At 69.1% G+C, this 57,671-nt stretch carries 49 protein-coding genes and 2 pseudogenes; 33 read left to right on the top strand and 18 right to left on the bottom strand.

Annotation, left to right across the window (positions count from 1 at the left end; genetic code table 11):
• Positions 1-85: 85 nt before the first annotated feature.
• A pseudogene (locus tag OG609_RS11755) lies at positions 86-472 on the top strand (LysR substrate-binding domain-containing protein); the annotation flags it as partial.
• Between the two features lie 321 nt (positions 473-793).
• Here OG609_RS11755 and OG609_RS11750 read toward each other — a convergent pair.
• Positions 794-1,027, bottom strand: a pseudogene (locus tag OG609_RS11750) (phosphoesterase); the annotation flags it as partial.
• A gap of 82 nt (positions 1,028-1,109) precedes the next feature.
• Between OG609_RS11750 and OG609_RS11745 the strand changes: the two are divergent.
• The 9 genes from OG609_RS11745 to cimA all read left to right on the top strand — a co-directional run bounded on the left by OG609_RS11745 (position 1,110) and on the right by cimA (position 12,191).
• On the top strand, positions 1,110-2,153 hold the full coding sequence (locus OG609_RS11745; RefSeq protein WP_327272758.1) for a 3-isopropylmalate dehydrogenase: 1,044 nt from the start codon (positions 1,110-1,112) through the stop codon (positions 2,151-2,153).
• A gap of 240 nt (positions 2,154-2,393) precedes the next feature.
• Positions 2,394-3,482 carry a branched-chain amino acid aminotransferase gene (locus OG609_RS11740; protein WP_327272757.1) on the top strand — a complete coding sequence of 363 codons (1,089 nt, stop codon included), beginning with the start codon at positions 2,394-2,396 and terminating at the stop codon, positions 3,480-3,482.
• An 822-nt stretch (positions 3,483-4,304) separates the two neighbouring features.
• Positions 4,305-4,751: a hypothetical protein gene (locus OG609_RS11735; RefSeq protein ID WP_327272756.1), complete on the top strand. Its 447-nt coding sequence runs from the start codon at positions 4,305-4,307 to the stop codon at positions 4,749-4,751.
• A gap of 106 nt (positions 4,752-4,857) precedes the next feature.
• Positions 4,858-5,538, top strand: coding sequence for an urease subunit gamma (gene ureA / locus OG609_RS11730; protein WP_266357642.1), 681 nt, complete (start codon positions 4,858-4,860; stop codon positions 5,536-5,538).
• On the top strand, positions 5,535-7,223 hold the full coding sequence (locus tag OG609_RS11725; RefSeq protein ID WP_189279106.1) for an urease subunit alpha: 1,689 nt from the start codon (positions 5,535-5,537) through the stop codon (positions 7,221-7,223). The genes ureA and OG609_RS11725 overlap by 4 nt, the downstream gene beginning before the upstream one ends.
• 19 nt (positions 7,224-7,242) lie before the next feature.
• Positions 7,243-8,256 (top strand): agmatine deiminase family protein, encoded by a 1,014-nt coding sequence (locus tag OG609_RS11720; protein WP_327272755.1) that lies wholly within the window; start codon positions 7,243-7,245, stop codon positions 8,254-8,256.
• 3 nt (positions 8,257-8,259) lie between these two features.
• Complete coding sequence (locus OG609_RS11715) at positions 8,260-8,898, top strand: TetR/AcrR family transcriptional regulator (protein WP_327272754.1); 639 nt, start codon at positions 8,260-8,262, stop codon at positions 8,896-8,898.
• A gap of 66 nt (positions 8,899-8,964) precedes the next feature.
• Positions 8,965-10,305, top strand: coding sequence for an MFS transporter (locus OG609_RS11710; protein WP_327272753.1), 1,341 nt, complete (start codon positions 8,965-8,967; stop codon positions 10,303-10,305).
• Positions 10,306-10,583: 278 nt separating this feature from the next.
• Positions 10,584-12,191, top strand: coding sequence for a citramalate synthase (gene cimA, locus OG609_RS11705; RefSeq protein ID WP_327272752.1), 1,608 nt, complete (start codon positions 10,584-10,586; stop codon positions 12,189-12,191).
• A 59-nt stretch (positions 12,192-12,250) separates the two neighbouring features.
• Here cimA and OG609_RS11700 read toward each other — a convergent pair whose 3' ends face one another.
• Positions 12,251-13,165, bottom strand: coding sequence for a GNAT family N-acetyltransferase (locus OG609_RS11700; RefSeq protein WP_327272751.1), 915 nt, complete (start codon positions 13,163-13,165; stop codon positions 12,251-12,253).
• A 200-nt stretch (positions 13,166-13,365) separates the two neighbouring features.
• Between OG609_RS11700 and OG609_RS11695 the strand changes: the two genes are divergently transcribed.
• The 4 genes from OG609_RS11695 (at position 13,366) to OG609_RS11680 (ending at position 19,532) form a co-directional block, all read left to right on the top strand.
• Entirely contained in the window at positions 13,366-14,730 is a 1,365-nt protein-coding gene (locus OG609_RS11695; RefSeq protein WP_327272750.1) for a hypothetical protein, read from the top strand.
• A 164-nt stretch (positions 14,731-14,894) separates the two neighbouring features.
• Positions 14,895-17,573, top strand: a complete 2,679-nt coding sequence (locus OG609_RS11690) for a SpoIIE family protein phosphatase (RefSeq protein ID WP_327272749.1) — start codon at positions 14,895-14,897, stop codon at positions 17,571-17,573.
• 86 nt (positions 17,574-17,659) lie between these two features.
• The gene (locus OG609_RS11685) at positions 17,660-18,106 is read left to right on the top strand and encodes a DUF7144 family membrane protein (RefSeq protein ID WP_382897467.1); all 447 of its coding nucleotides are present in this window, start codon (positions 17,660-17,662) and stop codon (positions 18,104-18,106) included.
• A 373-nt stretch (positions 18,107-18,479) separates the two neighbouring features.
• Entirely contained in the window at positions 18,480-19,532 is a 1,053-nt protein-coding gene (locus OG609_RS11680) for an NAD(P)/FAD-dependent oxidoreductase (RefSeq protein WP_442818070.1), read from the top strand.
• A gap of 155 nt (positions 19,533-19,687) precedes the next feature.
• Here OG609_RS11680 and OG609_RS11675 read toward each other — a convergent pair whose 3' ends face one another.
• Positions 19,688-20,317 carry a YceI family protein gene (locus OG609_RS11675; RefSeq protein WP_327272748.1) on the bottom strand — a complete coding sequence of 210 codons (630 nt, stop codon included), beginning with the start codon at positions 20,315-20,317 and terminating at the stop codon, positions 19,688-19,690.
• A gap of 229 nt (positions 20,318-20,546) precedes the next feature.
• Between OG609_RS11675 and OG609_RS11670 the strand changes: the two genes are divergently transcribed.
• The 4 genes from OG609_RS11670 (at position 20,547) to OG609_RS11655 (ending at position 23,072) form a co-directional block, all read left to right on the top strand.
• Positions 20,547-21,071, top strand: coding sequence for a hypothetical protein (locus OG609_RS11670; protein WP_327272747.1), 525 nt, complete (start codon positions 20,547-20,549; stop codon positions 21,069-21,071).
• 256 nt (positions 21,072-21,327) lie between these two features.
• Positions 21,328-21,804 carry a hypothetical protein gene (locus tag OG609_RS11665; RefSeq protein WP_327272746.1) on the top strand — a complete coding sequence of 159 codons (477 nt, stop codon included), beginning with the start codon at positions 21,328-21,330 and terminating at the stop codon, positions 21,802-21,804.
• A gap of 72 nt (positions 21,805-21,876) precedes the next feature.
• Entirely contained in the window at positions 21,877-22,830 is a 954-nt protein-coding gene (locus tag OG609_RS11660; protein ID WP_327272745.1) for a hypothetical protein, read from the top strand.
• Positions 22,827-23,072, top strand: coding sequence for a hypothetical protein (locus OG609_RS11655; protein WP_327272744.1), 246 nt, complete (start codon positions 22,827-22,829; stop codon positions 23,070-23,072). The genes OG609_RS11660 and OG609_RS11655 overlap by 4 nt, the downstream gene beginning before the upstream one ends.
• A 125-nt stretch (positions 23,073-23,197) precedes the next feature.
• Here the strand turns inward: OG609_RS11655 and OG609_RS11650 are convergent, their stop codons facing one another.
• The 4 genes from OG609_RS11650 to OG609_RS11635 all read right to left on the bottom strand — a co-directional run bounded on the left by OG609_RS11650 (position 23,198) and on the right by OG609_RS11635 (position 25,840).
• On the bottom strand, positions 23,198-23,485 hold the full coding sequence (locus OG609_RS11650; RefSeq protein ID WP_327272743.1) for a DUF1905 domain-containing protein: 288 nt from the start codon (positions 23,483-23,485) through the stop codon (positions 23,198-23,200).
• Positions 23,486-23,762: 277 nt separating this feature from the next.
• Positions 23,763-24,284, bottom strand: coding sequence for a hypothetical protein (locus tag OG609_RS11645; protein WP_327272742.1), 522 nt, complete (start codon positions 24,282-24,284; stop codon positions 23,763-23,765).
• A gap of 468 nt (positions 24,285-24,752) precedes the next feature.
• Positions 24,753-25,022 carry a DUF397 domain-containing protein gene (locus tag OG609_RS11640; RefSeq protein ID WP_327272741.1) on the bottom strand — a complete coding sequence of 90 codons (270 nt, stop codon included), beginning with the start codon at positions 25,020-25,022 and terminating at the stop codon, positions 24,753-24,755.
• A complete protein-coding gene (locus OG609_RS11635) occupies positions 25,019-25,840 on the bottom strand; it encodes a helix-turn-helix domain-containing protein (protein ID WP_327272740.1) in 822 nt (273 codons plus the stop codon). The genes OG609_RS11640 and OG609_RS11635 overlap by 4 nt, the downstream gene beginning before the upstream one ends.
• Positions 25,841-25,951: 111 nt before the next feature.
• On the opposite strand from OG609_RS11635, the gene OG609_RS11630 reads away from it, so the two are divergent.
• Together OG609_RS11630 and OG609_RS11625 are read left to right on the top strand one after the other, a co-directional pair.
• The gene (locus OG609_RS11630) at positions 25,952-26,395 is read left to right on the top strand and encodes an ATP-binding protein (RefSeq protein WP_327272739.1); all 444 of its coding nucleotides are present in this window, start codon (positions 25,952-25,954) and stop codon (positions 26,393-26,395) included.
• A 118-nt stretch (positions 26,396-26,513) separates the two neighbouring features.
• Positions 26,514-27,386 carry an MBL fold metallo-hydrolase gene (locus tag OG609_RS11625; RefSeq protein ID WP_327272738.1) on the top strand — a complete coding sequence of 291 codons (873 nt, stop codon included), beginning with the start codon at positions 26,514-26,516 and terminating at the stop codon, positions 27,384-27,386.
• Positions 27,387-27,614: 228 nt separating this feature from the next.
• Here OG609_RS11625 and OG609_RS11620 read toward each other — a convergent pair whose 3' ends face one another.
• Positions 27,615-28,589, bottom strand: coding sequence for a GlxA family transcriptional regulator (locus OG609_RS11620; RefSeq protein WP_327272737.1), 975 nt, complete (start codon positions 28,587-28,589; stop codon positions 27,615-27,617).
• 99 nt (positions 28,590-28,688) lie between these two features.
• A complete protein-coding gene (locus tag OG609_RS11615) occupies positions 28,689-29,525 on the bottom strand; it encodes a S1 family peptidase (RefSeq protein WP_390096077.1) in 837 nt (278 codons plus the stop codon).
• A gap of 157 nt (positions 29,526-29,682) precedes the next feature.
• Between OG609_RS11615 and OG609_RS11610 the strand changes: the two genes are divergently transcribed.
• The 5 genes from OG609_RS11610 to OG609_RS11590 all read left to right on the top strand — a co-directional run bounded on the left by OG609_RS11610 (position 29,683) and on the right by OG609_RS11590 (position 39,388).
• Complete coding sequence (locus OG609_RS11610) at positions 29,683-30,741, top strand: GlxA family transcriptional regulator (protein WP_327272736.1); 1,059 nt, start codon at positions 29,683-29,685, stop codon at positions 30,739-30,741.
• Positions 30,742-30,882: 141 nt separating this feature from the next.
• A complete protein-coding gene (locus OG609_RS11605) occupies positions 30,883-34,755 on the top strand; it encodes an endo-alpha-N-acetylgalactosaminidase family protein (RefSeq protein ID WP_327272735.1) in 3,873 nt (1,290 codons plus the stop codon).
• An 89-nt stretch (positions 34,756-34,844) separates the two neighbouring features.
• Positions 34,845-37,190, top strand: a complete 2,346-nt coding sequence (locus tag OG609_RS11600) for a polysaccharide lyase 8 family protein (RefSeq protein ID WP_327272734.1) — start codon at positions 34,845-34,847, stop codon at positions 37,188-37,190.
• A 345-nt stretch (positions 37,191-37,535) separates the two neighbouring features.
• Entirely contained in the window at positions 37,536-39,119 is a 1,584-nt protein-coding gene (locus tag OG609_RS11595; RefSeq protein WP_327272733.1) for an acyl-CoA carboxylase subunit beta, read from the top strand.
• A gap of 65 nt (positions 39,120-39,184) precedes the next feature.
• Complete coding sequence (locus OG609_RS11590; protein ID WP_093897832.1) at positions 39,185-39,388, top strand: acyl-CoA carboxylase subunit epsilon; 204 nt, start codon at positions 39,185-39,187, stop codon at positions 39,386-39,388.
• 144 nt (positions 39,389-39,532) lie between these two features.
• On the opposite strand, the gene OG609_RS11585 is transcribed toward OG609_RS11590, so the two are convergent.
• The 8 genes from OG609_RS11585 to OG609_RS11550 all read right to left on the bottom strand — a co-directional run bounded on the left by OG609_RS11585 (position 39,533) and on the right by OG609_RS11550 (position 49,993).
• Positions 39,533-40,114: a GTP-binding protein gene (locus tag OG609_RS11585; protein WP_014048542.1), complete on the bottom strand. Its 582-nt coding sequence runs from the start codon at positions 40,112-40,114 to the stop codon at positions 39,533-39,535.
• Positions 40,095-40,700, bottom strand: a complete 606-nt coding sequence (locus tag OG609_RS11580) for a DUF742 domain-containing protein (protein ID WP_327272732.1) — start codon at positions 40,698-40,700, stop codon at positions 40,095-40,097. The genes OG609_RS11585 and OG609_RS11580 overlap by 20 nt, the downstream gene beginning before the upstream one ends.
• An 89-nt stretch (positions 40,701-40,789) precedes the next feature.
• Positions 40,790-41,203: a roadblock/LC7 domain-containing protein gene (locus OG609_RS11575; protein ID WP_267007938.1), complete on the bottom strand. Its 414-nt coding sequence runs from the start codon at positions 41,201-41,203 to the stop codon at positions 40,790-40,792.
• Between the two features lie 10 nt (positions 41,204-41,213).
• The gene (locus OG609_RS11570; protein ID WP_327272731.1) at positions 41,214-44,417 is read right to left on the bottom strand and encodes a sensor histidine kinase; all 3,204 of its coding nucleotides are present in this window, start codon (positions 44,415-44,417) and stop codon (positions 41,214-41,216) included.
• A gap of 347 nt (positions 44,418-44,764) precedes the next feature.
• Positions 44,765-45,346, bottom strand: coding sequence for a GTP-binding protein (locus tag OG609_RS11565; RefSeq protein ID WP_072487286.1), 582 nt, complete (start codon positions 45,344-45,346; stop codon positions 44,765-44,767).
• On the bottom strand, positions 45,327-45,734 hold the full coding sequence (locus OG609_RS11560; RefSeq protein WP_003966010.1) for a DUF742 domain-containing protein: 408 nt from the start codon (positions 45,732-45,734) through the stop codon (positions 45,327-45,329). The genes OG609_RS11565 and OG609_RS11560 overlap by 20 nt, the downstream gene beginning before the upstream one ends.
• 134 nt (positions 45,735-45,868) lie before the next feature.
• Entirely contained in the window at positions 45,869-46,291 is a 423-nt protein-coding gene (locus tag OG609_RS11555) for a roadblock/LC7 domain-containing protein (RefSeq protein ID WP_003966009.1), read from the bottom strand.
• Positions 46,292-49,993, bottom strand: coding sequence for a sensor histidine kinase (locus OG609_RS11550; RefSeq protein ID WP_327272730.1), 3,702 nt, complete (start codon positions 49,991-49,993; stop codon positions 46,292-46,294).
• A 579-nt stretch (positions 49,994-50,572) separates the two neighbouring features.
• On the opposite strand from OG609_RS11550, the gene OG609_RS11545 reads away from it, so the two are divergent.
• The 6 genes from OG609_RS11545 to OG609_RS11520 all read left to right on the top strand — a co-directional run bounded on the left by OG609_RS11545 (position 50,573) and on the right by OG609_RS11520 (position 55,810).
• A complete protein-coding gene (locus OG609_RS11545) occupies positions 50,573-50,767 on the top strand; it encodes a hypothetical protein (protein WP_327272729.1) in 195 nt (64 codons plus the stop codon).
• Between the two features lie 81 nt (positions 50,768-50,848).
• On the top strand, positions 50,849-51,625 hold the full coding sequence (locus tag OG609_RS11540) for a fumarylacetoacetate hydrolase family protein (protein WP_114246867.1): 777 nt from the start codon (positions 50,849-50,851) through the stop codon (positions 51,623-51,625).
• A complete protein-coding gene (gene gltX / locus OG609_RS11535) occupies positions 51,618-53,129 on the top strand; it encodes a glutamate--tRNA ligase (RefSeq protein WP_327272728.1) in 1,512 nt (503 codons plus the stop codon). The genes OG609_RS11540 and gltX overlap by 8 nt, the downstream gene beginning before the upstream one ends.
• Positions 53,130-53,335: 206 nt before the next feature.
• The gene (locus tag OG609_RS11530; protein ID WP_327272727.1) at positions 53,336-53,635 is read left to right on the top strand and encodes a hypothetical protein; all 300 of its coding nucleotides are present in this window, start codon (positions 53,336-53,338) and stop codon (positions 53,633-53,635) included.
• Positions 53,636-53,642: 7 nt separating this feature from the next.
• Positions 53,643-55,268, top strand: a complete 1,626-nt coding sequence (locus OG609_RS11525) for an alpha/beta hydrolase (RefSeq protein ID WP_327272726.1) — start codon at positions 53,643-53,645, stop codon at positions 55,266-55,268.
• An 83-nt stretch (positions 55,269-55,351) separates the two neighbouring features.
• Positions 55,352-55,810, top strand: a complete 459-nt coding sequence (locus OG609_RS11520) for a hypothetical protein (RefSeq protein WP_327272725.1) — start codon at positions 55,352-55,354, stop codon at positions 55,808-55,810.
• A 169-nt stretch (positions 55,811-55,979) separates the two neighbouring features.
• On the opposite strand, the gene OG609_RS11515 is transcribed toward OG609_RS11520, so the two are convergent.
• Positions 55,980-56,306, bottom strand: a complete 327-nt coding sequence (locus OG609_RS11515; RefSeq protein WP_327272724.1) for a hypothetical protein — start codon at positions 56,304-56,306, stop codon at positions 55,980-55,982.
• 149 nt (positions 56,307-56,455) lie between these two features.
• Between OG609_RS11515 and OG609_RS11510 the strand changes: the two genes are divergently transcribed.
• Together OG609_RS11510 and OG609_RS11505 are read left to right on the top strand one after the other, a co-directional pair.
• Positions 56,456-57,310, top strand: coding sequence for a helix-turn-helix domain-containing protein (locus OG609_RS11510; protein WP_327272723.1), 855 nt, complete (start codon positions 56,456-56,458; stop codon positions 57,308-57,310).
• A gap of 16 nt (positions 57,311-57,326) precedes the next feature.
• The gene (locus OG609_RS11505; RefSeq protein ID WP_327272722.1) at positions 57,327-57,527 is read left to right on the top strand and encodes a DUF397 domain-containing protein; all 201 of its coding nucleotides are present in this window, start codon (positions 57,327-57,329) and stop codon (positions 57,525-57,527) included.
• Positions 57,528-57,671 lie beyond the last annotated feature (144 nt).

Raw genomic sequence — 57,671 nt, 5'->3', positions numbered from 1 at the left:
TGGCCGACGGCATGGATCAGCATCTTGCCCGTGTCCTTGCCGCGCGGCATCCCGAGGAAGCCGTCCATGGTCCGTTTGAACCCGTCCGGCGCCGCGGACGCTCCCGCTGGTGGACCGGTCGGAGAGCCGCACCTCGTACACCCGGGACTGGCGGGCCGCGCAGGAGCGGATCCCGCGTGCGACAGCCGAGGCCGAGGGCGACGGAGCGGTGCTCTCGATGGTGTCCCGTGGTCTCGGCATGGCGATCATGCCGGAGCTGTCACTCGAAGGAGCACCGGACACGGTCGAGATCACGGCTCTCGGGCCGGAGCGGCCGATGGGTTCGGCCGGCTATGTCACCACCACTGAGCAGGCACAATCGCTCACTGTCCGGGCCCTGAGCCAGGAACTGAGGGCGGGCGGCCGTAAACCTCCGTCTCAGATAGTAGGAAGTCCGAGTAATTGTGGAGACAGACCGGCCGAGCTGTCCTAGCTTTGTAGAAGCCGAACGTCTCGCTAGATCCAGCGACTGGCGGTCGTGAGTGCGCGCCCTGTGCAGGCAACCCCTGCGGCGCACGCTCCCCGCCCCTTCCGGCGCCTCGAAATCCCGATCTCGAAATCACGTTCACGATTTTTCGATCTCGAAATCCTCGCGATCTCAAGGAGTCGATCCACCATGGCCGAGACGACTGTCCGCCGAGTCCGTCACACCCACCGCCCGACCGAGTCGGAGCGCCAGAATGCCGCCGCCGCCCTGCAGCGGGCCCTCGACCGAAGGGACAACGGCGGCTCCACGGGCCACTGAGAACGGTCGGCCGCGGCTGCTCTCGAAGTGGTCGATGCGCTCGCCCGACTGGGCGAGTGCGGTGACCTTCATCCGGGCGTTCCGTCCGGGCCGCGCCTCCACCGCCAGGAACGAGAAGCCGGTGCAGCGCACCCGTGACCACTCCACGGTCCCGGTCGCCTTCCCGCCTCCCTTGACCACGTGGTACGTGTCCACGCTGTCCTGGTCCTGGACGTGTCCCTCGTAGGTGTCCGGTGCCGGAAAGAACGGTACACGTACAGCTTCCCATGTGTCCGCATGGTGGACGTGACGTGTCATGGTGTGGGACGCGCAGTAAGGTGCGGACATGTCTCGCAGCATCAATCTCGCAGTGATCCCTGGTGACGGTATCGGCCAGGAGGTAGTGGCTCAGGGCCTCAAGGTCCTCCATGCTGTTCTCCCGCAGGATGTGAAGCTGGAGACCAAGGAGTTCGACTTCGGCGCCAAGCGCTACCAGGCGACCGGTGAGACCCTCACCGACGCGGATGTCCAGGCGCTCAAGCAGCACGACGCGATCCTGCTCGGTGCGATCGGGGACCCCTCGGTTCCGTCCGGCGTCCTGGAGCGCGGCTTCCTGCTGAAGCTCCGTTTCCTCTTCGACCACCATGTGAACCTGCGGCCGTCGAAGCTCCTCCCGGGTGTCGCGACCCCGCTCAAGGGGCAGCCGGAGATCGACTTCGTCGTGGTCCGCGAGGGCACCGAGGGCCCGTACACCGGCAATGGCGGTTCGATCCGCACCGGCACCCCGCACGAGGTCGCCACCGAGGTCTCGGTCAACACCGCCTTCGGCGTCGAGCGTGTGGTCCGCGACGCCTTCGCCCGCGCCCAGGCCCGCCCGCGCAAGAAGCTGACGCTGGTCCACAAGAACAACGTGCTGACCTACGCCGGGCACCTGTGGACCAACATCTTCAACAAGGTCGCGGCCGAGTTCCCGGACGTCACCACCGACTACCTGCACGTGGACGCGGCGACGATCTTCCTCGTCACGCAGCCCGAGCGCTTCGACGTGATCGTCACCGACAACCTCTTCGGCGACATCATCACCGATCTCGCCGCGGCCGTCTCCGGTGGCATCGGCGTCGCGGCCTCGGGCAACATCAACCCGAGCGGCGAGTTCCCCTCGATGTTCGAGCCGGTCCACGGCTCCGCCCCGGACATCGCGGGCCAGGGCAAGGCCGACCCCACGGCCGCGATCCTCTCCGTCGCCCTTCTGCTGCGCCATCTCGGCTACGAGGCCGAGGCCGTGCGCATCGAGGACGCCGTCTCCGCCGACCTCGCGGAGCGCGACAGCGTGACGACTCGTACCACCGACGAGATCGGCGACGCGCTCGTGGTACGCGTAGCGAGCTGACTCGACGACTCCATTTTCGAAGCCGCCGGGTCGCAACCGCACCCGGCGGCTTCTCGTATGCGGTCCCGGGTGCCACCATCGACCACTGGACCGCATTCACGTCGTTTCGTGCACGGCCACCCGGGAGCGATAATCGAACGGGGCCGTGGCTCGCGGTGAAGCTCGGACGTCCTAGCACCTGTCTGACAGGAGCGGCGTGAGCGCGGTCCAACACACACAACCGGTGAAGGACACGCACACATGACGACGCCCACGATCGAGCTCAAGCCCTCCTCGAACCCGCTGTCCGACGCGGAGCGCGAGGCGATCCTGGTCAAGCCCGGATTCGGCCGCTACTTCACCGATCACATGGTGACGATCCGGTGGACCGAGGGCCGCGGCTGGCACGACGGCCAGCTCGTCCCCTACGGCCCGCTCTCCCTCGACCCCGCGACCACGGTCCTGCACTACGCGCAGGAGATCTTCGAGGGCCTCAAGGCCTACCGCCGGCCCGACGGCTCCGTCGCCACGTTCCGTCCCGAGGCGAACGCCAAGCGTTTCCAGGCATCGGCGCACCGGCTGGCCATGCCGGAACTGCCCGTCGAGACGTTCATCGAGGCGTGCGACGTGCTGGTCCAGCAGGACAAGGCATGGGTTCCGGCACACGGCGGCGAGGAGTCGCTCTACCTGCGCCCCTTCATGATCGCGACCGAGGTCGGCCTCGGTGTGAAGCCCGCCAACGAGTACCTCTTCGTCGTCATCGCCTCGCCCGCCGGCGCCTACTTCCCCGGTGGCGTCAAGCCGGTCTCCATCTGGCTCTCCGAGGACCGCGTCCGCGCCGTCCCCGGCGGCATGGGCGACGCCAAGACCGGCGGCAACTACGCGGCGTCCCTCCTCGCCCAGGCGGAGGCCGCGGCGAAGGGCTGCGACCAGGTCGCGTACCTCGACGCGGTCGAGCACAAGTGGGTCGAGGAGCTCGGCGGCATGAACCTGTACTTCGTGTACGGGAACAAGATCATCACCCCGGCCCTGACCGGCTCCCTGCTCGCCGGCGTCACCCGTGACTCGCTGCTCAAGGTCGCCCGCGACCTCGGCTACGAGTCCGAGGAGGGTCGCGTCTCCATCGACCAGTGGCGGAGCGACACCGCGAACGGCACCCTCACCGAGGTCTTCGCCTGCGGCACCGCGGCCGTCATCACCCCCGTCGGCACCGTCAAGTCCGCGGGCGGCGAGTGGACCCAGAGCGAGGGCGCGCCCGGCGAGGTCACGATGAAGCTGCGTGAGCGCCTGCTGGACATCCAGCGCGGCGTCGCCGAGGACACCCACGGCTGGATGCACCCGCTCGGCTGACCAGCCGGTTCCGTACAGACGAAGGCCGCGCCCGGCTGCTTGCCGGGCGCGGCCTTCGTCGTGCTGTGCCCGGCTGGGATCCCGACGCTCTCGAGCTCGGGCGTCAGGTTCGAGGTGCCCGGCGCCAAGTACGGAGGGGCAGCCCGCCCTCGTGCTCCAGCGCTCCGACCCGCACTGCTCCAAGCCGTTCAGCCGCGTCTTCCTCGCGCGCGGCAGGGACGCCACGCCCGCGCCGCCCCCCCGGCCTGACCGGACTTCCCGGCCCCGGCGAGGTGTATGTCTCGCCCGCGCTGAGCGATCAGCTCCGGCGGGAGCCCGGACTCAAGGGGCTGCTGCCCGGCACCGTGAAGGGCCTGATCGGCCCCGCGGGTCTGACCGACCCCAATGAGCTCTACGCCTACGTCGGTACCAGCAGGGACCGACTCGGCGGTGAGGCAAGGGCGTTGAAGAGCTTCGGCTCCGAGCACCCGCCCACCACGGCCGTCGAGTCCTCGACCCTCGACATCCTGCGCTTCACGCTCGCCGCGCTGGTCCTGCTGCCCCTTGCCGTCTTCCTCTCCGTCTGCGCCAAGCTCTCCGCAGCCGGCCGTAACCGGCGCCTTGCGGCCCTGCGTCTGCTCGGCCTCAGCGCCAAGGGCACCCAGCGCGTCAACGCCGCCGAGACCGTCGTCGCGGCGCTGCTCGGTGCGGCACTCGGGCTCGCCGAGTTCTGGCTGCTCAACCAGATCACGGCCAGGACGGGCCTGCGCGGACCGACCCCGACGCCGGATCAGGCTCGCAGGCCCCGCCCTGGTCGCCACCTGCGCCCAATTCGCGAAGCTGGTGCGGCACGCCGAGGGCTGTGTGGACGGCAACGTGCTGAGCCTGAGCGACCCGGAGGTGTCGGAACAATCGCTCTCCACTTCGACCTTCCGCATGGTGAAGGGCGGAGAGCAGGCACCCCTGAAGGTCCATGTGCCGCGCGCCACCGTCCTGTTCGACGGATTCGACGTCACCAACGTGCCGAGCCCCGGCCTGATCGTCCCTCCTTCGGCGCTCCCGGCGCACGCGGTTCCCGTCTCCGCCAGGCTCGTCCTGGCCGGTGCCTCCGACCCCGCCACCGTGCGCGCCGTCCTCGACCGCATCGGCGCCATCGCGCCCACCGCCGATGTCGACCCGGCCGGCATCAACATCGGCGTCCTCGCGCTGGCGATGGCGGGCACGTGGCCGCTGATCGGCCGCCGCATCGATCCGGAGCGACTGACCGGCCGCCGTATCGATTCGCCGTGACTGACCGGTCACACGATTGGAGCGCTGCTCGAAAGGGGTGACTAGGCACTTCCGCTTCCTGCCCACCCCTGGTTAGAGTGCTGCTCTAAACAGGAGGTGTGCGGGCGTGCGACTGACCCCGACGGAACGTGACCGGCTGCTGCTCTTCGGCGCCGCCGAACTGGCCCGGGCCCGCCGCGCCCGAGGGCTGAAGCTCAATGTCCCCGAGGCGACCGCTCTGATCGCGGACACGGTCTGCGAGGCCGCCCGCGACGGGCGCAGGCTCGCCGAGGCCATCGAGGCCGCACGGTCCGTGCTCGGTCCCGACGATGTCCTTCCGGGGGTCGCCGATGTGGTCACCGAAGTCCATGTGGAGGCCGTCTTCGACGACGGTTCGCGGCTCGCCGTGGTCTCCCGGCCGCTGGGCGGCGGGCTCGGCGACGACGCTCCCGGGGCCGTCGTCCCGGGTCCAGCCACGCCCGAGCCGGAACCGGCGGCGCGCCTCGCGGTCCGCAACACCGCGACCGTGCCGGTCTCCGTGACGTCGCACTTCCACTTCTTCGAGGCCAACCCGCGGCTCGACTTCGATCGGGCGGCGGCGTACGGGATGCGGCTCTGCGTCCCCGCCGGGTCCTCCGTCCGCTTCGGGCCGGGGGAGTCGGTCGAGGTCGGGCTGGTGCCCATCGGCGGAGACCGGATCGCCATCGGGTTCGCCGGACTGGTCGACGGACCGCTCGACGCGCCCGGCGCACGCGAAGAGGCCCTGCGGCGCGCGGTGGCATGCGGATACCTGGGAGCAGAGCGATGAGTATCGATCCGTACGAGTACGCCTCCGTACACGGCCCGCGTGCCGGGGACCGGGTCAGGCTCGGTGACTCCGGGCTGACCGTCCGCGTCGAGTCGGACGCACAGCAGTACGGCGAGGAGTTCCTCGCCGGATTCGGCAAGACCGCCCGCGACGGGCTGCATCTCAAGGCCGCCGCCGTCCGGGACACCTGCGATGTCGTCATCAGCAATGTGCTGGTCATCGATGCCGTGCAGGGCATCCGCAAGGTGTCGATCGGTATCCGCGAGGGCCGGATCTCGGCGATCGGGCGGGCCGGTAACCCGGACACCCTCGACGGCGTCGATGTCGTCGTCGGAACGGGGACGACGATCGTCTCCGGCGAGGGGATGATCGCGACGGCGGGCGCTGTCGACACCCATGTCCATCTGCTCTCGCCGCGGATCATGGAGGCATCGCTCGCCTCCGGTGTCACCACGATCATCGGCCAGGAGTTCGGCCCGGTCTGGGGCGTCGGCGTCAACTCGCCCTGGGCCCTGCGCCATGCCTTCAACGCGTTCGACGCCTGGCCGGTCAACATCGGCTTCCTGGGACGCGGTTCGTCCTCCCACGAGGCGCCGCTGGTCGAGGCGCTCGCGGAGGGCGGGGCCTGCGGCTTCAAGGTCCACGAGGACATGGGCGCCCACACCCGCGCCCTGGACACCGCACTGCGGGTCGCCGAGGAACACGATGTCCAGGTCGCCCTGCACAGCGACGGGCTGAACGAGTGCCTGTCGGTCGAGGACACCCTGCGTGTCCTCGAAGGCCGCACGATCCACGCCTTCCACATCGAGGGCTGCGGCGGCGGACACGTCCCCAACGTCCTCAAGATGGCGGGCGTCGAGAACGTCATCGGCTCGTCCACCAACCCGACGCTGCCCTTCGGCAGGGACGCCGTCGCCGAGCACTACGGGATGATCGTCTCCGTACACGACCTCAAGACGGACCTGCCGGGTGACGCCGCCATGGCCCGCGACCGCATCCGCGCCGGAACGATGGGAGCCGAGGACGTCCTGCACGACCTGGGCGCCATCGGCATCACGTCCTCCGACGCACAGGGCATGGGACGGGCCGGTGAGACGGTACGCCGCACCTTCGCGATGGCCGGGAAGATGAAGGCCGAACTCGGCCCGATGGACGGCGACGGCCCCGCGGACGACAACGCCCGGGTGCTGCGCTACATCGCCAAGCTCACCATCAACCCTGCCATCGCCCATGGCCTCGCGCACGAGATCGGCTCCATCGAGACCGGGAAGCTCGCCGACATCGTGCTGTGGCGGCCGGAGTTCTTCGGTGCGAAGCCGCAGCTCGTGCTGAAGTCCGGCTTCCCGGCGTACGGGGTCACGGGCGACCCGAACGCCGCCACCGACACCTGCGAACCCCTGGTCCTCGGACCGCAGTTCGGAGCGTACGGAGCCACCGCGGCCGATCTCTCCGTGGCCTTCGTCTCGCAGGCCGCGACCCAGCTCGGTGCGGACCTGATGCCCACACGCCGACGCCGTGTCGCAGTGCGTGGCACCCGCGGCATCGGCCCCGGCGACCTCGTCCACAACTCCCGTACCGGAGAGGTCGCGGTGGATGCCCACAGCGGTCTGGTCACCCTGGACGGCGACCCGCTGCGCTCCGAGCCCGCCGACTCCGTCTCCCTCAACCGCCTCTACTTCCTCTGACGCCTCTCCAGGACACTTCATGACCTTCCGCATGCCGCCCGAGTGGGCCCCGCACGAACGCACCTGGATGGCCTGGCCGGGCCCCAACCCCACCTTCGACACCGACGCCGAACTGGACGAGGCCCGCAGCGCCTGGGCCACCGTCGCCCGCGCCGTCCGCCGCTTCGAACCCGTCACGATGGTCGTCGGCCCGGGCCAGGAGAACAGCGCCCGCGCACTTCTCGGCCCTGACATCGAGCTGGCCGTCCGCCCGCTCGACGACGCCTGGATGCGCGACATCGGTCCCACCTTCGTCAGTGACGGGCGTCAACTGGCCGCCGTCGACTGGACGTTCAACGGCTGGGGCGCCCAGGGATGGGCCCGCTGGGAGCACGACCAGCACATCGCCCGCTCCGTCGCCGAGCTCGCGGCCGTCCCCGTACACAGCTCCACGCTCGTCAACGAGGGCGGTGCCATCCATGTCGACGGCGAGGGCACCGTCCTGCTCACCGAGACCGTCCAGCTCGGCAAGGAACGCAACCCCGACTGGACCCGCGAGCAGGTCGAGGCCGAGATCCACGCCAGGCTCGGCACCGAGAAGGCCATCTGGCTGCCGCGCGGACTGGCCGGTGACTACGGCACGTACGGCACCCTCGGTCATGTCGACATCGTCGCCGCCTTCGCCCGCCCCGGCACCGTCGTCGCCCATGTCCAGCCGGACCCGGCCCATCCCGACCACGAGATCACCCGTGAGACCGTCCGCACCCTGCGCGCCGCCACCGACGCCAGAGGTCGCTCCCTGAACGTGGTGGAGGTCCCCGCGCCCACCGTGTTGCAGGCCGACGGGGAGTGGGTCGACTACTCCTACATCAACCATTACCTCTGCAACGACGGCGTGGTTCTCTGCGCCTTCGACGACCCACGCGACAAGGAGGCGGCGGCGATCTTCGGTGAGCTGTTCCCCGACCGTACGGTGACACTCGTCGACGCCCGTACGATCTTTGCCGGCGGTGGAGGCATCCACTGCATCACGCAGCAGCAGCCGAAGGTCTGAACCGTGCCCCCCGCTCCACGCCGTCGCAACACCGCCCCGCCCCGCGAGGAACTGCTGGCCGCCGCCATGGCCACCATCGCCGAACGGGGCCTCGACGGCCTCACCATGGCCGGGCTCGGCCGCGAGGTCGGCATGAGCAGCGGACACCTCCTCTACTACTTCCGCACCAAGGACGAGCTGCTGCTCCAGACCCTGGAGTGGAGCGAGGGCCGGCTCGGCGCCCAGCGGCGCACCCTGCTGTCCGGTCGGGCGACGGTCCGCGAACGGCTCGACGCGTACATCGATCTGTACCTCCCCGACGGCCACCGCGATCCGCACTGGACGCTCTGGCTGGAGGTCTGGAACCGCTCGCAGAACGCCGACGACGACGCACGCGCCCGGCAGGCCGCGATCGAGGGCGCCTGGCACCGCGACCTGGTGGCGCTGCTGGCGGAGGGCGCCTCGCGCGGGGAGTTCCGTACCGTCGACGCCGAACGGTTCGCGACCCGGCTGCGCGCCCTGCTCGACGGGTTCAGTGTCCATGTCGCGGTCGGCATCCCCGGCACCAGTCGCTCCCAAGTCCTCGGCCAGGTCCGGGAGTTCATCGACGACTCGCTCACCGTCCCGGAGCGGCCCACTCCGTCGTGTACTAAACGCACTTAAGTACGCGTGATCGTTGCCCGTTGCGGCCTTGTTACGTTCCCGGCTGTTCGGGCACGGTGGCGGACCATGGGACGACAGCAGTGGAAGAAAATCTGGGTCGGCTCCGCCGGCAACATGGTCGAGTGGTTCGACTGGTTCGTGTACGCGACCTTCGCCGTCTACTTCGCGGATTCGTTCTTCCCCGAAGGCAATGAGACCGCCAACCTCATGAACACCATGGGCATCTTCGCCGTCGGCTTCTTCATGAGGCCGGTCGGTGGCTGGGTGCTCGGCCGGATCGGTGACCGCAGAGGACGCAAGGCTGCGCTCACCCTCACCGTCACCCTCATGTCGGCCTCCGCGGTCCTCATCGCCATCGCGCCGACGTACGACGTCGCGGGATACGGCGGTGTCGCCGTCCTGCTGGTGGCGCGGCTGCTGCAGGGCCTCAGCGTCGGGGGCGAGTACGCCGCCAGCGCCACCTATCTGACCGAGGCGTCCGCGCCCCACCGGCGCGGCTTCGCCTCCAGCTTCCAGTACGTGTCCATGACCGCGGGACAGCTCATCGGCCTCGGCCTCCAGATCATCCTGCAGCGCAACATGTCCGACGCGGCCCTGCACAGCTGGGGCTGGCGCATCCCGTTCATCGTCGGTGCGCTCGGTGCCGCGATCGTCTTCTATCTGCGCCGCTCGATGCTGGAGACCGAGGTGTACGCGGAGTCCGGCGCCGCCGAGCAGGAGGACCGCGGGACGCTGAAGGCGCTGTGGCAGCACAAGCGCGAGGCGTTCCTGGTGATGGCGCTGACCATGGGCGGGACCGTCGCGTACTACACGTACACGACCTATCTCACCAAGTTCCTCTCCAGGAGCGCCGGCATGGAGAAGTCCACCGCCTCGCTCGTCAGCTTCTGCGCCCTGTTCGTCTTCATGTGCATCCAGCCGCTGGCCGGACTGCTCTCCGACCGGATCGGCCGCCGCCCGCTGCTGATCACCTTCGCAGTCGGCTCGACGTTCCTGACGGTGCCGATCATGACGATGCTCAAGCACGCGGGCACCTTCTGGCCCGCGTTCGGCCTGGCGCTCCTCGCCCTGGTCGTCGTCACCGGGTACACCTCGATCAACGCCTGTGTGAAGGCCGAGCTCTTCCCGACCGGCATCCGCGCCCTGGGCGTCGCCCTCCCGTACGCCATCGCCAACGCGCTCTTCGGCGGTACCGCCGAGTACGTGGCGCTCTGGTTCAAGAAGTCGGGCGTCGAGTCCGGCTTCTACTGGTACGTGGCGGGCTGCGCCGCGGTCTCCCTGGTCGTCTATCTGACCATGCGCGAGACCCGCGACATCGACCTCGGCCGGGTCGGTGCCGACCGGAGGACCGGGCAGGCGGCCCCGGCGGAGTCGTCCGGAGCGACGAGCGTCACGCCCGCATCCTGAGACGGGCCACGGCACGGAGGCAGCCCTGTGCAAGACTGCCTCCGTGCCCTCGTTCGTCATGATTATTGGCAACAGGCGCGCCGGTCCGCAGTGACCGTCCCGTACCACCATGTGCGGCACGGCCACCGTGCCCCAGACCCGCGCGCAGACCTCTCGCACCCGCGAGGGGTTTTTTCGTTTTCCGGCCCTCACCTCGGCCGGGGCGAGGTGCGCGGGATGATGGGGGCAAGTGGAGCCAGATCGTCCGGATCCACTCATCCGACAGGAGTCAGACCAGCATGACCACCAAGGCCAAGGCCACCGACGACAGTTTCCATGTCTTCGACACCACACTGCGCGACGGGGCCCAGCGTGAAGGCATCAACCTGACGGTCGCGGACAAGCTGACCATCGCGCGGCACCTGGACAACTTCGGCGTGGGCTTCATCGAGGGTGGCTGGCCCGGCGCCAATCCCCGGGACACCGAATTCTTCGCCCGCGCCCAGCAGGAGATCGAGTTCAAGAACGCCGAGTTGGTCGCCTTCGGCGCGACCCGCAGGGCCGGTGGCAAGGCCGCCGAGGACCACCAGGTCAAGGCGCTGCTGGATTCCGGTGCCTCCGTGATCACGCTGGTCGCCAAGTCCCATGACCGCCATGTGGAACTCGCCCTGCGCACCACCCTCGAAGAGAACCTGGAGATGGTCCGCGACACCGTCTCCTTCCTCCGTGAGCAGGGCCGCCGGGTCTTCGTGGACTGCGAGCACTTCTTCGACGGCTACCGCGCCAACCCCGAGTACGCCAAGGCCGTCGTCCGCGCCGCCTGGGAGGCCGGCGCCGATGTCGTCATCCTCTGCGACACCAACGGCGGGATGCTCCCGGCCCAGGTCCAGGCCGTCGTCTCCACCGTTCTCGCCGACACCGGCGCCCGGCTCGGCATCCACGCCCAGGACGACACCGGCTGCGCGGTCGCCAACACCCTGGCCGCCGTCGACGCGGGCGCCACCCACGTCCAGTGCACCGCCAACGGCTACGGCGAGCGGGTCGGCAACGCCAACCTCTTCCCCGTCGTCGCCGCCCTGGAACTCAAGTACGGCAAGGCCGTCCTGCCCGAGGGCGCACTCGCCGACATGACCCGCGTCTCGCACGCGATCGCCGAGGTCGTCAACCTGACGCCCTCCACCCACCAGCCCTATGTGGGTGTTTCCGCCTTCGCCCACAAGGCCGGACTGCACGCCTCCGCGATCAAGGTCGACCCCGACCTGTACCAGCACATCGACCCCGCGCTGGTCGGCAACACCATGCGGATGCTCGTCTCCGACATGGCGGGCCGCGCCTCCATCGAGCTCAAGGGCAAGGAGCTCGGCATCGACCTCGGAGGCGACCGGGAACTCGTCGGCCGGGTCGTCGAGCGTGTCAAGGAGCGCGAGCTCAAGGGCTACACGTACGAGGCTGCCGACGCCTCCTTCGAACTGCTGCTGCGCGCCGAGGCCGAGGGCCGGGCACGCCGCTACTTCCGCACCGAGTCCTGGCGCGCCATCGTCGAGGACCGCCCCGACGGCACGCACGCCAACGAGGCGACCGTGAAGCTCTGGGCCAAGGGCGAGCGCATCGTCGCCACCGCCGAGGGCAACGGCCCGGTCAACGCACTCGACCGGGCGCTGCGCGTCGCGCTGGAGCGGATCTACCCGCAGCTCGCCAAGCTGGAACTGGTCGACTACAAGGTCCGCATCCTCGAAGGCCGCACCGGCACCGAGTCCACCACCCGCGTCCTCATCACCACGGGCGACGGCACCGGCGACTGGGCGACGGTCGGCGTCGCGGAGAACGTCATCGCGGCGTCCTGGCAGGCGCTGGAGGACGCCTACACGTACGGGCTGCTGCGCGCCGGGATCGAGCCGGCGGAGTAGTCGTCGCGGGGCGGGCCCACCGCACGTTCGCCGTGGGCCCGCCGGACCGGTCGTGCCGCTCAGGCCGCAGAGCGGGGAAGGCCAACGGAACGGCTTTCCTCGATGACTTGATAGCCGACGCTCGTGTACAGGTTCATGGCCACCTCGTTGCCGCCCCACACGGTGAACATCAGCGTCGAATCGCCGGCTGCGAGCGTTGCCTGTTCGCCGGCCGCCATCGCGGCCCGCCCGTACCCTTTGCCGCGGTGCTGCTCCTGGACGTACAGCGAGTAGCCGTAGGTGACCCCGGGGAGGTGCCCGTGCTTCAACCAGCCGGTGCCGATCTGCTCGCCCGCCGCATCGAGCACCAGGAACGTGTTGTCGGGCGTCGCCAGGCCCTCGGGAATCAGCTTCGCGAAGTCGCGGTCGGACTTGCGTGCGGCCTCCTCGGGGCTCAGGGCTCCCGCCCGGACGATGTCGCCGACATAGGCGGCCTTCTCGGAGGCGAGCCACTCGGGATATTCGGCCTGTTTCATCGGTCGTGCGGTGACGCCGTCGACTGGTTCCGGCGGGGAACCGACGCGCCGCGCCCTGAGCTGGCCGTGGACGCGGTAACCGTCGAACAGCTCGCCGGCGGGCTCGGTGAGCCGTATGTCCAGTCGGCCTGCGCCGCGTTCCGCGCACCATCCCTCGGCCCAGTCCCGGGCGGCCTGCTCGTGCCCCCGGCCGGCGTGGAGCGCGTCGACGCCGAGGTCGCCGATACGCCCCGCGAGCGCGCCGTTGTCGTCAGCCACGACCACGGCGACGTATCCCACTCGGATCCCGGAGTCCGTGATCTCGGCGACGGTCCAGTCGCCGGTGTCGGCGCGTACATCCTCGAGCATGCGCTCCGCGGCGGCCGCACCGAGCCCGGCCGCCGTGTACGAGACGCGTAGCCGCCGCTCGAAGTCCCTCTGCCATTCCGCGTTGTCGCCAAGGGTGCTGAATTCTGTCACCTGGTCACACTGGCCACGTTGTCATGGACCTGGGCGGGTGATTCCGGTGTCAATACGCTTCCCGGACTCGCGTACTTCCCACAGAGCTACCGGCAACCGGCTGACCTGTCCGATTCGATGCACGCCACGCTTCTGCATGAAGGCCCTCGGATTCGGTGGGCGGTGGCGCGCAAGTCGCCCACCTGGGTTAGCTTCGATGTATGCGGAACAGGCTGTTCCCGACCTTGTTGGCAGGCCTGCTGCTGATCCTGTCGGTGGCCGTGCTCGCCATGGCACCTGCTGCGCCCGCAGCGGTCGGCGCATCCACCATCAATGATGTCGCGCAGGCGCTGCGCAAGAGCCCGGTGTACGTCGACCCGGCCGCCGCCGACCAGCTCTCACCGGGTCAGGCGGCCGCCCTGACGAAGAAGATCAAGGACGCCGACAAGCCCGTGTTCGTGGCGGTGCTGCCGCGGACCTCGGCGTTCCCCGAGCAGAACCTGCTCACCACCCTGCGCACCGACACCGGCATCACCGGCGTCTACGCGGTCCGCCTCGGCAATGGGTTCAACGCGGGCGCCGACCCCCGGGTGATGTCCACCCGAGCGGTCCAGAACCTCGTCGCCGCCGTGAAGACACCCGGCACGGACACCGACGCCGCGACCCAGCTGAACGCCTTTGTCGACCGGGCCGTCGAACAGGCCCGGGGCAGCGCCCCCGCCTCCTGGGGCGGCTCCGCGGGCAACGGATCATCGTCCACCGTCGGACTGATCACGGTCGGCGCGATCCTGGTGCTGGGCGCCGGCACGGCCTACACGATCTTCCGGCGCAACCGGAAGCGCAAGGAGGCCGAGGAGCGGGCCGCACTCGACAAGCTCCGGGTCGTCGTGGACGAGGACATCACCGCGTACGGCGAAACCCTGGACCGGCTCGACTTCCACCCCGCCGAGCCGGGCGCCGACGACAGCATGCGCGCCGACTACGAGAGGGCGCTCGACTCCTACGAGAGCGCCAAGATCCGCATGTCGAAGGCCCAGCACCCGTCCGATGTGCGCGGTGTCACCCAGGCCCTGGAGGACGGCCGCTTCTCCCTCGCAGTCCTGGAGGCCCGCCGCAAAGGCGGTGAACCGCCCGCCCGCCGCCCGCCGTGCTTCTTCGATCCGCGCCACGGCCCCTCGGTCGCCGACGTCCGGTGGTCCCCGTCCGGCGGAACGGCCCGTGAGGTCCCGGTCTGTGCGGCGGACGAGATCCGGCTGCGCGAGGGCGAGGAGCCGCTCGGCCGTACCGTCGACACGGGCGACGGCCGCCGCCGCCCGTACTGGGAGGCGGGCCCGGCGTACGGCCCCTGGGCGGGCGGCTACTTCGGCGGCGGTCTGCTCCCCGGCCTGCTGGTCGGCACACTGCTCGGCTCGGCGCTGTCGAGCCCGGCGTACGCGGCGGAGTACGGCGGTGGTGACTTCGGCTCCGGCGGTGACTGGAGCGGCGGGGACTTCTCCGGCTCCGACTTCGACTCTTCGGGCTTCGACGGCGGCGGCTTCGGCGGCGGCGACCTCGGGGGCGGCGGCTTCGACGGAGGCGGGTTCTGAGCCGCTGACCGGCTATCTCTCGGGCAGGTGCGATTCATGCTAGACCTGAAGTTATGTCTGGTATCGGCCGATTCCGGGCGAGGTTGCGACGCTCCGTCCGGCGACCACATCGGCACGATGGGGGGCGCTCGGGGCAAGCCACCCCCGCGCCGCCCGGTCGGGACATGACCCACCGCTCCCCGGGCCGCGAACTGCTGGCCCTGTTCAGTCTGCGCACCGTGGCCGGCCAGGTCTTCTGCTTCGTGCTCGGGCTCGTACTCCTGCTCATCGCAGGCGGCGGGATCGCGCTGGTGCTGCAGGGCCGCAGCGACAGCCTGCAGGAGGCCCGGCTGCGCACATTCAGCGTGGCCGAGACATTCGCCCACTCGCCCGGGATCGTACCGGCGCTGGACAGCAAGAACCCCACCGCCATCCTGCAGCCACGCGCGGAGCAGGTCCGCCGGCAGACACATGTCGATACCGTCGTCGTCGCCAGCCCCCAGGGCATCCGTTACACCCACCCCGACCCCGCGCTGATCGGTAAACACATCATCGGCCCGTACAAAGAGGCACTGGCCGGCCACGGCTTCACCAGGAGCTTCTCCGGCAGCCAAGGGCCGTCGATCAACTCGGTGGTGCCCGTCAAGCGGCTCGACGGTTCGGTCGCCGGCGTGGTGTCCGTCGGGCTCACCGACAGGTCGGTGAACAGTGTGGCTGCCCGGTCCATCCCGTTCAGCATTGCCGTCGGGGTGGCCGCCTTCTCGGTCACCGCGGGCGGCGCGCTGCTCTTGAGCAGACGGCTGAGCCGTCAGACACACGGGCTCGGACCGGCAGAGATGACCCGGATGTACGAGCACCACGACGCGGTGCTGCACGCGGTCCGTGAGGCCGTCCTCATCGTCGGGGCCGACCACCGGCTGACGCTGGTCAACGACGAGGCCCGCAGACTGCTCGCCCTTCCCCCGGATGCCGAGGGCCGCGCGTTGACGGACCTCGGACTGGACCCGGAGACCGTGGAACTGCTCGCCTCCGGCCGTACCGTCACGGACGAGGTGCTGCGCGTCCGCAACCGGCTGCTGGCCGTCAACCTCCGGCCGGCGGGCGCGGGTGGCGGGCCGCCCGCCACCGTGGCGACCCTGCGGGACACCACCGAGCTCCGCAAGGTCGCAGGGAAGGCGGAAAACGTCCATGAACGCCTGCTGCTCCTCTACGAGGCCGGTGCCCGGATCGGCACCACCCTCGACGTAAGCCGGACGGCCCAGGAGCTGGCGGATGTGGCGACTCCCGGATTCGCCGACGCCACGAGCGTCGACCTCGCCGATCTCGCGCTTCCCGGGGATGAACCGACCACGCCGGACAGTGCCCCGCTGGACATGCGCCGTACCGCCATCGCCGCCACGGACCCGGACCAGCCCCTGTACTCGATCGGCCGACTGGTCGGATTCGTTCCCTCCAGGACCCGGGCCATGCGCGTGAACATCGACGAGGTCGGGCTGGGGCCGGAGGTGATCGCGCAGCTGGGATGGCGGTACTGGGACCCCGAGCGGGCCTCGAAGATCCTGGACTACGGATTCCACTCGGTGCTGTCCGTACCGCTGCACGCACGTGGCGTCATCCTGGGCCTGGCCAACTTCTGGCGCGCGGGCAATGCCGACCCGTTCGACGAAGACGACCAGTCCTTCGCCGAGGAACTGGTGGCCCGGGCGGCCGTCAGTGTGGACAACGCCCGCAGGTACACACGCGAGCACGAAATGGCCGTGACGCTGCAACGCAGCCTGCTGCCCCGCGACCTGCCCGAGCAGAACGCCCTCGACGTGGCCCACCGCTATCTGCCGGCGCGGGCCGAGGTGGGCGGCGACTGGTTCGACGTGATCCCGCTGTCCGGCGCCCGGTTCGCACTGGTCGTCGGTGATGTGGTCGGACACGGGCTGCACGCCGCCGCCACCATGGGGCGGCTGCGCACCAGCATCCACAACTTCTCCGCGCTGGACTTCGCGCCCGACGAGCTTCTCGGACATCTCGACGAACTGGTCAGCCGGATCGACCAGGACGAGGCGGCCGGTGACGGCGCCGAGATCGCCGGAGCCGGCTGCCTGTACGCGATCTACGACGCGGTTTCCGGAAACTGCTCGGTGGCCCGGGCCGGCCACCCCGGGCCCGTGCTGATCCTTCCGGACGGCAGCGTCGAAGTTCCCGAGGTTCCGGTCGGTCTGCCCCTCGGCATCGGTGGCATGCCCTTCGAGGCGGCCGAGTTCCACGTACCCGAAGGGAGCCGTCTGGTCCTTTACACGGACGGTCTTCTCGAGAGCCGCGACCGGGACATCGACGCCGGCCTGGAGCTGCTGCGCGCCACTCTCGCCGGTCGCGACCGGACGCCGGAGGAGACCTGTGACGACGTGCTCGACGCGATGCTGTCCGGGCCGCCGACCGACGACGTCGCCATCCTGGTGGCCTGCACCCGCACGCTCGATCCGAACCAGGTCGCGCAATGGGCCGTGGCCACCGATCCGGCGGCCGTCGCCGGGGTCCGCAAGAACGTGGCCCAGTGGCTCAGCGAGCGTGGCCTGGACGAGGAGGCGTTCACCACCGAGCTGATCCTGAGCGAACTGGTCACCAACGCGGTGCGCTACGGCACAGGACCGATCGAGGTCCGCCTGCTGTACGACCGCAACCTGATCTGCGAGGTGTCCGACACCAGCAACACCTCACCGCATCTGCGCTACGCGGCGACGACGGACGAGGGCGGCCGGGGTCTGTTCCTCGTCGCCCAGTTCGCCGAACGCTGGGGCACCCGCTACACCGAGACGGGCAAGGTGATCTGGTCGGAGCAGACGGTCGGCGAATCGGGGACGCAGGACGACTGAAGCGTACGTCGCCCGGAGTGCCGTCGGAGAGCCGTCGTGACACGCTGAAACGGGGGATCACGGCTACGTCACCCAAGGAGATCGAAATGGCCAGTGACACCACCGGACCCGGACCGAGCCGCACGAAACCGAGCCCCACGCACGCGCCCACATCCGGTACGACAGTCCTGGCAGCAGTCCTGATGATCCTGGGCGGAGCGATGGCGATCTTCGAGGGGATCGCGGCCATCTCGAAAGACCGCCTTTTCGTCGCGACGCGCCACTATGTGTTCGAGTTCAGCCTGGCGGGCTGGGGCTGGGTCCACCTCATCCTGGGCATCGCCCTCCTCCTCGCCGGCTGCGCCGTATTCGCCGGAGCCCTGTGGGCACGCTTCTTCGGTGTCGCCGTGGCCGGCCTGGGCGCGATCGCCAACTTCCTGTGGCTGCCGTTCTACCCCTTGTGGGCCCTGGTGGTGATCGTCGTCAACATCCTCGTCATCTGGGCGCTGTGCATGGGCATGCACCGAGAAGCGGACGCGGACCGGACTGCCTGACCCACGCCTTCCCTGATCAGGCCGAGACCGCGCCGTCGAGGAATGCCGACCAGGCGGCGGGCGGAACAGTGGGACGGGGCGCGGGTTCAAGGTCTGACGGCCGCGGAGAGTTCTGCCCGCAACTGCTCGTCCGTCGGTGCCAGTTGACGTAGTCCCGTCTCCAGGGTCCGGTCGTCCCCGGTGACGAGCGGGTGTTGTCGTCCCCGGTGACGAGCGGGTGTTGCAGGCCGCCCAGGATCCGGGCGTGCTGGTTCAGTGCGGCCGCGCAATCGGTGACAAGGTCAAGAATTTGCCGCTTCAGCAAGGATGCTTGCCGATTTCGTGCTCCACCGCGGACGCTCTCCGGTGAACGGAGGTGCTTCTCATGAACGACATGAGCGACACGAACGACATGAACGACGTGGACCAGCGGTACGACGTGGTGGTGATCGGCGGTGGAGCCGCCGGGCTGAGCGGAGCCGTATCGCTGGCCAGGGCGCGTCGATCGGTGCTGGTGGTCGACGCGGGCCGGCCGCGCAACGCCCCCGCGTCGCACGTGCACAGCTACCTGGGACGCGAGGGCACACCGCCCTCGGAGCTGCTGGCCGCCGGCCGTGACGAGGTGACCGGTTATGGGGGTGAGATCGTCGAGGGCACGGTGGTGGCCGTCGAGCGGCTGTCCGGCGGCGAGGGGTTCCGCGTCGTACGGGAGGACGGGGCTGCTGTCGTGGCGCGCCGGCTGCTGGTGGCCACCGGCCTCGTCGATGAACTGCCCTCGGTGCCGGGCGTGGTCGAGCGGTGGGGGCGCGAGGTCCTGCACTGCCCGTTCTGCCACGGCTGGGAGGTCGCAACCCGCCCGATCGGCATCCTCGCCACCGGCCCCCTGGCCGTGCATCAGGCGCTGTTGTGGCGTCAGTGGAGCGCGGACATCACCTTCTTCGTCCACGCCGGGCCCGAGCCGACCGAGGAGGAGTACGAGCAACTGGCCGCACGTGGCGTTGCCGTGGTCGACGGGGAAGTGGCCGGTCTTGAGGTGACGGACGACCGGCTCACCGGGGTACGGCTGGCGGGCGGCCGGGTGATCGCGTGCGAGGCCGTCGTGGTCCAGCCCCGCTTCACCGCCCGCGCGGGCGCTCTCGCGACCCTGGGTCTGACGGCGGTCGAGCAGGAGATGGGCGGTCAGGTGATCGGCACGTACATCGCCGCCGATCCGACCGGTGCGACGGAAGTCCCCGGCGTCTGGGTGGCCGGCAACGTCGCCGACCTGAAGGGGCAGGTCATCGGCGCCGCCAACGCCGGGATGCGGGCCGCCGCGGCGATCAATACGGATCTGATCGCCGAAGAGACCCGCCGGGCGGTCGCGGCCCGTCGCCGCGCGGCCTTCTCGGCGGCGGCGGAGCGTGAAGTCTGCGAGCGGGTGCTCGGGGAGCGACGACACGGGTTGTGACCGGCCGGTCCGCAGAGGCCGCACGAAGGGAGTGGTCCGGTCGGATCACGGTGGTGCGCCATCCCGCCCGACGACGAGCGCCCGCCTTCCGACCCCAGGCGGGGGAGGGGGGAAGGCGGGCGCGCTCGGGTTCAGGCGTGAGGCAGCGGGAGGCGTCAGGCCTGCGCTGCTGCGGCCTTGATCGCGGAGATGTCGAAGTTGAGCTTGACCTTGTCGCTGACCATCACGCCGCCGGTCTCCAGCGCCGCGTTCCAGGTCAGGCCCCAGTCGGAGCGCAGGATGTCCGCGCCGCCCTCGAAGCCGACGCGCTCGTTGCCGTAGACGTCGGTGGCGGAGCCATTGAACTCCAGGTCGATGGCGAGGGGACGCGTGACGTCCTTGATGGTGAGGTCGCCGGTGATGCGGTACTTGTCGCCGCCGAGCTGCTCGGCGTGTGTGGAGCGGAAGGTCATGAGGGGGAACTTCTCGGCGTCGAAGAAGTCGCCGCTGACCAGGTGGCCGTCGCGGTCGGCGATGCCGGTGTCGACGCTGGCGATCTTGACGTCGATCGAGGCGGCGGAGTTCGCGGGGTTGTGACCGTCGAGCTTCAGGCTGCCCTCGTGCTCGCCGAAGGTGCCGCGCACGTTGGTGACCATGGCGTGACGCACGGTGAATCCGATGCTGGAGTGCGCCGGGTCGATCGTGTAGTCGCCGGTGAGGGCGGCGAGGGCCGGGTCCACGGCGGGGGCGGTGGCGACGGCGGTGGCGGACGGGGCGTTGTTGTTCTTGCGGTTGAACAGAGCCATGGCTCCTCCTCGGGGGACGTGGTCGAGTGGCGGTCGAAGTTGTTGTTTAACCTTCAACGAGATTGACTCTAGCCGCATCTAGTTCAAAGTTCAACATCAAGGGTGCGGGTTGTTCGCGAAGGGCGACTCGCCTGTCGCCATCCGCCCCTTTCGCCCTCTGGCGGACGCGCGTAGAACTCGGGCACTATCTCCCTGCCCCTTATTTGTCATGAGCAGGAGGAGTCCCCCCATGGTGTCCCGTATGACACTTCGCCCCGTCCTGACCGCCCTCGCCCTCGTCCTCGGCGTCCTCTTCGCCCCCGGCGTCGGCGTTCTCGGCAGCGGTGCCACCCAGGCCCACGCCGACACGAAGCTCACCCACGCACAGGCCGCCGCCCGGTTCAGCTCCTCCGGAATCACCTGGTCGTCCTCCGGCGGCTGCTCCAACCGCAACGTGGCCACCTGTACCTCGTTCGACCAGCTCAACCTGGCCACCGCTCAGGGCGCCCAGACCCTCAAGAGCGCCACGGGCTGCGCGCTGAACATCACCGGCGGTACCGAGACCGGGCACGCCAGTGGTACGTACTCGCACTGGAACGGGTACAAGCTCGACTTCGGCAAGTCCACCTGTCTCACGAACTACGTCCACGGCGTCTTCACCTACATAGGGCTGCGTGGCGACGGTGCACCCCAGTACAAGTCGGGTTCCGGCAACGTCTACGCGGACGAGGGCAACCACTGGGATGTGACGTACTACAACTGCGGCGGCTGCTGACTTCTGCACGCATCGACCCGCACGGGGTGCCCCTGTCCGCCGGACAGGGACACCCCGTGTCGCTGTCTCACACCACGTCGGCTGCGCCGGGCCTCGACGAGGGGCACCACCTCGTCGATTCGAATGTGTGACGGATTAGCATGGTCAACTACCGAGGCCCTGACCCGAGCTGACCGGTTCGGCGTACCGCCGGATCGGTCAATAACCGGATTTGGCACGTCAGTGGCGCCGGCCATCGCGATCACCAGGAGGGTTCATGTCCTTCGAGGAAGAGTGGGCCGGCCTCAAGGCGAATGCCGCCGCCCGTATGCAGCTGAACGGTGCGCCGACGTCGGACCCGCGCTCGGCGCCGTCCGACGGGGACCTCGTCATCTACGACGACGAGCTGGGCAAGATCGGCCATTTCGCTTACCAGTTGCACAACAACCTGAAGGCCGACGGCACGCACGCCCGGACCACGACCGAGGCCGCCGGTACGAGCCTGGCATCGGACGGGTTCGAGATGGGCAAGGCGCTGACCGCCGCATCCAAGGTGTGGGACGAGCAGGTCGGGACACTGGCCGATTCCTGCGCGCACATTTCCAATCATCTCGACTTCACGAAGGCGTCGAAGAAAAAGGACGACGAATGGGTCGCCACCCAGGTCAGCGCGTCCAGGATTGCCGATTACTACGACGTCCCCGAAGAAGACACCAAGCCCTCGATACCGAAGGCTCAGGGTCCCATCATGTGATCCGGCCTCCTCCGGCTATTCATCCACCTTCCTCCTTACTTCCCTTCTTTCCCCACCCAGGCGAGGTGCCCGGTGCTGGTTTTCCAGCAGCTTCTCAACCTGAAGACCAAGCCACTCGATTCGGCGATCGACGACTGGGTTGCCATGGTCAAAAAACTCAAGGAACTCGCCAAGGACGCAGGGGACATGAGTTCCTATGCGGAAGGGACGGCCTGGAAGGGCGAGAACGCTTCCGTCACCAAGCCGTTCGTCACGAGGACGGCAGCCGAGTTCCGCGATGCGGTGACCCAGGCCGAGAGCATCACCAACATACTCAAGGACGCCTACGGTGAGTTGACGCAAGCCAAGGCCGATCTCGAAACGATTTACGACAATCCGCCGCACGGCCTCAGAATCGCCCCGGACGGAGTCATCACGCACCCGGAGGGCTCCCACGCGGCCCAGGGTGACGTCGACGCACTCGTCGATCGACTGGAGGCCATTCTCCAGCGTGCGGTCGACGCCGACGCACTCTGTGCCTGGGGTTTGAGGGATCTCACCAAGGACCCGCACGAGTTCAGCAGCATGCACTACGGCTCGCTGAAGGATGCGAAGACGGGCATGGTGCAAGAACAACGAACAAAGCTGGACAAGACGGAGTACGAGCCCCCCAAGAAGTGGGGCAGCGGCACCATCAAGCCCATTGCCGAGTTCCTCAGTTACCGATCCTGGATGGGCGGCGGTGAGGCACTCCTGCACGGAGACATCAACGGCGCGGTGCAGGGGTTCATCGGCGGAACGCCCGCCTATGCCGCCGGCGAGGCCAGCAAGCATCTTGAGAAGGGATCGATCCTGAGCGACGTAAAGGGGAAACACCATCGCCCCACGTTCATCAACACGGTCGGCAAGTTCGGGGGGAAGATATTCGGTGCGCCGGTCGCCGTGGTGGCGACGGGAATCGACTTCTACTACACGCCGTCGAAGAAGGAACCCGGTGACACCCATGTGGAAGCCCCTGCAGAACCAGGAAAGGTGAGGTACCGGTGAAGCACTCCGCAGGCCCGCCGCCGCCTGGTCGCCGCCGTCCGAACTTGTGGCACTGGCTGCGCCCCCGGAGTTCACGGGCGTTCGTCCTCGGCATCTGCATGGCCGTCGGCGGGCTCGCCGGCGGGGTGCGCTCCGTGGTGGACGGAAAGGGGATCTGGACGGCCTTCGGTATCTTCGGCGTGGGGGTTCTCGGAGTTGTTCTCGCCATTGCGTGGATCGTGACGTACACGCGGGAGCGCTGAGGAGAGGGCTCGGGCACAGCGGCCGGGTCGCGGGCACCGTCCGGATGCAGAAATGAGCCGGCCTGCCAAGCGGTTCGGGCGATGCGGCCGGTCGCGATCCTGCCGACACCCACATCACGCGACAGCTACACGCGGACGGTCGTGGTCACGGTCACCTCGTCACCTGCCGAGAGTCCCTGCGGCTTGCGGACCGCGTTCTTGAGCCGCAGCAGGTAGCTGCCGTCCTTGGGGAAGAGCGACGTGGTGAAAGCGGTCTCGCCGATGCGCGCGTCCAGGGGGAGCGCGCCCCAGCCGTACGTGGCCAGCGCAGCCACCTCGCAGATGTCGGCGGCCTGGTCGTCGGGCACGGCGGCGAAGCAGAACGGTGAAGGCCCCCGCCACTCGATGACGCGGCCGGTGAACACAACGTGCACGAGGTCGATCCATCCATCGAGGGAGCCGAATGCCGGGCAGCGTACATGCGGGCCCGCCTTGGCCCCGTTGCGTGGTGACCGTCGTGCATCCAACCTGCGGTCGACGCCGGAGACCCGGCAGGGCCCGAGGTGTCACATCTCGAAGCCGTCCCTGTCCTTCACGAAGGCGGTGCCGGTCGCGGCATCGGAGGGAATCATGCCGCGCAACGGCGTGATCGACGTGCCGGGCGCCTCGGATACCTTGCTGGACGATGTGCGGAAGTGACCGGTACGCGCGTCACGTGCGCTCGACGTGCGTGACGCGCACGGACGCAATGTCTTTGACGGTGCCGTCTTCGATCTCCGCGTCCCGTGGCGCCGAGCTCCCCGTCGTCGTCTTCCCGGGGCCCAGCCTGTCGGCCGTCACCCCGGTGTTCCCGAGAACATCCCCGTCCTTGTCCAGGAACTCGAACTGCGCGAAGTAACTCGCCGCCCCGCTCCCGCCGTTCCTGATCGTGTAGTGCACAACGTACGCGCGATGGCCCCGGGCCCGATGGCCCTCGAACCCTGACTTCACGATCTTGACGTCCCTCGACGGGTTCGCCGCCGAGGCCTCCTCGCTCCAGGCTCTCCCCGTCCCCGCTGTCGGGGCGCCCTCTTTCGCGGAGTCGGTGGAGTCCTTTGCACCCGAACACGCCGTGAGTAGCCCGGCAGCGGCAGCAACCGCGGCCACGGACAGCCAAAACTTGCGCATGACGCACTCCCTGTAGTCGAAGGGCAGACCATAGCCGCGGGCCTCGGCACACAAGCCGCGGGACACGGGGCGAACCCTCTGACGAGGCAACCGTCGACCGCATGACCGAAACCTGTCGGTTTGCGGCCTGCTCCGGGAAGTAGTCTGCCGACGTCGTCCGGGAGCGTTCGTCCGGCCGGCGAGCACGGAGGAGGCGCGGCAACCTCAACGGATCAGCCGGACCTCGCAGGCTCGATCGGGCTTCGACGCGCGATCGTGGTGCCGATGCCCGTCGGTGCAGGCCGGCATGGACCTCGCCTTGCTGATACAGGCCGCCGCCGGCCGGGATGGCCAGGATGGGCGCATTCAGGCGGGCGGGCATGCGGAGCGCGCGGATGCGGTGCTGGACGCGGTGATCGGTGCGGTCGTATCGGAGATCAGTGGGCTCGCGATGACACGACAACCGGAAGCTGCGACTCGTCGAAGGTCGCCGAGCCGGCGATCAGGCCCAACGGTCCGGCGCACGTGGGGGCCGAATCCCGGTGGTGTCGACCCTCAGGCCGTGAAGCCGAGGCTGAGGAAGGCGGCCCAGGCGGCGGGCGGAACGGTGAGGACGGGGCCGTCGGTGACCTTGGAGTCGCGGATGTGGACGGCGGTGGGGTGGGTGGCCACCTCGACGCAGTCGCCGCCCTGATCGCTGCTGTAGCTGGACTTGCGCCAGTCGTAGGCGACTTCGAGGCAGGCGCCGCCCTGGTCGTTGCTGTAGCTGGACTTGAACCAGGCGAGGGCGGTGGTACGGGGAGCCGGGTGTGCTGCGCGGGTCATGTTTCTCCAAGCAGTTCGTCCAGTAGGCGTGCGGTCTTCTCGACGGAGAGTGCCTGCGAACGCAGCATCCCATATTTCTGCTGGAGCACGCTGACGTCATCTGGATCATCGTAGAGATAGCCCGTCAGCTGGCTGTCGACGTAGGCGAGATGGTCGTGGTCGGGAGTCTCCAGCAGCACCATGGGCCCCGCGAGTCCGGCATGCTTCGGGAGCTTCGTCGGCATGATCTGGAGCCCCAGGAAAGGGAGTTCCATGCACCGGCGCAGATGCCGGATCTGCTCCTGGAGCACGGTGGGGTCCCCGAGCCGGCCGCGCAGAATGCTCTCCTCCAGCACGAAGTGCAGCATCGGCCGAGGTTTGCGTTCGAGGAGCTTCTGCCGGTCGAGTCGACCCGTCACCCACTCCTCCCGCTCGTCCTCTTCGAGGGGCGGGTAGAGGCAGGAGAAGACGAACCGGATGTACTCCTCCGTCTGGAGGAGCCCGGGCACGACCTGGTTCTCGTACCAGAGCAGCGTCACTGCCTCCTGTTCGTACTCCACGTAGTCCTGTACGAACGCAGGAAACCGCTCCTTCTGCGGCACCTTCGACACCGCGACCTGCAACGCCCCCTTCGTGTCCAGCAGTTCATCCAGTTGGACCGCGAAGTCCCACTGCAGCGCCCTGCGCCCCTGCTCGATCGACGCGATCGTGTCCTCGCCCACGCAGAACTGATCGGCCAGCGCCGCCTGCGTCATCCGGGCCGCCTTGCGGAACGTCGCCAGCTGGGCGCCGATCAGGTGCCAGGACGTGATCCGCTTGTTCTTCTTCGCCGAGTGCATGAAGTGCCTCTCCCCGTCGCGAAACCCGGATGACCCGTCAGGCCCCGTACAAGTGCGTTGTACGACCCGACGCGCTGATCAACGATAGTGACTTTGTGTGACGTTGGCTGCGTGAACGAATCAACTCAACTCCCCTACTTCCGCGAGGCGTTCCACCGCAGGGAACGCCGGTCCGTCCCGCTCGTACGACAGTTCGTGCGCCAGGCCCTTATCGATTGGGCGTGCGATGCCCGTGCCGACGACGTGTTGCTCTGCGTGAGCGAACTCGTCACCAATGCCCTCCTGCACGGCGTCCCGCCCGGACGCGGTTTCCGTACCCACCTCTACCTGGAGCCGGCCGACGGGGTCCTGCGGGTCGAGGTCCACGACAGCGGCGACGGGGAGGTGCGCCTCGCCGATGAGGGCGCGGTGCCCGACGCGGAGGGCGGACGGGGGCTGCTGCTGGTGGCGGCGCTCGCCGACAAGTGGGGGGTGGGGGAGCGGAACCCCGGCAAGGTGGTGTGGTGCGAGTTCGATGCGTCGGCGGGGGTGGGTCGCGGCATGTCGACGAGATAGACCCGGGGGCCGAGATACAAGATCGGCAGGGTCTACCGGTTCCGGTCGCGCGTGGGCTATCCCTGGAACGGCGGCCCTCGACGGGGTCGTATCCCGTGGAAGTGGAAGGAGCCCTGCCATGGCTGACTGGTACGTGGACGACCGCTGCACCAATTGCGACGTGGCCCGACAGTTCGCGCCCGAGCTGATCGGAGAGGAGGAAGGGGCGTCACGGATCCTGCGGCAACCGGGCGACGAGGCGGAGAACCGGCGCTTACACGCCGCCGTCTTCGCCTGCCACACCCGCTCGATCCGGCCCGCGTCCGGACAGCCGGACCCCGCGCTGGACCCGTTCCCGATGGCGCTGGACGACGGCGTACTGGTCTGCGGGCACAACTCCCGGCAGACCGCCGGCGCCAACTCCTATCTGCTGCGGCGCCCGTCCGGCACGGTCATGATGATCGACACCCCGCGCTGGAGCACCGAACTGGCCGAGCGGTACGTGGCGACGACGGGGCCCGTCACCGATGTGCTGCTCACCCATCGCGACCACGTCGCGCACGGGCGCCGTTACGCCGACCACTTCGGCGCCCGGATGTGGATCCACGAAGGGGACCTCGACGCGGCGCCGGACGCGGACCAGGTGATCCGGGGGCTCGACCCGGTGGAGATCGGCGAGGGTGTCACCGCCCATCCGCTGCCCGGCCACACCCGGGGCAGCGTGCTCTATCTCGCGGACGACCGGTACTGCTTCAGCGGCGACAGCTTCTACTGGTCGCGTACGACCGGTGATCTCGAAGTCGCGGAGAGCGTGACCTGGTACTCCATCGAGGAGTTGGCCGCCTCCCTGGCGAGGACGGCGGGGCACCTGCGGTTCGAGTGGGTGCTGCCCGGCCACGGCGACCGGCACCTTCTGGATGCCGGCGAGATGTCCCGGCGGCTGCACGCACTGGCGGAACGCACGGCGCTGCTGCGGCCCCGGCCGATCGACTTCACCGCCCTCCGCTGGTGACGTTCCACGACCGCCGGTGACGCCTGCCGGACCGGCTCCACGCCGTCCGGCAGGCGCTCGGCCGGTGAGACGAAACCGTGGTCAGCCCATCGCCATGACGACCGGCTTCTCCGCGGCCATCAGCATGTACGGGGCCTCCGGATCGGAGGGCCGGCTTCGGGGAACTTTTCCACTGTTCCTGCACACACCCATGGTCGAAGCAGCAGTCCCGGCCTGTTCAGCGACTGTTCACGAATGTCCGCCCCGATGTGGCCCGCCTCGCGCGCGGGTCCGGTAGGCGCGTGGTGTGGTGCCCGTCAGTCGGGAGAAGTGGTGGCGCAGGCTGGCCGGCGAGGTGAAACCGCACCGGGCCGCCACCCGCTCCACCCCTTCGTCGGTGTCCTCCAGCAGTTCGCGGGCCCGCTCCAGCCTCCGGCGCAGCAGGTACTGGGGCGGGGTGGCGCCGGTCTGCGCGTGGAAGCGGCGGTTGAGGCTGCTGAGACTGATCCCCGCGTGCGCGGCGAGGTCCGCCGGGGTCAGCGGGAGGTGCAGGCGGGCCTCCAGCCAGCGCAGCGTCGGTTCGATGCCCGCGCTCTCGGTGAGTTCGCGGTCGATGGTCTCCTGGACGCGGTCGCCGTGGGGCAGGAGCGGGGTGAGGAGTTCCCGGGATGTCTCACCGGCCACCCGCTCGCCGTGGTCCTGGGCCAGCAGACGCAGGCAGACGTCCAGGCTGCCGAAGATCCCGGCCGAGGTGAGGAATGGGCCGTCGGCCACGACAGTGCCGACCGGATCGACCTCGATACGGGGGTGGCGGCGGGCCAGCTCCTCGGTGTGGCGCCAGCCGGTCGTGGCGCGGCGGGCGTCCAGGAGGCCGGTGGCCGCGAGGGTGAAGACTCCGGTTCCGATCGCGCCGATACGGCTGCCGCGGGCGGCTGCGGCCCGGAGTGCCGCGAGCACCTCGGGCGTGGGATCGTCGCGGGGGGCGTCGCCGTCCTGGCCGGGGATCAGGACGACATCCGCGTCGGCGAGGCCGTCGAGCCCCCACGGGACGGAGATCCGGAGCGGTGCGGGTGCCCCCGTGGCGGTGAGGCCGGGGGCGGCGCAGAGCCGCACCTCGTAGTCGGCGTCGGGGTGGCTGGTCGTCGCCGTCCCGAAGACCAGCCCGGGGGTGGTCAGCTGGTGTCCGGGGAGCCTGTCGGGCACAAGAACGGCGATTACGGGCATATGCAGAATCTATCCGAGGGCGGGGGATGGCGGACGGGGAGCTGCGGTGGTCGGGGCGTACCCGGGCGGGCCGGTCCGCCCACCCGGGTACGTGTCGCGTCAGCGGTGCGCGTGGATGGTCTTGTCGATCCACTTCGCGTACGCGGGAACGTTGGTGTACATGCCGGGGCCGGTGCCGCAGGTCGGGTCGGTGTCCCCGTCGCCCGACGTGGCGCCGACCAGCTCCCAGCGCCCGTCCCGGCCGTGCTGGATCTGCGGGCCGCCGGAGTCGCCGAAGCAGGCCATGGCGCCCGCCGTCTTGCTGATCGTGCAGATCCGGGTCTTGTCGGCGCGGCCGGGCGAGCACTCGTTCACGGCGCCGATGCGGGTGTCCAGCTGCTTGAGCTTGTCCGGGAACACCGCGTCGGGGAGGTGGTCGGTGTCCAGGACGGTGCCGAAGCCGAGCAGGCGCGTCGGGGTGCCGGGTTCGCCCACCGACTTGGCGATGCGGATGGGCTTCTCCTTGACCGGGCGGTCCAGCTCGACGAGCGCGATGTCGTTCCTGCTGGGGTTGGACTCGACGTCGTAGGCAGGGTGGGCGACGGTCCGCTTGATGTGGCGCACGGTGCCGCCGGACTCGCGGTCGTTGGAGCCGATGCGGACGATGCCGTCCAGCGCCTCCGGGTTGACGCAGTGGGCCGCCGTCACCAGCCAGCGCGAGTCGATCAGCGATGCGCCGCACTGGGCGTGCACCTCGCCGGCCCACTGCGGGAGCGTGGCCATGAACGGGTAACGCTGCGTGGCCTCCTGCCCGTTGACGATGGCGTTGGCGCTGCCGGACATCGCCGTGACACAGGCCGTCGCGGCCAGGGCGACGGCGGCGAACCGTCCCGCACGGCGCGAGCGGGACTTACGGGACCGGGACGGGGCAGCGGACGTCGAACTGCGTGTGAACACGGGTAATTCCTTCGTTCGATGCGCATCGTGCGCGTGGTGGATGTGCGAACCGGCTGCCGGGCGTCGTCTCGCTTCCGGTGCCGCGCAACACCCATCCTGCGTACTGGCCCCGTCCGGAAAAAGCGGTCCTGATGTCACCCTCGGCTAAATTCTGGACATGTCAGTGATCGCCGTCCTCGCGCTCGACGGGGTGCCGGGCCATGAACTCACCGGGCCCGGAATGTGCTTCGGCACGGCCGCCCGGCACCACCCGCATGTCGCGTACGAGCTGCGGTACTGCACCGCCCCGGGCTTTCGCGGGACCGGCCTCCCGGCGCCCTTCGCCGTCGACACGCCCTGGGGCCTGGACGGGCTGGCGGACGCCGACACCGTACTGCTGCCCGGCCACGCCGCCTTCCGCGACGAGCCGGACCCCGGGGTCGCCGACGCCCTGCGGGCCGCCGCGGACCGGGGAGCCCGCATCGGCGCGTTCGGCACCGGGACGTTCACCCTCGCCGCCACCGGGCTCCTCGACGGACGCCGGGCGGCCACCGGGCGACAGTACGCGGCGGAGCTGGCGCGACGCCATCCCCTGATCGACGTCGATCCGGAAGGAGTCGTCGTGAACGCGGATCCCTTCCACAGCGCGGCCGGAGTGCTCGGCGGCCTCGACCTCTGCCTGCACCTGATCACCCTGGACCACGGCACACCGGTCGCCATCGAGACGGAGCGGCAGGTCTTCATGCAGCTCCACGCACCCGCCGACGCCGATGCCGAGAAGGCCCCTGCCGCCGCATCCCGGCACCGGGCCGGCCCGCACTCCCTCGGGCCCACCACCCGGTGGATGGAGGCCCACCTCGACCACCCGCTGACGCTGAGCGACATCGCCGACCACGCGGGGCTCACCGTGCGCGGCCTGAACCGGCGCTTCCGGGCCGAGACCGGGCTCTCCCCGCTCCAGTACCTGCTGCGCGCCCGCGTCCAGGCGGCGCAGCGGCTGCTGGAGCGCGGGGACGAGCCGGTGGAACGCATCGCCGTACGCACCGGGTTCGGCACACCCGCCAACCTGCGCCACCACTTCCAGCACCACACGGGCACCGGGCCGCGCGTCTACCGCACCGCATTCCGCTCCCTGGTGGCCACTTTGACCTGGGCGGAAGGCAAGAATGCCGAAGCGGCGGAGCCCGCAGCGTCCGGCGGCGCCGACGACCCCGGAGCGGACGGACGGCACGGCTGACGACCGCGCCGCGCACCCCGGTCGCCGAACTGCGGACACGTACCGTCCACTTGGACTTACGCAAAGCGGTTGTTGGACTGGAGGGCCCCCAGGGGCCGCACGTCGTTGACGCTGTCCAGCCACGGGGACTACTCAGAGCACATGTCGCGAAGATTCACTTCGGCGGGCGCTGTCGCCGCCGCCTCAGCCGCCGTCCTGGCGCTGGTGGGGACCGCACTCCCCGCCTCAGCCGCCGCCCCCTCACCCGCCGCAGTCGAGTCGGCCGTGCCCGCGGACGCCACCGTCATCCGGTCCGCGCAGCTCTCGGTCGCGGTCGCCGACGACTTCCCGCGCGTCCTGGCGTACACCGACAAGGCGAGCGGCGATCAGCTGCTCGGCAGTACGCAGCCGGTCACCGCCGTCACCCTCAACGGCACCGCGCACCCCGTGAAGCTCAAGGGCGCCCCCGAGGTCACCGCCTCGACCGCCCGCTACACGCTGACCTTCACCGACCTGCCCGGCATCGAGATCGACGCCTCGCTCTCCGTCTCCGGCCGCGCCACCACCTTCAAGGTCACGGCCGTCCGCGACACCGAGGCGTTCCGTGTCGGCACCATCGACATACCCGGCCACGACCTGGTCTCCGTCGGCTCCACGGACACCGGCGGTGCCACCGCCTTCACACGGCTGGACAACGACTCGACGAAGACCGCCGACGTCTTCGCCCGGGTCACTCCGGACACCGCCGCGGACCAGGCGCCGGTCGGCGCCTCGTACGCCATCGTCAACACCGGTTCCCTCGCCGCGGCCGTCGAGTCCAACTCCTCGTACGACAAGCCCTCCGGCGCCACCGGCGGCGACGACGCCCGGTTCTGGCACCAGGCCCGCAAGGCCGACGACGGCAGCGTCCGGGTCGGCGTCTGGTCCGGGCAGTGGACCTACCGCGGCGACGGCGCATCGCAGCCGGAGAGCGGGGGCAACCTCCCCTGGGCGAAGGTGGTCGTCACCCCCGACGCCAACGGCGACAAGTCGGTCGACTGGCAGGACGGAGCCGTCGCGTTCCGGACCATCGGCGTCAAGGCCCCCGGCAGCGAGGACACCCCGGACCGGGTCATCACCCACATCCCGTTCAACTTCGCCAGCCAGGCCACCCACCCCTTCCTGCGCACCCTGGACGACGTCAAGCGGATCTCGCTCGCCACCGACGGCCTCGGGCAGATGGCGCTCCTCAAGGGATACGCCTCCGAGGGCCACGACTCCGCCCACCCCGACTACGGCGGCAACTACAACAAGCGCGCCGGCGGGCTGAAGGATCTCAACGCGCTCCTCAAGGACGGCAAGAAGTGGGGCGCCACCTTCGGCGTCCACGTCAACGCCACCGAGGCGTACCCGGATGCCAAGGCCTTCGACGAGAAGCTCGTCGACAAGACCAGGCCCGGCTGGAACTGGCTCGGCCAGAGCTACTACATCGACCAGCGCCGCGACATCAACAGCGGTGACCTGGCCAAGCGCTTCCAGCAGTTGCGCGACGAGACGGACCCCAACCTCAGCCTGCTCTACATCGACGTCTACTACACGCACGGCTGGATCGCGGACAAGACCCTCCGGTCCGTGCAGAAGCAGGGCTGGAACGTCGCCACCGAGTGGGCCGACAAATTCGAGCGCGGCTCGCTCTGGTCGCACTGGGCCAATGACCTCGACTACGGCGGCGCCACCAACAAGGGCCTCAACTCGAAGATCATCCGGTTCATCCGCAACGACGAGAAGGACGTCTGGAACAACGATCCGGTCCTCGGCCAGACCGCCATCGAGGAGTTCGAGGGCTGGACCAACGAGACCGACTGGAACGCCTTCTACGACAACATCTGGCAGCGCGACCTGCCCGCCAAGTACCTCCAGCAGCAGAAGATCACCCGCTGGGACGGCAACGACATCACCTTCACCGGCGACGTCCGGGGCACCGTCGAGGACAGCAAGCGGACCTTCTACGACCACGGCCGCAAGGTCCTGAGCGGCACCGACTACCTGCTGCCGTGGGACGGCGGCAAGAAGCTGTACCACTACAGCAAGTCCGGCGGCACGAGTAGCTGGGCGGTGCCGTCCAAGGGCGCGTACACCGTCTACAAGCTCACCGACAACGGCCGGGTCAAGGCCGGAACGGTCAAGCCCGTCGACGGGAAGATCACGCTGACGGCCGAGGCCGGTCAGCCCTACGTCCTCTACCCGGACCGCGCGCCGAAGGCCGCCGACCCCAAGTGGGGCGAGGGCACCCCGGTCGACGACCCGGGCTTCAACGACAGCGGCCTCGACGCCTGGTCGAAGACCGGAACCGTTGCCCGTGACACCGACGGCCAGGGCCGCAACAGCGCCGAGCTCTCCGGCACAGGCACGGCGGCACTCTCGCAGAGCATCCACGGCCTCACGCCCGGCAAGCGCTACACCGCGTCCGCGCTCATCGAGGTACAGCCCGGAAAGACCCGGCACACGACACTCTCGATCGGCGGGAAGTCCGTCGCCGTGGACCACTCCACCGCCGAGGACTACGTCGCCGCGTCCGACTGGCACGGTACGTACTTCCAGCGGGCGAAGGTGAACTTCACCGCCCCCGCGAACGGCCGTGCCACCCTCCGTATCGAGGCCGCCAAGGGCACCTCGGCGAGCGTCCGGGCCGATGACGTACGCATCGTCGCGAGCGCCCCGGCGACCAAGAAGAACACCGTCGTGCACGAGGACTTCGAGGACGTCGACCAGGGCTGGGGCCCCTTCCTCAAGGGCGACGCGGGCGGCTCCACCGACCCCCGGACCGTCATCTCCCAGCTGCATACCCCGTACACCCAGGCCGGCTGGAACGGCAAGCTCGTCGACGACGTCATCGGCGGCAAGGAGTCCCTCAAGGCCCACGAGGAGAACACCGGACTCGTCTACCGCACGGCTCCCTGGACCGTGCCGATGGCCGACGGCCACCGCTACAAGGTCGAGTACGACTACCAGTCCAGCCACGCCGGCGCCTATGAGTGGGTCGACGGATACGACCGGATCACCGCAGAAGGAAACCCCGACTCGGTCGAGACCCGGACCACCCCCATCGGACAGCAGCGCACCACCGGCCACTTCAGCGAGACCGTCACCGCGGGCTGCGGCGACACCTGGACCGGACTGCGCAAGCGCGGCGACGCGCCCGACGGCGCCGACTTCGTCCTCGACGCGTTCACCGTGACCGACCTCGGCCCTGCCCCGGCCGGCGAACTCGCCGCCTGCGGCACGCTCACCGTCGACCCGGTCGCCGAGACCCTGGAGCCGGGCACGGCCAACACCGTCAAGGCGAGCTTCACCAACTACGAGGCCACCGCGGCGACCGGTGTCGCGCTGAGCCTGACCGTCCCCGAGGGCTGGAAGGCCGAGCCCGCGGGCGCCGTCACCTTCGACTCGGTCGCGGCAGGTGCCAAGGTCACCGGCAGCTGGCAGGTCACCCCGCCGGTGGACGCCAAGTACCAGACGTACGGCCTGGGTTCCGAGGCGACGTACACGGTCGGCGGCGCACGGCGCACACTCGGCGCGCAGACCTCCGTACGGACCCTGCCGCCGCCGCCCACCACGGACAGCTGGGCCAGCGACCTGGACTGGACCGCTTCCGAGAACGGCTGGGGACCCGTCGAACGGGACCTCTCCAACGGAGAGCAGGGCAGTGGCGACGGTACCCCGCTGAAGATCGGCGGCACCGCCTACACCAAGGGCCTCGGCAGCCACGCCCCGGCGAAGATCCGCTACTACCTGGGCGGCCGGTGCACCTCCTTCACCGCCCAGGTCGGCGTGGACGACGTACAGACCTCACGCGGCAGCGTGCAGTTCAGCGTCACGGCCGACGGCACCGAGAAGGTGAAGTCTCCGGTCCTGAAGGCGGCCGACAACGCATGGTCGCTCACGGCGGACACCACCGGCGCCAAGTACGTCGAACTGGTCGTCGGCGACGGTGGGGACGGCAACGGCAACGACCACGCGGACTGGGGTGACGCACGCTTCCATTGCGGTAGTTGAGAGCGCAGGATGCGGGACGGGTGCGCATGGTGGGCACCCGTCCCGCACCTGCATGCGATGGCCTTCCCCCTGACGAACTGGAGCCGTACATGCCGAACCCGCCCGTATGGTCACGCCGTACCCTGCTCGCCTTCTCGACCGCCACCGCCCTGGCGGTCTCCCTCCCCGGTTCCGCGGCGGCCGCAGCCGCCGCGGAGGCCGACGAGTTCGACACCCTCCGCCTGCGCTGGACCGGGATCGCGCTCGGCGCCGGCTTCGACGCGGCCGCCGAACCCTACGCCTCCCGCCTCGCCGAAACCGGCACGCTCGCCCGGGGGTTCCGGGCCACGATGAGCCCGGCCGCCGACTCGCTGTGGCCCGGCATCACGTACAACCCGCCGTCCGGCATCACCCAGGGATACAGCCGCCTGTGGACGATGACCCAGGCGTACGCCCAGCCCGGCACCGGATCGACCGGCGACGCCGCCCTGCTCGCCGACATCATCCGCGGCTACGACCACCTCGCCCGGACGGCCTACCACTCCTCCGTCACCCCGTACGGCAACTGGTGGGAGTGGCAGATCGGCAGCCCGCGCATCCTCATGGACATCACTTCCGTCCTGTACGAGCACCTGGGCACGGCCCGCGTCGAGGCCGCCTGCGCCGCCGTCGACCACTTCATCCCCGACGCCGTGCTCCGCGACTACAGCGGCACCTCCACCGGCGCCAACCGCGTCGACCTGTGCCGCTCCGTCGCCCTGCGCGGCGTCCTCGGCAGGGCACCCGCGAAGGTCGCACTGGCCAGGGACGCGCTGTCACCCGTCTTCCCGTACGTCACCGAGGGGGACGGCCTGTACGCGGACGGGTCGTTCATCCAGCACACCACCGTCGCCTACTCCGGCACCTACGGCCAGGTCATGCTCGACGGCCTCGGCCGCCTCTTCGCACTGCTCGCCGGATCGACCTGGGCCGTCACCGATCCCAACCGGCAGATCATCCTGGACAGCGTCGAGCGCGCGTATGCGCCGCTGATCTACAACGGCCTGGTCATGGACAGCGTCAACGGCCGTGCCATCAGCCGCGGTTACCTGAAGAACGACGAGCTTCAGGTGATGCGCGGCGACCACTTCCACGGGCAGGGCGTCATCGCCGGGATCGCCCTGCTCGCCGAGGGTGCCTCGGCGGCCGAGCGCGACCGGTGGCACGGCATGATCAAGGGCTGGATCGCCCGCGACCGGACCAGCCCGATCCTCACCGCCCGCCAGTTCGGCATCGCGGACCTGGCCCGGCTGCACGCGGTCCAGGCCGCCGCCGTGCCGGCCGCGCCCGAGCGGGTGGGCCACCACCTCTTCGCCGAGATGGCCCGCGCCGTGCACCGCCGCCCGGACTGGGCCGCGGGCATCTCCATGGCCTCGGAGCGGATCTCGCACTACGAGTGCGGCAACGGCGAGAATCCGCGCGGCTGGCACACCGGAGCCGGAATGCTCTACTGGTGGCCGGGCGGGAAGGAGAACGACCAGTACACCGACTGGTTCTGGCCGACCGTCGACTTCTACCGCCTGCCCGGAACGACCGTGTCCACCAAACGGCTCGCCGACAAGGCGGGTGGCGAATGGGGCGCGCCCAAACCCGCGGTGAAGTGGGTCGGCGGTGCCACGGACGGCGAATTCGGCGCGGTGGGCCAGCACCTCAAGGGCCTCGGCTCGACCCTGGACGCCCGCAAGTCATGGTTCTGCGTCGCCGATACGGTCATCTGCCTCGGCGCCGGCATCACCAGCACCGACAAGGTTCCCGTCGAGACGGTCGTCGACAACCGCATGCTCGGCGAGGACGGCACGGACCCCCTCACCGTCGACGACCGCACCGGCCCCCGCTGGGCCCACCTCGCCGGTCACGGCGGCTGGGTCTTCCCCGGCGGCGCCGACCTGCGTACCCTGCGCGAGGACCGCACCGGCGCCTGGTCCGACATCAACACCACCAGCTCCACCGAGCGCCGGACCCGCCGCTACCAGACCCTCTGGCTCGACCACGGCACCGACCCGGTCGACGCCGAGTACGTCTACCTGCTGATGCCCGGCGCCTCCCGCAGAACCGTCGCCGCCCGCGCGGCCGACCGGCACTGGCTCACCGTGCACGCCAACACCGCCGCCGCACAGGCGGTCGCCGTCCGCTCGCTGGGGGTGACCGCCGCCAATTTCTGGCAGCCGGGTGCGGCCGGTCCGCTCTCCGTCACGGCCGCGGCGAGCGTGCTGGTACGGGAGGGGCGGCGTTCCACGACCGTGTGCGTCAGCGGGCCCGACCGGACCGGTGCGCCGGTGGACGTGGTCTGGGAGCGGCCGGTACGGGAGGTCGTCTCGGCGGACCCGGGGATCGAGGTACGTGCCACCGGCAGACGGCTGGTGCTGAGGGTCGAGCCGGGAACGGAGGGAGGCACCCTGCGGTGCGAGGTGCGCTAGACGCCGGGGCTCAGGAGGAGTGAGGAGTGGGGACGCAGGGCCGGGGTATTCTCGCGGAACCGCGCCGTGCGTCCCGCTCCGGTGACCGGCGCGGGAGCGGTGCGGGACCGGCCGGATGCCGTCCGTGAGGGCAGGGACCCCCGATCGGACCACACTCCGAGGCTGACACGAGTGTGCAGCAGACCACAGTGACCATTTGTCGGACCCACACAAAGAGGGACCCATAAGGGCTGGTACTTCGCCTGCATGTCCCCAAGCTTCTGTCAGGCTTCACCAGGAAACAGGTCAGGAGACTGTACGGAGTCGACGGCAGGATTTACTTGCCCGGCTTCGTAGGGTCGGTACATGACCGTTGTGGACGAAACCCCGGGCGAGCCGAGTGACACCCGTGGCCGTGTGGCCGAACTGCTGGCGCTGCGCGAGCAGGCCCGGCGCGGACCGAGTGACCGGGCGACCGAGGCGCAGCACGCCAAGGGCAAGCTGACGGCGCGTGAGCGCATTGAGCTGCTGGTCGATCCGGGTTCGTTCAAGGAGGTCGAGCAGCTTCGCCGGCACCGGGCGACCGGCTTCGGCCTGGAGCAGAAGAAGCCGTACACCGACGGTGTCATCACCGGCTGGGGCACGGTCGAGGGCCGCACGGTCTTCGTCTACGCGCACGACTTCCGGATCTTCGGCGGCGCGCTGGGCGAGGCCCACGCCACCAAGATCCACAAGATCATGGACATGGCCATCTCGGCCGGTGCCCCGCTGGTCTCGCTGAACGACGGCGCGGGCGCCCGCATCCAGGAGGGCGTCAGCGCGCTCGCCGGATACGGTGGGATCTTCCAGCGCAACACCCGGGCCTCCGGTGTCATCCCGCAGATCAGCGTGATGCTCGGACCGTGCGCGGGCGGCGCGGCCTACTCCCCGGCGCTCACCGACTTCGTGTTCATGGTCCGTGAGACCTCGCAGATGTTCATCACCGGGCCGGACGTCGTGAAGGCGGTCACCGGTGAGGAGATCAGCCAGAACGGCCTCGGCGGCGCCGATGTGCACGCCGAGACCTCGGGCGTCGCACACTTCGCGTACGACGACGAGGAGACCTGCATCGCCGAGGTCCGCTACCTGATCGGGATGCTGCCGTCCAACAACCGGGAGAACCCGCCCACCGTGGCGAGCGACGACCCGGCCGACCGGCGCAGCGACGTCCTGCTCGACCTGGTGCCGGCCGACGGCAACCGCCCGTACGACATGCACAAGGTCATCGAGGAGCTCGTCGACGACGGCGACTACCTGGAGATCCACGAGCGCTGGGCCCGCAACATCATCTGCGCCCTGGCCCGGCTCGACGGCCAGGTCGTCGGCATCGTCGCCAACCAGCCGCAGTCCCTCGCCGGTGTCCTGGACATCGAGGCCTCCGAGAAGGCCGCCCGCTTCGTCCAGATGTGCGACGCATTCAACATCCCGATCATCACCCTTTTGGACGTACCCGGCTTTCTGCCCGGGGTGGATCAGGAGCACGGTGGAATTATTCGGCACGGTGCCAAGCTGCTCTACGCGTACTGCAACGCCACCGTGCCGAGGATCTCGCTGATCCTGCGCAAGGCCTACGGCGGTGCGTACATCGTGATGGACAGCCAGTCCATCGGTGCGGATCTGACCTACGCCTGGCCTACCAACGAGATCGCCGTGATGGGCGCCGAAGGTGCCGCCAACGTCATCTTCCGTCGGCAGATCGCCGACGCCGAGGACCCGGAAGCCATGCGGACCCGCATGGTCAAGGAGTACAAGGCCGAACTGATGCATCCGTACTACGCCGCCGAGCGCGGCCTGGTCGACGACGTCATCGACCCCGCCGAGACCCGCCAGGTGCTGATCGCCTCGCTCGCCATGCTCCGCTCCAAGCACGCCGACCTGCCGTCCCGCAAGCACGGCAACCCCCCGCAGTAGTCCGCAGCGTCGCAGTCACCCTGCCGAGCCCGCGAAGACCTGCCGAGAAGACGGAGAAACCACCCATGAGCACTGCCGCCGAGTCCGTGCTACGTGTCGAGAAGGGTCTTGCCGACCCCGAGGAGCTGGCCGCCATAACCGCGGTCCTGCTCGCCCGCGCCGCCGCCCAGCCCGCAGCGACCCCCGCCCACCGCGGCCGCAGCACCGCCGGATGGCGCCGCCTGGAACGCACCCCGGGCTTCCGCGCCCCGCACTCCTGGCAGGGCTGAGCTTTTCTGTCCTCAATCGCCGGAGGGTCTCGACCGAGCCCGCCCGGCGCTTGAGGACAACGCCTGAGGACGCAGCGCAACCGTAAGGCCCCGCACTCCCGAAGGAGTGCGGGGCCTTAGGCATGTCTGCCGGGGCGGCGAGCCCTACCGCAACCGAGCCATCAGCGCATGCTCCACCAGCGTGATCAGCGCACTCTTCGCATCCGCGCGGTGCCGCGCGTCCGTCGTGAGAATCGGGGTGTCGGGTCCGATCTGGAGCGCTTCGCGGACCTCGTCGGGGGTGTAGGGCTGGTGTCCGTCGAAGCCGTTGAGGGCGATGACGAAGGGGAGTCCGCTGTTCTCGAAGTAGTCGACGGCGGGGAAGCAGTCGGCGAGGCGGCGGGTGTCGACGAGGACGACGGCGCCGATGGCGCCGCGGACCAGGTCGTCCCACATGAACCAGAAGCGGTCCTGTCCGGGCGTACCGAAGAGGTACAGGATCAGGTCCTGGTCCAGCGTGATGCGGCCGAAGTCCATCGCCACCGTCGTGGTGGTCTTGTCCCCGGTGTGCGTCAGGTCGTCGATGCCCGCGGACGCGGACGTCATCACGGCTTCGGTGCGCAGCGGATTGATCTCCGAAACGGCACCGACGAACGTGGTCTTACCCACGCCGAAGCCCCCTGCCACCACGATCTTCGCGGAGGTAGTGGAGCGGGCTGCTCCGCCGCTAGAGCTTGCGAAGTCCACTGAGCACCCTTTCGAGCAGTGTCACATCTGGCTGGCCGCCGGCGGACTCTTCGCCGCCGGGCTGATGGATAGCGACGAGTCCGGCCTCTGCCAGGTCGGCTACGAGGATCCGGGCAACGCCGAGCGGGATCGAGAGCAGTGCCGAAATCTCGGCGACCGACTTGATCTCGATGCACAGCCGGCAGATCCGCTGGTGCTCGGGCAACTGCCCTTGCAGCCGGGACGGATCGGCCGTGGTACTGACCAACGCCTCAATGGCGAGTTGGTAGCGAGGTCGGGTCCGGCCGCCGGTCATGGCGTACGGACGGACCAGCGGATTGTGTGCGGCCGGTGCGGCCGGCTCGGGGGCCTGCCGCGGCGGTACGGGCTGAATGCGGGGCGACTGGGGCGAGTCGTAGCGGTGCGGCCGCTGCGGAGGCCACCCGGGACCCTGCTGGGCGCTTTGCGGCGGCTGCGAGAAGGGCTGATACGGCTGCTGTGCGCCCTGTCTGCTGGGTGTGGAGGGGAAGTTGAAACGATTGTCCCCGTGCTCACCCGGCACGTTCTGGCCACCGTCGTACCGGTGTCCGCCTGGGGGTGTTGCCACGATTCCTCCTCCGCCTGCCGGTCCCGATCCCAGTGGGTCCGCGCCACCGCACCTTATGACTCGGTGGCGCGAAACGCACTGTCTGTCTACTAGTTAAGAAGACTTCCCTGAAGTTCGGCGCGGAGGTCCGGGGTGAGGACGGTGCCCGCGCGGTCGACAAGAAGGGCCATTTCGTACCCGACCAGACCGATATCGGCGTCCGGGTGGGAGAGAACGGCCAGCGAAGATCCGTCGGAGATGGACATGATGAAGAGGAATCCGCGCTCCATCTCTACAACTGTCTGATTCACGGCGCCGCCTTCGAAGATCCGCGAGGCGCCCGCGGTCAGCGAGGTCAGACCGGAGGCGACAGCCGCCAGCTGGTCCGCGCGGTCGCGCGGAAATCCTTCGGACATGGCCAGCAGGAGTCCGTCGGCGGAGACCACCACCGTGTGCGACACCCCGGGGGTGTTGTCCACGAAGTTGGTGATCAACCAGTTCAGATTCTGCGCCGCCTGGCTCATCGGGCTCACACTAACGCTCCTGGTTGTAGGTATTACTTGTGTCCGAACCCGCGTTACGTCCCCGCAGCACGCCCCGCCGCAGGTTGCTCAACCTGCCGCGGACGTCCTCGGGGGCGCGGGAGACCTGAGGGCCGTCCTGCCGGGTCTGCTCCGCCGTGCCCTCGACCAGATTGGCCTTGGGCACCCGTCGGGGAAGTCCGGACGGGGTGACCCCGCCCGCCTTCGGCTCCCGGAGCTTCTCGGCCCGCTCCCAGCGCTCGTCGTTCGCCGAGCGCCAGTCGTCGGAGCCGTTCCCGTCCTGCTGCGCAGGCGACTGCCGCTGCGGCGGTTCCTGCTGCGGCTGTTGCTGCTGCGGCTGTTGCTGTTCGGCGACGGGCCGGTTGTTCCCGCGGCCGGTGGGCTGCCAGTGCTGCTGACCGCCGCGGCGCGGCAGACCGGCTTCGGTCATCTCGTGGCCGGGGTTCGCGGTGGGCCCCGGACGGTCGAAGCCTACGCGTTCCTGCGGCTCGGCGGGGATGCTCGGGACAGATTCCGCTTCGACCTCTGCCGGCGGCTCGTACGCGCCCTGGTAGGCACTCTGATCCGCCCACTCGTCCTGGTGGGGCTGGGGGGCGAACTGCTCCTCGTACGACGGCTGCGGGACCTCACCGGCCGCATAGGCAGCCTCCGCATAGCCCCCCTGATGAGTGTGGTCGGGCTGCTCGGCAAAGCCCGCGTCGCCGCGGTAGGGGTCGTAGCCGCCCTCGTGCGAAGCCTGCTCGTACTGCTCCTGCTGCGGCTCCTGGGCGTATCCGCTCTCGGCGTACCCGTTGTTGGCGTACTCGTTCCCCGCGGGCTGGTTCGCGGCGTACTGCTCCTGCGGGAACTGCGGGCGCTCGTCGGCCGTCTGCGCCTCCAGCGCGGCCCGGCGCCCCTCACGCAGCAGCGAGCGGCCCACCGGATCCAGCTGCGCGGCGTCCACCGACTGCTGCGCATAGCGCGAGTCGTCGAAGCCGAGCTCCGCCGCCGTGCGCATCTGGGGCTGGAGCGGCAGCTGTTCGAAGGTCTGCTGCTGCGGAATGATCGAGGAGACGGTGAAGTCGTCCTGCGCGGCAACCGGTTCGCCACCGCCACCGTGGGTGATGGCGTCCGGCAGCATGACCAGCGAGGTCGTTCCGGCCTGCTCGCCCGAGGGGCGCAGCTGGACCCGGATGCCGTGCCGGTCGGCGAGCCGGCCGACCACGAACAGACCCATCCGCTGGGACACCGCGGCGTCCACGGTCGGCGGGTTGGCCAGCTTGTGGTTGATGTCGGCGAAGTCTTCGGCGGTGAGGCCGATGCCCTTGTCGTGGATCTCGATCATCACGCGACTGTCGGGCAGCCGGGTCGCCGTGACCCGCACCTTGGTCTGCGGCGAGGAGAACGTGGTGGCGTTCTCCAGCAGCTCGGCCAGCAGGTGTACGAGGTCGGTGACGGACTGGCCGTGGATCTCGGTCTCCGACACCCCGGAGAGCTCGATGCGCTCGTACGACTCCACCTCGGAGGAGGCGGCCCGCAACACGTCGACCAACGGGACGGGCTGGTTCCAGCGGCGGCCCGGCTCCTCGCCGGCAAGGACGAGGAGGTTCTCGCCGTTGCGGCGCATACGGGTGGCCAGGTGGTCCAGCCGGAAGAGGTTCTCCAGCTGGTCCGGGTCGGCCTCGTTGTTCTCCAGGTCGGTGATGAGGGTCAGCTGGCCCTCGATCAGCGACTGGTTGCGACGCGACAGGTTGGTGAAGATCGCGTTGACGTTGCCCCGCAGCATGGCCTGCTCGGCCGCCAGCCGGACCGCCTCGCGGTGCACCTGGTCGAAGGCGCGGGCGACCTCACCGATCTCGTCGCGGCTGTCGATCGGGATCGGCTGGACGCGGGTGTCGACCCGGCCCGGATCGGTCCTGGAGAGCTGGTCGACCAGCATCGGCAGCCGCTGCTCGGCGATCCCGAAGGCGGCCGTACGCAGCCGGCGCATCGAGCGGCTCATCTGCCGGGCCATCAGCCCGGCCACGACGAAGGCGGCCAGCAGGGCGACGATCACGACGGCGGCGTTGATGACGGCGTCGTTCTTGGCGCTGGACGAGATGTCCGCGGCCTCGGTCACGGCCTTGTCGACGAGCTCGTCCTCGACCGTGGTGTAACCGTCGAACTTGGCGGTGGCGGCCGCCATCCAGGTCTCGGGCGTGATGCCCTTCGCGGCCAGCTTCTCGGGCGACTTGCCCTGCCCGATCTGCTGGGCCATGCCGTCGAAGACCGAGCCGTCGATGCTGGGCGGCGCGACGAACGGGACACCCGCGGCGTCGGCCTGCTCCTTCGCCTTCTTCAGGTTCTTCGCGCCGTCGGCCGACTTGGCGGCCATGACCTGCCTCAGCCGGGTGGCGTCGGCCTCCGTACCACCGGAGACGAACTCACCGAGCGCGATCTGCTCCAGGTAGTTGTACGAGCCGAAGGCCTTGACCTGGGCGTCGAACTTGGCGTTCTCCCGGCTCGGACGCACCAGCAGATGCATGCCGATGGAGCGCTGAAGCGATTCTGCAGCCTTGGCGAGTTCGATCGCGTAGACCGTACGGCCGTAGCTGGTGATGTTGCCGGTGCCCAGCCCCAGCTCGTTGCAGAACTCCATCAGGGAGTGCTGGACCTTGACGTAGCCCTCTTCCGTCTTCACCGGGTCCATGGCCTCGGCGTAGGCGGCCTTGCGCAGCTCGGGGAGCTTGGGCTCCTCCAGCCGGAACAGCTGAAGACGCCGCTCCAGGCCCTGCTTCTTGGGCATGGCCTTCACGGCCGTGTCGAACTTGGCCGCGGCCGCGTCGGTGGCGGCCCGGACCTGGCTGACAACGGCGGCGTCACGCTTGTTCGACAGCAGAGGCTGAGCGGAGAGGTCACGCTCATTGAGGAGTGCCTGACCGTACACGGAGGCCGCGCGCACGATCAGCGCGGTCTTCTCAGCCTCCTGCGCCTCTCGCCAGGTGTCGATCGACCCCTTCACCTGGAAGCCGCCCATGACCAGGCCGACCAGCACCGGGATCAGGAGGATCGCGTTCAGCCGAGTGGGCACCCGCCAGTTGCGCGGGGACATCCGGCTGCTGCTTCCACCGGACGTCGCTGCCTCGGACACACCGGCAGGCGACGTCGCGGCGCGCGGCGGCGGGGTGAAGTTGCCCCGCTCCTGCAGCGCCGCGGAGCCCTTGTTGCTTCGCCTCACTCGACCAACAACCTCTCGGCGTCGGCACCTACGTTGTGCCGTTTTTTGTTCAGGGCCGTACTACTGGGGAGTTCGTCGAATTCCAGCACGGGGACCGGTCGCGTTCCAAACAGTCGGAACCAGCCATTCCGAGTGGTCCAGGCCTCAGATAAAACGGGCATAAAGAGCGAGCCCCGTCAAAAGGCGGGGCTCATGTGAGCACAGCGGTACCGATCGAATGCATCGGGTGCTGAACGCGGGGTAATTCTCTGTCGAAACGTTATGAACACGGGGGCGGATCGTGTCAAAGGACACAGTCCACCCCCGTTTGACTACGGTAACTGCCTTAAATCAATACAGACTTGTGCCTACTTCAGCCGAGCCATCAGAGCGTGTTCCACGAGCGTGATGAGGCCGCTCTTGGCATCCGCGCGGTGTCGCGCGTCCGTCGTGATGATCGGGGTGTCGGGTCCGATCTGGAGCGCTTCGCGGACCTCGTCGGGGGTGTAGGGCTGGTGTCCGTCGAAGCCGTTGAGGGCGATGACGAAGGGGAGTCCGCTGTTCTCGAAGTAGTCGACGGCGGGGAAGCAGTCGGCGAGGCGGCGGGTGTCGACGAGGACGACGGCGCCGATGGCGCCGCGGACCAGGTCGTCCCACATGAACCAGAAGCGGTCCTGTCCGGGCGTACCGAAGAGGTACAGGATCAGGTCCTGGTCCAGGGTGATGCGGCCGAAGTCCATGGCGACGGTCGTCGTCGTCTTGCCGCCGGTGTGCGTCAGGTCGTCGATGCCCGCGGAAGCGGACGTCATCACGGCTTCCGTGCGCAACGGATTGATCTCCGAAACGGCACCGACGAACGTGGTCTTACCCACGCCGAAGCCCCCCGCCACCACGATCTTCGCCGAGGTGGTGGCGCGGGCCGCACCGCCGCTAGAGCTTGCGAAGTCCACTGAGCACCCTTTCGAGCAGCGTCACATCCGGCGCGCCGCCGGCCTCTCCATTGCCCGGCTGGTGGATGGCCACCATGCCGGCTTCCGCCAGGTCCGCGACAAGAATCCGGGCCACACCGAGCGGCATCGACAGCAGCGCCGAGACCTCGGCCACCGACTTGACCTCACGGCAGAGGTGGCAGATCCGCTGGTGCTCGGGGAGCAGCGTCCCCAGATGCGCGGGGTCGGCCGTGGTGGAGACCAGCGCCTCGATCGCGAGTTGGTAGCGCGGCCGGGTCCGGCCGCCGGTCATGGCATACGGACGGACCAGCGGCTGGTCGCCTTCACCGTCGTACGACGCGTGGTGCAGTGCGCCGTACGGATCGGGTGAGGCGGGTGGCGGGGTCATGAATCCTCCGGGCGTGACAGCAAGGGGTCGGCCTGCCGTCTGAAGGGGCCGGTGGGGGGCTCTAAGCGGCCGAACGGGCTGGGGATGAGGGCGTTTACCTGGGGCAATCGAGTCTGTCATCGATCCATGGCCGCCTAGTGGAGCAGGCTGCCTTGGAGCTCGGCGCGGAGGTCCGGGGTGAGGACGGTGCCCGCACGGTCGACCAGGAGAGCCATTTCGTACCCGACCAGACCGATGTCGGCGTCCGGGTGGGCGAGCACGGCCAGCGAGGAGCCGTCCGAAATGGACATCAGGAAGAGGAACCCGCGTTCCATCTCCACCACGGTCTGGCTGACGGCGCCGCCTTCGAAGATCCGGGAGGCGCCCGCGGTCAGCGAGGTCAGACCGGAGGCGACAGCCGCCAGCTGGTCCGCGCGGTCGCGCGGGAAACCTTCGGACATGGCCAGCAGGAGTCCGTCGGCGGAGACCACCACCGTGTGCGACACCCCGGGGGTGTTGTCCACGAAGTTGGTGATCAACCAGTTCAGATTCTGCGCGGCCTGACTCATCGGGCTCAACTAACGCTCCTGCTGGTGAGTGGGGCCGAGGGGAAAACTTCCGGTCGACTGGCCGTTGTTGGCCTGCCGTCCCTGCTGGATGCCCCGGCGGAGATTGGTCAACCGCCCGCGCACATCATCGGGCGCACGCGACACCTGAGGACCGGATTGATGGTTCTGCTGCTGGGCGGTGCCCGGCACCAGATTGGCGCGGGGTACCCGGCGAGGCAGTCCGGAGGTGGTCACTCCGCCTGCTGCGGGCTTCTTGGCCCGCTCCGCCTGCCGTACGAGTTCGTCGTTCGGCGAGGGGCGCCAGGAGCTTGTGGTGGCGCCCGTGTCGCCTCCGCCGCGGCGCGGCTCGGCGGGAGCGGGGCGCTCCTGGGCCGGCTGCTGCGGGAAAGCGGGCGCCTGCGGCTCGGCCGGCGGCTGCTGGCCGCTCTGCTGCGGGCCGTGGAACCAGTTCGTCTCCAGGGTGTCGTACAGCGGCGTACGACCGTCCCCGGGCCCGGCCGGAGGCAGCGCCTCGGGCTGCGGCTGCGGCGGCAGGACCGGGCGGTACTGCGCGTCACCATTGGGCGCGGCGGGCGGACGCGGGGCACCGAAGTCCCCGTTGTCCCGGCCGCGCTGACGCGGTGCCGGCAGGCCCTGGTCCTGCGCCCGAGCGGGCTGCGGCTGTCCGAAGTCGGGGCGGGCGAACTGCGCGGTGCCGGCCGGGTCCTGCGGAGACTGAGCCTGCGGGGCCGGGGCCGAGAAGTCCGGGCGGGCGAACTCGGCGGTGGAGCCGGGGCCCTGCCGGTCGTCCATGGGTGGCCGCGGGGTGAGCGGCGGGCTCATCGGCCGCTGGAACCGGCCGGTGGACTCGGGCTCCTCGTGGCCGCGCGGGGCGTCCAGCGGAGCACGGCGCGGCGCGGACGGCTCCTCGGCGCCCCAGCTGGTGGTCTGCGGGCGCTGCGGCTGCGGGTTGCCACCGGGCAGCTCGGCACGCGGACCGCCGACCGGGGGCAGCTGACGACCGGGGTCGACCGGGCCGCCGGGCTGCTGGAAGCCGCCCTGGCCACCCGCGTTCTGCCACGGGCTCGGGCCGTTCGACCGGCCCTGCTGGTCGCCACGGTCCTGGCGGCTGGAGCCGAACATGTCGGGCTGGGACGAGTCCGTACGGCCCGTTCCGTCGCCCTGGCCGCGGGCGCCGGGCCGGGCACCATTGCCGAAGGCACCGGCGAGGCCGCCGCCCTGACGCTGCGGCTCCTGGCGCGAGGTGTCCTGCGGGCCGGTGTTGGACAGCCCGGCGGACTGGAAGCCGGCGTTCTGCTGACCCGGCTGACCCTGCTGGTTCTGCGGCTGGCGGGGGCCGCCGTCACGCGAGGGCAGCGCGGCACGCGGACCGGAGCCCGCACCGACCTGACCGCGCGCGGCACCCGGGCCCGCGGCGAGCCGGCCGGCCGGGGCCGACGGTGCGCCTCCGAGGCCGGGACGGGAGCCGTTGCCCGCGCCCGTACCGCTGCCACCGCCGAGCAGACCGCCGGGGGCGGAGGGCTGCTGCCCCGGTCCCGGCTTGGGGGCCGGCTGCTTGCCGCCGTGCGCGACATCGACGGGGAGCATGACCAGCGCGGTCGTACCACCGGAGTCAGAGGGCCGCAACTGGATCCGGATGCCGTGACGCAGGGACAGCCGGCCGACCACGAACAGACCCATGCGGCGGGAGACCGAGACGTCCACGGTGGGCGGCGAGGCGAGCCGCTCGTTGATCGCCGCGAGGTCCTCGGGGGAGAGGCCGATGCCGGTGTCGTGGATCTCGACCAGCACCCGCCCGTCGGGCAGCGCGTGACCGGTGACCCGGACCTTCGTCTGCGGCGAGGAGAACGACGTGGCGTTCTCCAGCAGCTCGGCGAGCAGGTGCACGAGGTCATTGACGACGCGGCCCGCGACCTCGGTGGCGGGCACCGCGGCCAGTTCGATGCGCTCGTACTGCTCCACCTCGGAGGCGGCGGCACGGAGCACGTCGACCAGCGGGACGGGGCGGGTCCACCGGCGGCCCGGCTCCTCGCCCGCGAGAACGAGGAGGTTCTCGCCGTTACGGCGCATACGGGTCGCGAGGTGGTCGAGCTTGAAGAGCGAGGACAGCTGGTCCGGGTCGGCCTCGCGCGACTCCAGTTCGGAGATGAGCGAGAGCTGACGCTGGATGAGGCCCTGGCTGCGGCGCGAGAGGTTGGTGAACATCGCGTTGACGTTGCCCCGCAGGAGGGCCTGCTCGGCGGCGAGACGGACGGCCTCGCGGTGCACGTCGTCGAAGGCCGCGGCAACCTTGCCGATCTCGTCCCGGGAGTGCACACCGACCGACTCGACCGAGGTGTCGACGTCCTGCGGGTCGGCCTCGGAGAGCTGCTTGACGAGCTCGGGCAGCCGGTCCTGGGCGACGCGCGTAGCTGTGTCCTGCAGTCGCCGCAGCGAGCGGATCATCGACCGGGCGACGACGAAGGCGCCGACCAGCGAGACGCCGAGCACCAGCAGGATGAGCGCACCGCTGATGATCGCTTCACGCTTCGACTGGTCGCGGAGCTCGCGGGCCTTGCCCTCCATGTCGCTGAGGAGGGTCTCCTCGATGGTCTTCATGGCCTGGATCTTGGTGGAGCTCTGGTCGTACCAGTCCAGGTAGGAACGCCGAGGCATGTCGTCCATGCCCGAGGGGCTGTCCAGGACCTTCTTCGCGTAGGTCTCGGAGGCCTTGATCTCCGGGTTGCCCTCCTGCAGCGTGGCGATCAGCTCTTCGGCGTTGTTGCCGGTCGCCTCGTAGACCGCCTTGAAGGAGCGGAGCGCAGAGTCTTCCTTGCGCAGTGCGGCGCGGCCGAACTGCTGGTCGTTCCGGTCGAGGTGCGGCTGCTTGTCGTTGCCGCCGGGCAGCGCCGCGGCGATGACCGCCCGCTGGACCGAGGCGTACTCCTTGGCGGAGGAGAAGGCCGCCAGCGCCCGGGTCCGCTTGATCATCTCCGAGTTGCTGGTCGCCTGCGCCATGTCCTGCGAGAGGCTCAGCAGCGAGGTGATCAGCTGGCTGTACTGGTCGACGGTCTGGAGACTCGGGGAGCCCTTGGCGTACGCCGTCTTGCGGATCTCGCGGATCGAGGTCAGCTGGCTGGCGATCTGCTGGACGCTCGCGTAGATGCCCTCAAGGGCCTCGTCGCCCGAGGGGTCGCCGATCGCGTCCGTCGCGTCCAGGAAAGCCGTCTTCGCCCGGTCGGTCTTCTTGCGGGGCTCGGTGACCTTGAAGTCGTCGGCCTTCACCCCGGGATTGGACAGCGGACCGGCCGAGCTGTCGCGCTCCGCCTGGAGCGCCTGGGCGAGTGTGGTCGCCTGCTTGGTCATCTTGGTCAGCAGCTGCATGTGATCCAGCTGCTGGATGTCGTTCATGGAGTCGTTGATCCGCAGTCCGCCCAGCGTGGTCGCGGCGACCACGGGGAGGGCGAGCAGGGAGACCAGACGCGTGCTGATCCGCCAGTTGCGAAGAGCCACTCGTGAGCCCGTGCTGACGGGGCCCCGGGGCTTGAGCGACGAGATCGGATCGGTGCCGCTGCTCACCGTGGCACCGGGGCGCCGGTCGCGGTCACCGCTGTCGCCGGCCGAGGCCGGTCCGGGGTTCTGGGCGTGCTGGGGCGAGGAACCGCGGTCGGTCCCGCCGTGCGGCTCCTGTTCCGCCGCCGCGCTGCCATCCCTCTTGAAACGTCCCTGCACTAGCGTCGCAACCTCTGGACCAGGCGTCCCTCCGCGCGAAGCGGGTGGAACGGTGTCGGCGTCGTGGGGCGTCGTGTCCGCCCCCTGATGGTCGTGAGTGACCGGCGCTCTTCCCCTTCCCGCCGCCACTCGGCGCTGCGTTGCGCCCCTGCGCGCCGGCCTGAAACCCGCGGCGGTGCGTGGAATTCCAGCACAGTGCCGGATCTCCAACAAGGGCCCCGTGCCGGGCTGTGACTTGGGTGACGCGTTGTGATGGCTGAGTGACAAGCCGTGGAGCGTGTTCGTGGGCAAAGTGGACGATCAAGGGCGAATCGACGGAGGGTGAAGGGTGTCCTAGTCGACATGATCAGGAGCGGAATGGATCATTCAGTAGCGTAATGTCCGTTTCTGTCGGAGTGATCGGCCGCCCGAATTGAGGTAATTGTCGAGGTGATCGTGAGGAAACTCACATGATGATCGCCGTCTCATCCGGGCTCCCGAAGGGAATTGGATGTTTAGCCTGACGCTTTACAGGGATGGCAAATCCGACAACCGGCGCCCCTCCGAGCGGCGCCCGTACCGACAGGGTCCGAACGGCAGATGAAGACGACGATGATGTTCCGCAACATTGCCAACCCCCGGCGCACCACGCTGGCGCACCTCAAGGACGCCGACGAGCTGCAGACGCCGGAACTGCCGGAGCGCGCCGTCGAGCTGCCCACCCAGACGGCCAACCCCCGCCGCACCATCCTCATGGATGCCCCGGTCACGACCCCGGCCGCAGCAGCGGAGTAATGCGCGGTTGTCCCCCCTCACCCGCGTTAGCCTGGAGCGTCAGTCTTCAGCCAGCCAGCAAGTGAGGGGCGACAGCATCCCGTGCGCATCGCCAGGTTCTCCATCGACGGCAATGTCGCCTTCGGCGCCGTCGAGGGCGAGGGGCCCGATGGTCTCGTCCTCGACATCATCAAAGGCATCCCGTACGCCGAGTTCGAGCTCTCCGGCACCAAGGTCCCGCTGAGCAAGGTCCGCCTCCTGCCGCCCGTGCTCCCCAACAAGGTCGTGGCCATCGGCCGCAACTACGCGGAGCACGCCGCGGAACTCGGCAACGAGGTACCGGACGTCCCCGTCGCCTTCTTCAAGCCCACCACCTCGGTGATCGGCTCCGGCGACGCCATCGAGTACCCCTCCTTCTCCAACGAACTCCACCACGAGGCCGAACTGGCCGTGGTCATCGGCCGCATGTGCCGCGAAGTGCCGCGTGAGCGCGTGAAGGACGTCATCTTCGGCTACACCTGCGCCAATGACGTCACCGCCCGCGATGCCCAGAAGCGTGAGAAGCAGTGGGCCCGGGCCAAGGGCTTCGACACGTCCTGCCCGCTCGGCCCCTGGGTGGAGACCGACCTCGACCCCAGCGACCTGACCATTCAGGCCACGGTCAACGGCGAGCAACGCCAACTGGGCCGTACGAGCGACATGATCCGCTCGATCGAGGATCTGGTCGTCCACATCACGGAAGCCATGACGCTGCTCCCGGGCGATGTGATCCTCACCGGCACTCCCGCAGGGGTCGGACCCCTCCATGTCGGCGACGAGGTCGCCGTCACCATCGAAGGCATCGGCACTCTCACCAACAAGGTGATCAAGCGTGGTTAACGCACCCTCCCCCAAGCTCTCGGCTCCGCTCGACCAGGGGGTACCCCCCCGCGTACGTTTCTGTCCCTCCCCGACCGGCAACCCCCATGTGGGCCTGGTCCGCACCGCCCTCTTCAACTGGGCCTTCGCCCGCCACCACGGCGGCACCCTGGTCTTCCGTATCGAGGACACCGACGCGGCCCGCGACTCCGAGGAGTCCTACAACCAGCTCCTGGACTCGATGCGCTGGCTCGGCTTCGACTGGGACGAGGGCCCCGAGGTCGGCGGCCCGCACGCCCCGTACCGCCAGTCGCAGCGCATGGACATCTACAAGGACGTCGCCGAGAAGCTTCTCGCAGGCGGGTACGCGTACCACTGCTACTGCACCACCGAGGAGCTCGACACCCGCCGTGACGCCGCCCGTGCCGCCGGCAGGCCGTCCGGCTACGACGGCCACTGCCGCGACCTCACGGCCGAGCAGATCGCCGCGTACGAGGCCGAGGGCCGCACCTCCATCGTCCGCTTCCGGATGCCCGACGAGGCGCTCACCTTCACCGACCTGGTCCGCGGCGAGCTGACCTTCCAGCCGGAGAACGTGCCGGACTACGGCATCGTCCGTGCCAACGGCGCCCCGCTCTACACGCTGGTCAACCCGGTCGACGACGCGCTGATGGAGATCACCCACGTCCTGCGCGGCGAGGACCTGCTCTCCTCCACCCCGCGTCAGATCGCCCTCTACAAGGCGCTCATCGAGCTGGGCATCGCCAAGGCCACCCCCGCGTTCGGCCACCTCCCGTACGTCATGGGCGAGGGCAACAAGAAGCTGTCCAAGCGCGACCCGCAGGCCTCGCTCAACCTCTACCGCGAGCGCGGCTTCCTGCCCGAGGGGCTGCTCAACTACCTCTCCCTGCTGGGCTGGTCCATTGCCGAGGACCGCGACATCTTCTCCATCGAGGAGATGGTGGCCGCGTTCGACATCCAGGACGTCAACGCCAACCCGGCGCGTTTCGACCTGAAGAAGTGCGAGCACATCAACGCCGAGCACATCCGCAAGCTGGATGTGAAGACGTTCACCGAGGCGTGCGGCCCCTGGCTGAAGGCGCCGTTCGCCCCGTGGGCCCCGGAGTCCTTCGACGCGGAGCAGTTCGCGGCGATCGCCCCGCATGCCCAGACCCGGGTCACGGTCCTCTCGGACATCACGGCCAACGTCGACTTCCTCTTCCTCGACGAGCCGGCCATCGACGAGGCGTCCTGGGCCAAGGCGATGAAGGAGGGCTCCGACGCCCTGCTCGTCACCGCCCGCGCCAAGCTGGCCGACGCCGAGTGGAACGCGGACGCCCTCAAGAACGCCATCCTCACCGCCGGCGAGGAGCACGGCCTGAAGCTCGGCAAGGCCCAGGCCCCGGTCCGCGTCGCGGTCACCGGCCGCACGATCGGCCTGCCGCTCTTCGAGTCCCTGGAGATCCTGGGCCGCGAGAAGACCCTGGCCCGCATCGACGCGGCACTGGCGAAGCTGGCCGCGTAACCGTTCAGGTCACGCCCTGAGGGGGCGGCCACCGGTTCACTCCGGGGGCCGCCCCCTTTGTCGTTTCTCGGTTATGAGACACGTTTCAGCCGGTGTGGGGTGCGGGATTCAGTCGAATATCGCCGTTCGCTTACGGGAACCTCTGACGTGGCTAGGATCAGTCGCTATGGCCCGACAGGGGTGCGTGACGTAGGAATGAAGGGCAGATGACAGAGGATCTCAACGTCTCCCCAGCCGAGTTATACGCCTCGGCGGGCGCCGCAGACGCGCTTGTAACAGATTTGCAGGGGCCTTTGCGGAAGGCGATCGATGACACGGCCGCGGCGGCTGCCGCATGCCGGGCATGGGACGACAAGGGCCGTATCGAGGCCGTCGGTACCGGCTGGGGCGACGCCCTGACCACCCTGAAGGACCGTCTCGCGGAACACGCGAACGGCCTACGGCTGGTGGCCGATGGCCAGAGCATCAACGATGCGGACGTCGGCGACTGCTTCAAGGGCTGGTGAGCCCCGAATGCCAGAACTCTTCGCACAACTCCTCCGCCAGGACTTCTCCGATCTGGAAGCGGCCACCGGCTCGTGGCAGAAGCTGGCCGGGATCCTCGGCGACACCCGGATCGGCAGCGGGAAGCGTGTCTCGGGGCCGCTGCACAAGGCAAGCTGGTCGGGCGTTGCCGCCCACTACGGTTTCAACGCGCTCGAAGCCACCGAGAGCAAACGGAAGACGGCGCAGACGAACGCGCAACTCATCCACACGGTCCTGGACACGCTCAGCACCCGGATGCAGGCCGCCCAGCGCAAACTGCGCCATGCGGTGTCGGATGCCGAGGCGGCCGGTCATACCGTCACGGAAGACGGCTGGGTCGAGCCGAAGCAGGCGGTCGATCCGAAGTATCACAACGACCCGGACTATCAGGGCGTTCAGCAGCAGGCCAACGCCGGACTGGGGGGCTACCGGGCCCGAATCGACGAGGCGGTGGCGGAAGCGGAACGAGTCAGTAGCGACGCGACCGAACTCCTCCATCAGATCGATCCCTTCGACCTGGACAAGCAGTACGGCGGTGCCAACGCCGCAGAGGACGCCGCACGGATCGCCGAGTTCGCCGGGCTCGGCAGGAAGAACATTCCGGACGGGAAAGATCCGCAACGCACCGCCGACTGGTGGGCGGGCCTCACCTCCGACCAGCGCGACTTCTACCTGGCGGCCTTTCCCGACCAGATCGGCAAACTGGACGGCCTTCCCACAACCACCCGCGACGACGCGAACCGAGCGGTGCTGGACATGCAGCTCAACGACTATGCGCTGCGCGAGGGCGACCTCGGCTATCACGAGCGCGACAGCTACCGCTCACTGAGCGCCCTCAAGGACCGCCTGGACAGGGAAGACACGGCGCCCGCGCACAAGCAGCTGTACCTGCTCGGATTCGACACCTCGAAGGACGGCCGCGCGATCGTCGCCGTCGGCAATCCGGACACGGCCCGGCACACGGCTGTTCAGGTCCCGGGGACGAGTAACCAGCTGGACAACGTGGGGGGCCAGATCGACCGAGCCGCAAAGCTTCAGGGCGCCGCCGGTCGATGGAGCGCGAACGGGGCGACGGACGTGGCGGTCGTCTCCTGGCTGGACTACAACGCCCCCGAGGCGAACCTTGATTCGGTGAAGAAGGCAGAGCTGAACCTTGGGGTCGCTACGCAGGGCCGCGCTCAGGACGGAGCCGGGGACCTGCGTGACTTCACGCATGGCCTGCGAGCTGCACACCAGGGGGAGCGGAGCCACCTCACGGTCCTGTCCCACAGCTACGGCTCAACGGTCGCCGGTGCAGCCGATGCCGGTGGGCGAGGGCTGGACGCCGACGACATGGTGGCCGTCGGGAGTCCTGGCATGACGGTCGACCGTGCCGACCAGCTTCATACCGATCCCAAGCATATGTATGTGGGTACCGCGGACAACGATCCGGTCTCCAACTATTTCTCCGGCGCCACGCTCGGAGCGGACCCCAAGAAATCGGAGTTCGGGGCGCAGCACATGTATGTGGACACCAAAGATCACGGCGGCTATTGGAACGACGGCAGCAAGAGCCTGGAAAACCAGGGCCGCATCATCGCCGGACTCGCACCTCGGGGCGGAGGAACAGGCTGATGGCACGCCGCGTATCTGTACACGCATCTGCCGGGCATAGGAGCGCTGCCGCTCTAGCCCTGGCCTTGCTACTGGGAGGCTGTATGTCCGACGAAGGTGTGAACGATCCGCTTCCCCGCATGAGCAGGGAGAAGGCCGAGAAATGGGCCAAGCACTGGACCGATTCCATGGTCAGCACAGCGCATGCCCACCTTGACCCCAATACGGCTCGTCCCACGGCCGACTTCACCAACTGTATCGGCAGTAACAACGAGGAGGCTGACGACGGCAGGTTCACGTTGAGCTACTCGGTGCGAGGAACTCTTCCCCGTGCCCAGCATGCCCAAGCTGTCACGGACATCGAGAAGACCCTCAAGGGCAAGGGCTTCGACATCCAGAGCTTCGAAGTCGATCTGGACACAGAGCCGGCAAACGTGGTTGACGCCAAGCACCCGAAGGATCAGCAGTTCGTCTCGGTGGGGTCCGTGGACAAGGACCTCCTGGTCTTCATCGTCAGCACCCCCTGCCTCCTGCCGCCGGGTGTCGAGCAGCAGAAATTCTGAGTTCTGAGCCCTTGGCCCTGGGACACCCTAGAACACGTCTGTGGCCGCCCCCGAAGGGACGGCCACAGGGTCTGCGCAGTCATATGCGCGATGTGCTGTTTGCTGGCTCTGACGCTGCCAGCGGTCCGCGTGCAAGGTCAAGTTCCTCGTCACACGTGGTTGGCCTGAGTCAACTCGGGTGTGTGGTGGCGGCTGTTGGCTCCGGCCATACCAGGCATCCGATGCTCCCGGGGCGCAAGGAGACCAGTTGCGCGGCGCGCTCGGGGGTACGCAGCGACAACCGGAACCCGCCGTCTACGGCGGTGACCTGAGCGCTTCCGTCGTTGTGCGCGAGGCCCCATGCCGCGACCCGGGCGTCGGGCTCGCCGCAGTCGGTTCGGAACTGCTCGACGACGGCGAAGAGGCGGGGTGCGGTGGCTTCGACGAGGGCACGGATCTCGTCGGCGAAGTCGTCGGGAGGGGCGGGGGGCGAAGGCTGCGGGGCTACGGTGGCCATACGAAGTCTCCTGTCGGCTTTGAGGAGTTGAGAAGCCTGAGGTAACCGTAAGGCGCGTGTTGATATGTAGCCCATCGGAATGTTGATTTGCAGCCCAAAGCCCCTCGTGTGGGTGATGGGAGGAGTTGTGTACGCAAGGAGTGAGGACCGTGGCTCGTGCCAAGCTTCCGCCGTCTGTGAAGCAACGGCGCCTGGGGGCGGAGCTGCGCAGAATGAGAGAGCACGCGGACCTGTCGGCCACGCGAGCGGGCGAGCTCTTCGGTGCGACGCAGTCACGCATCAGCAACATCGAGGCCGGCGGCTACGCAGTAAGCGCTGATCGCGTCAGGGCACTGGCCAGGCTGTATGAGTGCAGCGACCAGGATCTGATCGACGCCTTGGCGGAGATGACGGGTGGCCGGACGCGTGGGTGGTGGGAGGAGTACCGGGAGATCCTTCCGGCCGACGCCCTCGACCTCGCGGAGTTGGAACACCACGCGCGGACGATGCGCATTGCATCAGTGATCCACATTCCGGGCCTCCTTCAGACCAGGGAGCACGCCCGAGTGGTCATCGGTGACGTCGTGCCCGCTATGGCTCCGTACGAGGTGGAGCATCGCGTCTCGCATCGGCTCAAGCGCCAGGCCGTTGTCCACGGCAAAGAGCCGACGCCTCTGACGGCCATCGTTCACGAGGCGGCCCTGAGGATGGGCTTCGGCGGTCAGGCTGTCGCGCGAGATCAGCTTCAGTACATGATTGATCGCAGCGAAGAGGCTCACCTGACAGTGTTGGTGGTCCCGTTTGGGATCGGGACATTTCCCGGCGCCGGGCACGGCATCGTTCAATTCGGCGGCCAGGTTCCACCACTGGACACCGTTCAGCTGGATACGGATCATGGCTCCGTCTTCGTTGACGGTGTGGCCCAGCTCGCCAAGTACCGCACTGTGCTGGACCGTATGGAGGCGTGTGCCCTCGGACCATCGGAGTCGAGGGATCTCATCCTGCGCGTCATGCGCTCGCTCTGAGGAATAGAGGAACTCCGTGACGCCCTTGGTATGGCAGAAATCGTCCTTCAGCGGCGAGGCGGCGAACTGTGTCAACGTCGCCACCGCACCTGACGGCATGCTCAGGCTGCGGGAGAGCGACGAGCCCGACGTGATGGTCGCGGCGACCCGTGGCGGCCTGGGCGCGCTGCTCGCATCGATCAAGGCGAACGGCGGCGCCTGGGCGCAACCCGGATGAGGCTGTGACCCCTTAGCTAAGGACCGTGGAGCCCAGGTGTGCCTCCCGCCCCGCAGGGAACTTCACCTCTCCGTGCCGAATGGCCCGCCCTCTACGAGGAGGCCACCCGCGCCGAGCGTTCACGTACAGCGCTCCCCTGCCGCC

The organism is Streptomyces sp. NBC_01224 (assembly GCF_036002945.1).
Taxonomy (GTDB): Bacteria; Actinomycetota; Actinomycetes; order Streptomycetales; family Streptomycetaceae; genus Streptomyces.
Note: the sequence above shows the minus strand (reverse complement) of the source record. Positions and strands in the feature narration are given on the sequence as shown.

What these genes read in the sequence shown, in the direction of transcription:
- OG609_RS11745 (WP_327272758.1), top strand. Translation starts at nt 1,110, where the DNA reads ATGTCTCGCAGCATCAATCTCGCAGTGATCCCTGGTGACGGTATCGGC.
- OG609_RS11740 (WP_327272757.1), top strand. Translation starts at nt 2,394, where the DNA reads ATGACGACGCCCACGATCGAGCTCAAGCCCTCCTCGAACCCGCTGTCC.
- OG609_RS11725 (WP_189279106.1), top strand. Translation starts at nt 5,535, where the DNA reads ATGAGTATCGATCCGTACGAGTACGCCTCCGTACACGGCCCGCGTGCC.
- OG609_RS11720 (WP_327272755.1), top strand. Translation starts at nt 7,243, where the DNA reads ATGACCTTCCGCATGCCGCCCGAGTGGGCCCCGCACGAACGCACCTGG.
- OG609_RS11710 (WP_327272753.1), top strand. Translation starts at nt 8,965, where the DNA reads ATGGGACGACAGCAGTGGAAGAAAATCTGGGTCGGCTCCGCCGGCAAC.
- cimA (WP_327272752.1), top strand. Translation starts at nt 10,584, where the DNA reads ATGACCACCAAGGCCAAGGCCACCGACGACAGTTTCCATGTCTTCGAC.
- OG609_RS11695 (WP_327272750.1), top strand. Translation starts at nt 13,366, where the DNA reads ATGCGGAACAGGCTGTTCCCGACCTTGTTGGCAGGCCTGCTGCTGATC.
- OG609_RS11690 (WP_327272749.1), top strand. Translation starts at nt 14,895, where the DNA reads ATGACCCACCGCTCCCCGGGCCGCGAACTGCTGGCCCTGTTCAGTCTG.
- OG609_RS11685 (WP_382897467.1), top strand. Translation starts at nt 17,660, where the DNA reads ATGGCCAGTGACACCACCGGACCCGGACCGAGCCGCACGAAACCGAGC.
- OG609_RS11680 (WP_442818070.1), top strand. Translation starts at nt 18,480, where the DNA reads ATGAGCGACACGAACGACATGAACGACGTGGACCAGCGGTACGACGTG.
- OG609_RS11675 (WP_327272748.1), bottom strand. Translation starts at nt 20,317, where the DNA reads ATGGCTCTGTTCAACCGCAAGAACAACAACGCCCCGTCCGCCACCGCC.
- OG609_RS11670 (WP_327272747.1), top strand. Translation starts at nt 20,547, where the DNA reads ATGGTGTCCCGTATGACACTTCGCCCCGTCCTGACCGCCCTCGCCCTC.
- OG609_RS11665 (WP_327272746.1), top strand. Translation starts at nt 21,328, where the DNA reads ATGTCCTTCGAGGAAGAGTGGGCCGGCCTCAAGGCGAATGCCGCCGCC.
- OG609_RS11640 (WP_327272741.1), bottom strand. Translation starts at nt 25,022, where the DNA reads ATGACCCGCGCAGCACACCCGGCTCCCCGTACCACCGCCCTCGCCTGG.
- OG609_RS11635 (WP_327272740.1), bottom strand. Translation starts at nt 25,840, where the DNA reads ATGCACTCGGCGAAGAAGAACAAGCGGATCACGTCCTGGCACCTGATC.
- OG609_RS11625 (WP_327272738.1), top strand. Translation starts at nt 26,514, where the DNA reads ATGGCTGACTGGTACGTGGACGACCGCTGCACCAATTGCGACGTGGCC.
- OG609_RS11620 (WP_327272737.1), bottom strand. Translation starts at nt 28,589, where the DNA reads ATGCCCGTAATCGCCGTTCTTGTGCCCGACAGGCTCCCCGGACACCAG.
- OG609_RS11610 (WP_327272736.1), top strand. Translation starts at nt 29,683, where the DNA reads ATGTCAGTGATCGCCGTCCTCGCGCTCGACGGGGTGCCGGGCCATGAA.
- OG609_RS11605 (WP_327272735.1), top strand. Translation starts at nt 30,883, where the DNA reads ATGTCGCGAAGATTCACTTCGGCGGGCGCTGTCGCCGCCGCCTCAGCC.
- OG609_RS11600 (WP_327272734.1), top strand. Translation starts at nt 34,845, where the DNA reads ATGCCGAACCCGCCCGTATGGTCACGCCGTACCCTGCTCGCCTTCTCG.
- OG609_RS11595 (WP_327272733.1), top strand. Translation starts at nt 37,536, where the DNA reads ATGACCGTTGTGGACGAAACCCCGGGCGAGCCGAGTGACACCCGTGGC.
- OG609_RS11590 (WP_093897832.1), top strand. Translation starts at nt 39,185, where the DNA reads ATGAGCACTGCCGCCGAGTCCGTGCTACGTGTCGAGAAGGGTCTTGCC.
- OG609_RS11575 (WP_267007938.1), bottom strand. Translation starts at nt 41,203, where the DNA reads ATGAGCCAGGCGGCGCAGAATCTGAACTGGTTGATCACCAACTTCGTG.
- OG609_RS11560 (WP_003966010.1), bottom strand. Translation starts at nt 45,734, where the DNA reads ATGACCCCGCCACCCGCCTCACCCGATCCGTACGGCGCACTGCACCAC.
- OG609_RS11545 (WP_327272729.1), top strand. Translation starts at nt 50,573, where the DNA reads ATGAAGACGACGATGATGTTCCGCAACATTGCCAACCCCCGGCGCACC.
- OG609_RS11530 (WP_327272727.1), top strand. Translation starts at nt 53,336, where the DNA reads ATGACAGAGGATCTCAACGTCTCCCCAGCCGAGTTATACGCCTCGGCG.
- OG609_RS11525 (WP_327272726.1), top strand. Translation starts at nt 53,643, where the DNA reads ATGCCAGAACTCTTCGCACAACTCCTCCGCCAGGACTTCTCCGATCTG.
- OG609_RS11520 (WP_327272725.1), top strand. Translation starts at nt 55,352, where the DNA reads ATGTCCGACGAAGGTGTGAACGATCCGCTTCCCCGCATGAGCAGGGAG.
- OG609_RS11515 (WP_327272724.1), bottom strand. Translation starts at nt 56,306, where the DNA reads ATGGCCACCGTAGCCCCGCAGCCTTCGCCCCCCGCCCCTCCCGACGAC.